Genomic DNA, 49,587 nt, shown 5'->3' with positions numbered 1-49,587 from the left:
ATACTGTATGCAGCAGATTGGTAAATCAAGTATGGCAAGAAATGAGTACGATTTTTGATTTAAGAATAAGCGTTCAACCTGAACATATTGATGTTCTAGGTCATGTGAATAATGTGATCTATGTTCAATGGATGCAGGATGTAGCGGCAGCACATGTTGAAACTTTGGGTTTAGGTGTGGCTCAATATTTGGAGCTTAAACATGCTATGGTTGCGGTGGAACATCATGTTCAATATCGTAAAGCTGCGCTTGCAGGTGACGAAATTATTCTACGCACTTGGCTAGATGATATTAATGCGCTGTATTCTTTTAGGCAGTACGCATTTTATCGTGAAAAAGATCAAAGCATTTTATTTTTGGGAAATACCAAGTGGGCATGCATTGAGATTGCCACTGGCCGTCCAAAACGTATGTCTCCAAGTTTTATCCAAGCTTATCAACCGATTCCAACTGATTTAAATCCTTTGGATTTTTCCGTTTTATATGAGCAAATATAAACCATAAAATCATGACAACATGGTTTAGATTGGTAATAATTATTTTGAATACTTTGAATGGTCGTTCTGTTATAATCCCCAACAATTTTGTTAAACCGTTTTGGCTCATAACTTTTTAAAAGTATAGGGCGATTTATTTTCTCAAGGTAACCCATGGCGCAAGCTAAAAAATCCGTAGATATCAAAAATATACGCAATTTCTCGATCATTGCTCATATTGACCATGGAAAGTCGACTTTGGCTGACCGTTTTATTCAAATGTGTGGTGGTCTACAAGACCGTGAGATGCAAGCTCAGGTACTAGACTCTATGGAGCTTGAGCGTGAGCGTGGGATTACCATTAAAGCTGCATCGGTGACGTTGTACTATACGCATCCAAATGGTCAAGAGTATCAGTTGAACTTTATTGATACCCCAGGACACGTTGACTTCTCTTATGAGGTATCACGTTCTTTAGCAGCATGTGAAGGGGCTTTATTGGTCGTCGATGCTGCACAAGGTGTTGAGGCTCAATCCGTAGCAAACTGCTATACCGCTATTGAACAAGGCTTAGAGGTATTACCGATCTTAAATAAGATTGATTTACCACAAGCAGAACCTGAACGTGTAATTCATGAAATTGAAGAAATTATTGGAATTGAAGCAACTGATGCACCAACCTGTTCCGCAAAAACTGGTTTAGGTGTTGAAGGCGTTTTAGAGCGTTTGGTTGATGTGATTCCAGCACCTGAAGGTGATCGTGATGCGCCACTTCAAGCTTTGATTATTGACTCATGGTTCGATAATTATCTTGGTGTTGTTTCGTTGGTTCGAATCAAACAAGGTCGCATCCGTAAGGGCGATAAAATGTTGGTCAAGTCAACTGGTCAAACTCATCCTGTTACTTCTGTGGGTGTATTTAATCCAAAGCATACTGAAACTGACATCCTTGAAGCGGGTGAAGTTGGCTTCGTAATCGCAGGGATTAAAGATATCTTTGGTGCGCCAGTCGGCGATACCATTACGCTTGCATCTACGCCTGAAGTTGCAACTTTACCAGGTTTTAAAAAGGTAAAACCACAGGTCTATGCAGGTCTGTTCCCGATTGATTCAAGTGATTTTGAACCGTTCCGTGAAGCTTTGCAAAAGCTACAGATCAACGATTCGGCATTATTCTTTGAGCCTGAAAGTTCAGATGCTTTAGGCTTTGGCTTCCGTTGTGGCTTCTTAGGTATGCTGCACATGGAGATTGTACAAGAGCGTTTAGAGCGTGAGTATGATCTTGATCTGATTAGTTCTGCACCTACTGTAATTTATGAAGCTTTAACCAAAAAAGGCGACATTATTTACATTGATAGCCCATCAAAAATGCCAGATGGCTCAACGGTTGAAGATCTACGTGAACCGATTGCAGAATGCCATATTCTTGTACCGCAGGAATACTTAGGTAATGTGATGACGCTATGTATTGAGCGTCGTGGTGTGCAGAAAGACATGAAATTCTTGGGGAACCAAGTTTCTGTTACTTTTGAAATCCCAATGGCTGAAGTTGTGATGGATTTCTTTGATAAATTGAAATCTTGCTCACGTGGTTTTGCGTCACTCGATTACAATTTTGTACGTTTTGAAAGTTCAGCCTTAGTTAAGGTAGACGTGCTAATTAATAGCGAAAAGGTAGATGCCTTAGCGATGATTTGTCACCGCCAAGATGCTCGTCATCGTGGTATTGCTTTGGTCGAAAAGATGAAGGATCTGATCCCTCGTCAAATGTATGATGTGGCGATTCAAGCGGCAATTGGTGCGCAAATTATTGCTCGTTCTACTGTTAAAGCGATGCGTAAAAACGTTTTAGCAAAATGTTATGGCGGCGATGTGTCTCGTAAGAAGAAACTTCTTTCGAAACAAAAAGAAGGTAAGAAGCGTATGAAACAAGTGGGAAGTGTAGAAATTCCACAAGAAGCCTTCTTAGCTGTATTGAAAGTAGATAGATAAAGAAAGATCAGGCTGGGTAAGCATTGCTTAACCTAGCCCTAAGACGAGCAGTCAGGCTGCGAGTGAGGGTTTGTGGATTTTGATTTTAATTTGATTCTAGTACCAGCGACACTGATTTTTTTCTTGGTGTGGTTGCTTGATAAGTTTGTACTCAAACAACGTGCAAATCGTGGGCGTAACCAAGAAAATTTTATCATTACATGGGCGTATGATTTTTGGCCTGTGTTGGCGGTTGTGCTCGTTTTACGTTCTTTCTTGTATGAGCCATTTAATATCCCTTCTGACTCGATGGTACCAACCTTAGAGACAGGTGATTTTATTTTGGTGAATAAATTTGATTATGGGGTGCGTTTACCGATTGTTAATACCAAGATTATTGATGTTGGTGAGCCTAAACGTGGTGAAGTGATTGTTTTCCGTTACCCACCACAACCTAGTATCAGTTATATCAAACGTGTGGTTGGTCTACCTGGTGATCATATTCAGTTTAAAGATGGTCAATTGGTCGTAAACGGTGAACGTGTTGCTAATGTTGTAACTGAGGTGAGCCGTGAGAAAGACGCATTAGAGACACCAGCAGTTTCATATTTTAAAGAAACTTTGGGTGATCATCAGTATTCAGTGCGCTACTTAGATGGACGTAATACACTTGTTGAAGCGTATCAGTTTGCTCAAGCCAAAGGTGCGGATTCGTTTATTCCATTTGTTGCAAAAACCAATGATGTGTTTATAAATACACAAGGGCGTGATTGGGATGTAACTGTACCAGAAGGTCAGTATTTTGCGATGGGTGATAACCGTGACCAAAGTGCAGATAGTCGTTTTTGGGGATTTGTGCCTGAGCAGAATTTAACAGGTCGTGCTTTTTATGTATGGATGCATAAAGAACCTGGTCTAAAACTTCCAAGTTTTAGCCGAAATGGTAAAATTGATTAATAAATAAAAACACATAGGAAAGAAAAAATGCGTAAATCTCAGCAGGGGACTTCGTATATTGCAATTTTATTTGGGGTGGTTTTATTTGCAATTGCTGTGAAAGCAGCGATTGCAATATGGCCAGCATATTGGGATGACAAAATTATTGACAGTCAGATTGAAGGCTTATTGAAAGATAGTCCTCAAAATACGACGCCAACCAAGTTTGCATCTCAGATGGATCAACGTTTGGATATGAATGGTGTACGAGATCTTCGTTTTAAGGATATCGCACAAGCTACATATAAAGATGATTTGATCGTCGTGAAAAAGTATGAAGTGCGAAAGCCCTTTATGCTGAATATCAGTTTAGTGATGACTTTTGAGAAGACTTTTGACCAAAAATCTGCCAAACAAGCTCAATGATACAAGACTGCAAGCAAGGATAGGTTATCAATTTCAACAAATTGATTTGTTGAAATTGGCTTTAACTCACCGCTCTGTTAGTCATAAACACAATTATGAACGCCTAGAATTTCTAGGCGATTCGTTATTGGGGATGATCATTGCGAATTATTTATATCATACCTATCCAACTGAAAACGAAGGTCGTTTAACGCGTATGCGTGCAACTTTGGTTCGACAGGAAGCACTAGGTAAAATAGCGAATGACCTGCAATTGAGCCGGTCATTAATTTTAAGCACTGGTGAATTAAAATCGGGTGGCCATCATCGTGAATCTATTCTCGCTGACACGGTTGAAGCCATTATTGGTGCGATCTATATAGACAGTAATGATCTCAACTTGCTGCAAGGCATTGTGTTAAAATGGTATGAGCCTTACTTCGATCATATCGAACCGACGGACCAACTGAAAGACCCAAAATCACGACTACAAGAGTATTTACAAGCACGTAAAAAACCTCTCCCAGTTTACGAGGTTGTAGATATTCAAGGTGATGCACCTAATCAACATTTCAAAGTGGAATGTTTGGTTGATGGATTGCCGAAAATTCAAGGCGAGGGCTCAAGTCGTCGTTTCGCCGAACAAACGGCAGCGGCTGAAATTTTAAAATTATTGGAGCAATAACCTGATGTCTCATTCAAATGACAATAAGCCTGAAGTAACTGAACAGCAAGATGGCAATAACTTAATTGATCAATTTTTTAGTTCTCAAGGAACAACAATTCCTTCTGATTTTAAAAGCGGTTTTGTTGCGATTGTAGGTCGTCCTAATGTAGGTAAATCGACCTTAATGAACCATTTACTGGGTCAAAAGTTATCGATTACATCGCGTAAACCACAAACTACACGTCATAAAATTGTTGGTATTGATTCGCGTGAGAAGTCACAGGCTGTATTTGTCGATACCCCAGGAATGCATAAAAAAGAAGTGCGTGCAATTAACAAGATGATGAATCGCGCTGCGCACTCTGCACTGCGAGATGTAAATCTAGTCTTATTTGTGGTGGATGCTCAGAAGTGGACTCAAAATGATGAACTCGTTTTGGAAAAGCTCAAAAATGCAGATATGCCTGTGATTCTGGTAATTAATAAGCTGGATACATTTGAAAATAAAAATGAAGCTTTGCCTTTGATTCAAGAACGTGCCAAGTTAATGAACTTTGCTGAAATTGTTCCTGTGTCAGCTTTGCGTGGTGCAAATTTAGAACATTTGCGCGACACCATTGAAAAGTATCTGCCGTATCAACCGCCATTGTATTCACTTGATCAGATTACCGATCGTTCGGAACGCTTCCTTGCGAGTGAAATTATTCGCGAGAAAATCATGCGTCAGCTGGGTGAAGAGCTTCCATATGATTTGACGGTGCAGATCGAGTCGTTTAAAACTGAAGAAGCGACTGTCAATGAAAAAACAGGTCGTCTAAAACCACCTTGTACCTATATTGATGCAACGATTTTTGTAGAGCGTCAAGGTCAAAAAGCGATTGTAATTGGTGATAAAGGTGCCAAACTCAAGAGTATTGGGATGGATGCACGCGCAGACATGGAAAAAATGTTTGAGCAAAAAATCATGCTTACGCTTTGGGTGAAAGTTAAAGGCGGTTGGTCTGATGATGAACGTGCTCTTAAAAGCTTAGGTTATAGCGATATTTAATTGGGTAAATCAGGTATGAAAACAACAATCCGTGTATTCGCAATTGTAGTCTGTATGTCTCTACTACAAGGTTGTATCCATAAAGTTGTCACTGTACCTGTTAAAGTCGCTTATAAAACTACCAAAGGTGTTGTGAAGGGCACGGCTGCCGTAGTGGGTGCCGTCATTCCCGATGGTGATGATGAGGATAAAAAGGACCATAAAAAGAAGGATTAGTATCGTCTTATGATGCGTAATGAAGTCCTACATGGTTATTTGATTCATCATCGTAGATATCGGGAAAAGAGCCATATTGTGCATTTATTTACGCAAGAATATGGTCGGGTGGATGGAATTTTAAGACAAATTCCTCCACCACAATATCAGCCGATTCGTTTGCAAGCGACAGGAAAATCAGAGCTCAAAAATCTCACTAAACTGGAAATTTTGAATCAACCCGTATTTTTTCATGGTGATGCTTTTTTTGCAGGTTTTTATTTAAATGAAATTGTGTTGCGTCTTTGTCCTTTAGAGGAGGCGATGCCGCAAACTTTTCAACAATATCAGTTAATTCTTTTGCAACTTCAATTATTGGCAACGCATGAACACGCACCGTTGTTTCTTCGCCAAATTTTACGACAGTTTGAACATGTGTTATTGCAAGAACTAGGTTATGCCATTGATTTTTCAATTGATGCTAATCAACAAGTTATTCAGCATGAACAAAATTATCAGTTTCAATTGAATGATGGTTTTATGCCTGTTGCTCAAGCCTCACGCTCATCTATGTCTGGACGGCTTATTGCGACTATGCAAAATTATGAGCAAGGGCAAGATTTTACTCACGAACAATTGCAATTATTGGCTAAACTATACCGCCAAATGATCAGTTCTTTGTTGGGTGATCGACCACTAAAAAGTCGTCAACTTTGGATTCAAAATACACAAACTTAATCTATTTAAAGTATTGATTGCTTTAATTTGATAAACAATAGGATATTTATATGGCTGCAATCTTGGGTGTAAACATTGATCATGTTGCAACATTAAGACAAGCACGAGGTACTGTCTACCCTGACCCTGTACAAGCGGCTTTGGTTTGTGAGCAAGCGGGTGCAGAAGGGATTACCTTGCATTTACGCGAAGATCGCCGCCATATTCAAGATGACGATGTTCGTCGTATGCGCCCATTATTAAAAACAAGGATGAATCTTGAATTGGCTGTCACCGACGAAATGGTCGCATTTGCTCAAGAGATTCAACCGCAACATGTATGTTTCGTTCCTGAGCGTCGCCAAGAAGTCACCACTGAAGGTGGATTAGATGTGGTGGGACACTTTGAAAAAGTTAAGGCAGCAACAGAAGCATTGAAAGCAATTGGTAGTGATGTGTCACTTTTCATTGATGCTGATCTTGCTCAAATTGATGCAGCGGTGGCATGTGGCGCGCCAACAATAGAAATCCATACAGGCGCATATGCAGATGCTGAAACAGATGAGCAGCAACAAGCTGAATTAGCACGGATTATCAAAGGTGCGGAATATGCTGCTTCTAAAGGTTTAGTAGTCAATGCGGGTCATGGATTAAACTTGAACAATGTGGCACCTATCGCCGCAATTCCACAAATTCATGAACTCAACATTGGGCATTCAATTATTGCTGATAGCGTATTTGTTGGTTTGGCTCAGGCTGTGAAAGATATGAAAGCAGCGATTCAGGCTGCTGCGAGATAAGTAAATGAGTAGTATGAATTATGATGAGTTGATGCAACCTGTGATCAAGTTTTTAGGTTGTACTACACCTCAAGCTTGGTTAGATGAAGCCATCAATAATTTAGATATTCTCATGCAGGATCATGCGAATTGTGAGAAAAAAGCAGCGGGAACAGCAATGAATTTGATGTTTCGTTATAGCTTTTTTACTGACTTACAAGTGAAGTTGGCACAGCTCGTACGTGAAGAAATGCTGCATTATGAGCAAGTTTTAGAATTTATGACCAAACGTGGTCAAGAGTGGAAAGGTTTGAGTGCTGGACGTTATGCAGGTGAACTGCGTAAAGAAATCCGTACTTATGAGCCTGAAGCTTTAATTGATGTCATGATTATTGGTGCATTTGTAGAAGCGCGTTCTTGTGAGCGATTTTACTCACTTGCACCTATGGTTGATGAAGAGCTGGGGCGTTATTATCGCTATTTGCTTAAATCGGAATCCCGACATTTCGAAGATTATTTGGCTTTGGCTTTGGATGTTGCAAAAACAGCAAAACTTAAAGATCCAGAAGAAAATATTCAACAACGGATTGATCACATCCGTGAAGTTGAAAAGAACTTGATTTTAAGCCCAGATGATACTTTCCGTTTTCATAGTGGTGTACCAGCGAAGGCTACTATCTTATCTTAATGAGATAGTAATCTTTACCTATAAAAATAACTTGCTTGAGAATTATAAATGAGGCTTTTTCCGAAAATAGTATGTGTACTATTTTGTATTTGGGGTGGGATTATTCATGCTAAGAATATTGAGTTTATCAATGTTGATCGTCATGTTATAAAATGGAAAAAAATACCACAAATTCTATTTAGTCCTTCGGTGCTGCAAGGTAAAGATAGGGATCTAAATGTTGTGATAGATGTAAACGAGAAGGGGGAGGTCGTTGCATTAAGAATTAAGGAAAGTAGTGGTATTGCAGAACTAGATGCTTTGGTTATGACTGAAATTAAGAAATATAGCCTCTATCCCTATGAAATAAATGGTAAATACTATCCTGTGCGTGTTGAGCAACCATTCAAATTCCTTATTAATTCTGATCAAGTCAGTGATCCAGCTTTAAAAGAAATTGATAGAAGAAAATTAATAGAAGATAGAATGCATAAAGAAATAATGGACTTATGGGACGTTCCTGCTGGTAGTGAAAATTTAAGTAATTTAGTGAGATTCAATATATCAAGAAATAATTCCATTGACTCTATACAGATTCTTCAGAGTAGTGGAAATAGAAGTTTTGATTTGTCTACGAGGCAAGCAGTGCGATATTCAACACTTGTGAAAAAATTGACTAATGATGAGAAAAATGCTTTTTTTGGTGGGTTGGAATCAAGGATGATAACCATATCATTCCGAGCAAAGTGAATTATATTTTTGTGTATTAAAAAAGCCCATATCATTGATATGGGCTTTTTTGAATCTTGGCTCTCCCACCTGGGCTCGAACCAGGGACCTGCGGATTAACAGTCCGTCGCTCTACCGACTGAGCTATGGGAGAATCTGAAAGCCATTATAGGCAGCTTTTGAAATCGGTCAAGCTAAAAATGTCATGTTTCTTTCATTTTGATGCCATATGCTTTTTATTTGCACAATTGACGGTAAAAATCAAAAAAAACTTGAACTTTGATTTGGCTATTGTTAGATTCGAGTCAGAAAGAGCGTTTAGGTAAGACCTAAACAGTGTGGATTTAACCCTACTTGCCAGCACTAAAATGGCTAAACCGGAGGTCAAAATGACTATTCTTAATATTCAAACTATTTTCTCAAATTTCTCTTTTTATCAACAAAACTATCTCGATATTTTGCAGGATTCTGAGCGTTATTACACACCTGTAGAAAATGCATTTTTAAATACTTTTCCGTTTAAGCAAAATACCTTGTATTTAGGTGACTTGCTACAGCTATGGTTTGGAAATAAATGGAAAATTGAAAATTCTAGTAATTTGTTAACTCAAAAGAATTCACTTTTAGTGAATGACCAATCCCCATTATATTTATTTCAACTAGGTGGGGAACTTATCCTCGGTGCAAATACTGCCTTAGCATGGTCTGTTGCTGAGCAGAAAGTAGTTACGGTACATGTGAAAAGTATTTGGCAATATGCTGTTTTTAGTCATTTATGTGATCGTCCAAAAAATGTGAAGTGTAATAAGGCAATTGCATAATTGCCTTAGTTTATTTTTATGAGCGGCATCTTTGGATTAAGATGTAGCGTAGCGATGTTAGAAGTGTATTAACAGCACCCTGTGATAGCACTGAGCTGATGACAAGCTAAAAACCTATATTTACAAATTATTCATTGCGAAAGAGATGAAGTGTTTTAAGCTATTTATTCATGAATAATAATTTAAATAAAAGGTAAATTTTAAAATGAATGGACGGTGTATTTGTGGTGAAACCACTTTTGAGGTGAAATTAAAAAATCATGATGTTCATGTCCTTGCGACGTATACGTCTCATGTTCTATCTGTCGCAGACAGACCAGTGGTGTGATTATGACGGTTGATGTAGAACAAGGGAGTCTAGCGTTTTTAAAGCAAGATCATCTTACAGTTTATAATTCATCAGAATGGGGAGAACGTGGATTCTGCAATGCGTGTGGTACCAATATATTTTGGCGTACCAAGGATCAGAACTATTGCAATATCAACGTGTTTTCTCTAAATGAATCACCTCAAGATTTAAAGCTAGATCTTGAAATTTTTATTGATAATAAACCTGAATTTTATGCTTTCCAAAATTCAACTAACAAAATGACCGAGGCTGAAGTGGTAGCGTTATTTAACGGTGAGGCTGGAGAATAGGAAAGCTGAGATATGAATTAAAGTTAGAGTATAAAAAAAGAAGCTTCATTTTGAAGCTTCTTCATCTTAACTAAGCTTATTATTTTTCAGCTTTGATTGATGCAATTGCGGCATCAACACCATCAATAGATTCAGCTGCTTTTTTGATGCGAGCTAAAGCATCGACTAGAACTTCATCAGCAGTTGCGTAAGAGATACGCATAAACCCACCTAAGCCAAATGCATCACCTGGAACAACAGCAACGCCAGTTTCCTCAAGTAACCATTCAGAGAATTCTGTGCAAGATTTTAAGCCTTTGGCACGAATCAATGGGCGAATGTTTGCATACGCGTAGAATGCACCATCGGCAGGTAAGCATGAAATACCTTTGATGTCATTTAAGCCATTTACAACTAAATCATGACGGCGTTTGAATGCTTCAATCATTGGTTGTAAAACGTCTTGAGGACCATTCAATGCGGCTTCTGCTGCAACTTGTGAAATCGACGTTGGGTTAGAGGTTGATTGAGACTGGATCTTTTTCATCGCGCCAATGATTTTTGCAGGACCAGCCGCATAACCAATACGCCAGCCTGTCATTGCATAGGCTTTAGATACACCATTTAAAACGATAGTACGGTCATATAAGTCTGGTGCAACGGTTGCAATGTTGTAGAACTCATCTTCCCAGCGAATTGGTTCATACATGTCATCAGAAGCGACAAAAACTTGTGGGTGACGACGAAGAACTTCAGCCAAAGCTTCGAGCTCAGCTTTGGTGTAGATCATACCTGTAGGGTTCGATGGGCTGTTCAATACCACTAAACGTGTATTTGGCGTGATCGCAGCTTCTAATTGTTCAGGTGTGATTTTGAAGCGTTGTTCTTCACCACATTTCACAATCACTGGTGTACCTTCAGCAATAATCACCATATCAGGATAGCTTACCCAGAATGGCGCAGGGATGATGACTTCATCACCTTTGTTGAGCAAAGCCAGTGCTAAGTTAAAGAAACTTTGTTTACCACCACAAGAAACCAAAATCTGATTTGCTTGATAGTCCAAGTTATTATCACGTTTCAATTTTGCAATAATTGCTTTTTTGAGGCTTGGAGTGCCATCGACAGCCGTGTATTTCGTAAAGCCGTTGTTAATCGCTTCAATTGCAGCATCTTTGATGTGTTGAGGGGTATCAAAGTCTGGTTCGCCTGCGCCTAAACCAATCACATTTTTACCCGCAGCTTTAAGCTCAGCAGCTTTGTTGGTTACTGCAAGTGTAGGGGACGGTTTGATGGCATTGACACGATCAGAGAGACGTACGTCCACGGCATTATTCCTTCTTATGGGATTAAAAAATAAAAGCAGGTTATCTTAGCTTAAATAGAACTTTTTGTGGTCAAAACTTGCCTTAATCGTATAAAAAGTTACCAAATTATAGGGTAGAGGACAGCTTTTGTTTTTACACATTTTATTTTTATAAAAATCATAAAAAATCTATTACAATAGCGTTTAGAAATTTAGATTTCGAGAGAATTTCAATGAGTACTCAATCACCCAAGGCAAAAAAAGCTTTGGTTAAATTGCCATTTCCGATGCCATCTGCTCAGGATGATTCTGAAGATGCAACGCATAATCAGGTGCGTCCAAAACCTGAGCAATATGCAGATCGAACTTGGATGCCACCGCGTGGCACGCGTCGTTCGATGGGAAAACGTTAAATAGAAGAAAAAAGGATATCTTAAAAGATATCCTTTTTTCTAAAGGGTTATTCAATTAAGGTGCTTTATAAAGCAAACGATTTGGACTACCCGCTGGATCTTTAACGATATTCGTTGTTGCTAGTTTCAGCAAATTGGTTGTAATTGTTTGCGGTGATGCAGTGGGGGTGCTTTGTAACATTCCAGCAACAACACCAGCTACATGCGGTGTCGCCATAGAAGTGCCATTTGAGAGTTTGGTTGCAGTATTGCTATCGTACCAAGCCGATGTAATTTGTGTTCCAGGCGCAAAAATGTCCACACAACTGCCATAGTTAGAGAAGTTTGCTCGCGTATCGGTATTGTCGATTGCCGCAACGGTAATCGCTTTGCTTGCTCTAGCAGGTGAGGAATTACACGCATCCGTATTTGAATTACCCGCAGCAACGACAGGGGTATAGCCCTGATCATAAAGTGTGACGATTGCATTATCCAAAGATGAGCTGACGCCACCACTTAGTGACATATTAACCACTGCTGGTTTTTTACCATTCTGGACGACCCAATCTAACCCAGCCAAAACTCCGCTGGACGTACCCGCACCATCACAGCCCAAAACACGAATTGGTACTAAGGTTACATCTTTCGCAATACCATAAGTTGTTCCACCGACTGTGCCAGCTACATGTGTGCCATGTCCATTGCAGTCGGTAGTTCCTTTACCGTCACTGATCGCAGTATATCCTGATTTGACTCGACCTGAGAATTGTTGATGAGAAGTAAGTATGCCTGTATCTACAATATAAGCTGTAACACCTGCACCTGTCTGGGTATAGCTATAATTGGAGTCAAGTGGGAGATTCTTTTGGTCAGTACGATCTAATCCCCACACTGCATTATTCTGAACGTTACTATGAATACTCATTACAGTATCTGGTTCAACAGACAGTACATTGGGATTCTTTTTCATAGCTTCCACAAATGCTTGACCTGCGTTGCTGGGAAGTGAAATTGCAAATCCTTTTAGTACAGATTCATAGGTATGTAAAACTTTTCCGCCATGAGATTTGGCCAGTGTCGCTGCTAAGTCTTTAGATGATGTTTGTGCCTTATTAAAGGTTACAATGTATTGATCTTTGATTGGACCATGTTTGGATGATGGGGGGGCTGCAAAAGTAAAGCTTGCGCAAGTCGTAAAAATTAAGGCAAATAAAGGTTGCTGAATATTCACTTGAATCTCCATTTTTATACGATGTCTGTTTTTCTGTACTGAGTTTTTATTTTTTCTATCCTATCAATTTATAGTTTTTTTAGTTTTATCTCCTTTTGCTCAGTGGTTTATGTGGATTTAGCAGCGATTAACTGGGTGTTGAATGGTTAAATCACCACGCCATAATTTAATAAAGTCTTGCTCGTCGATATCGTACAGTTCCATCAGTGCAATGATCACGCTGACGAAAATCATGGCACCTTCGGAATTGCTTTGAAAATTAAATATTTTCCCATTTAGCTTACCCAAAATATCTTTAATTTCATGTTCTCTACCCCGCCCATAGCGGTCACGTGGATAAAGTTCTTCATTCAGTACAATCAAAGCAATTGCTTTTTCATTGGCTGATAAATTTGTTTCGGATAATGCTTCTTCGAAAGATTCATATCCATGGTCGAAGTAAAAAATAACTTCATCTTTGATAAAAGCATGGACGATTTCGGCCGTTAGATCTGGAAATTTTGATACAGCATCTTCTTCGATAAATGGACGAAATGATTCAGGGAAAATCACATTTGAATGTATGCCTTTGAATAAAGGCGCTATTTCAGAGACTTTATATCCAGCGATACCACAACCTAATGCCGTTAAGAAATATTTCATTTTGGGATGATTCTTTGCATAAATCTTAAAATCATCGACATAATGAGCTATTTGTGACAGGGGCATTTGTTGCATATGTTCGTTCAGCGTTGGAATCGCAAAGCTTTGCCCAGCCCATCCACGACCGACACCTTTTACTGCCGCAAAGTGCTGAGCAGCGACACGAGCAGCGCCACTGTCATGTCTTCCTGCTAAATCACTACCAAAAACAAATACTGTATCTTCTGGGAGTTCAGTGACAATCGTTTCATCATGATATTGGTAAGACATATTTTTTATCATAAGTAATTAAGTATCAGCTCATGTTGAAGGCGTTTGTGATATGGGTCAAGTGATTTTAAGGTGTCAATGTAATATGACTGACCTGATTATGATTTGCTGCATAAGTTAGATTTGTACCCGTTATATTTACCACGTTAAATGTTGTACTGGTTACGTTTCGAGAAAGAGTTCCACTATTTAGCTGACATTCCCCAATACTGTTGGTTATACAATTAATGGCAGAGGCGCCAACACTAAATCCTCCAGTAATTGTGGCATTACTGACAGCTTTCTGATTTTGATCGACAACTTTAATGTTGACCGTTGCTTTCCATGTGCCAAATAACCAATTTCGAGTCGTAGCGCCGATCAGTTGGTTAATGCTCGCTAGAGTATTGGTAGATTGCTGTATTGTTTGGTTAGACGGCGTACTATCAGATGCAGTTGCAGTAAATAATAAACGGTTTGAACTACCTGCTACATTTTTGACAACATTAGGTGTAGACGTCGCAAAGATTTGATCAGTAACCATTTTTGTAGTAGCGGTTGGGGTTCGCTGCAATATCAGAGCAGCAGCACCTGCAACATGAGGTGCAGCCATTGAAGTCCCATTGCCTGTACCAACTGAACTGTTACTTCTGTTCCAAGCGGAAGTAACACCACTACCTGGGGCAAAAATATCAACGCATGCACCATAGTTCGAATAGCTGGCACGAGTATCTGTTTTGTCTGTTGCAGCAACAGTTATGGCATTTGCCGAACGTGCAGGAGACAGATCACATGCATTGGTATTGGAATTTCCAGCGGCAACAATAGGGATAAAGCCTTGAGTAGATAGATTATTGATTGCTGTATCCAACGGTTCGTATGCAGGGCCTCCCATGGAGATATTGACAACGGCTGGTTTTTGACCATTTTTCAATATCCAGTCAATTCCTGCAATCATATTACTCATCAACCCTGAACCAGAGCAACCGACGACTCGTATAGGGATCAGATTAATTTGCTTGGCGACACCATAGGTTGTGCCTCCAGCCAATCCCGCGACAAACGTACCATGCCCATTACAATCATTAGTACCATTAAAGTCTGAGATTGCTGAAAAGCCTTTTTTTACTCGATCTGTAAACTCTTGGTGGGTTGCTAAAATTCCCGTATCGAGAACATATAAATTTACCCCAGCACCTGTATCTTCATATTGATAACTTTGATTTAACGGAAGTGATCGTTGGTCGATTCGATCGAGTCCCCATGAAGGATTACTTTGGATTGCACTGATTTGAATGACTTGATCTTCTTCAACGTAATTGACCAATGGATGGCGTAGCATGGCATTTATAAATGCCTGACTGGCAACCTCTGGTATGCTAATCGCGATACCTTTGAGTGCTTGATCAAAACGATATCTCGTCTGACCGCCGTACTGTGTTTGGATGGTTTGGGACAGTTGAGTGGATTGTCCTGATTGGTCTTTAAATACAACGATATAATGTCGCAATGCTAAAGGAGTTAGCTGAGAGGTTGAGCGGATTTGTTGTAAAGTTTCTGTAAGTTTAGTTTGTTTTAATAATTCATGATGAAATTCAACGGCATTAGTTTGGGCATCAGTGTTTAGTATTTTGACAGGAGCTTTATGGGTTGCTGCAAAAGTAATTACAGCAAGTATAGTGGTAGCCATAGCAATCGTATATTTTGTTTTCAAGATAAGCCTCCATGCTTATGTAATTTCTCATTTCTAAGCGCATTGTGATATTTATTATTCTTGTGATCATAAGCTGATCTAAAATTGCATAAATCGGCAATTTGTAACATTAATTTAATTAAAATGTGTCTTGCATCTCATTTTTATGAAATTGTTTTGTTAGATCAACTTATTAGATGTGGTTGATATTTTAGTGATCAACGTTAATTCGAGTTGAAAATCTGACGTGTGGCACGTTGGCTTGATCAAAGTTAAAAAAACGTTAGCAAAATTTTATAACGAGGAGAGTGTGAGGTTGCTTGAAAATTGTAGCAATTTTTCGCCACATTAAGATTTAGGGTTGTATCTGTAAGATTAATCTCAATATCATACAACGATAAGAGTGTAGCAAGATGAACGATATGCAAGAACAAGAGACTGGTCAGCCATTTGAATTAGTCACCAATTATCAGCCTGCAGGTGATCAACCCCAAGCAATTGAAAAATTGGTGAATGGTATTGAGCACGGTTTTCGTAATCAATTGCTACTGGGGGTTACAGGGTCTGGTAAAACTTACACCATGGCGAACGTGATTGCCAAAACGCAACGTCCGACGATTGTGATGGCACACAATAAAACACTTGCTGCACAGCTCTATGGTGAATTCAAAGCATTTTTTCCGAACAATGCTGTTGAATATTTTGTTAGTTATTACGACTACTATCAACCTGAAGCTTATGTCCCTTCGTCAGATACTTTCATTGAAAAAGATTCGGCAATTAATGATCATATTGATCAAATGCGACTCTCAGCCACACGTGCATTATTAGAACGTCGTGATGCGATCATCGTTGCATCCGTTTCAGCGATTTATGGTTTGGGTGATCCAAATGCATATATGCAGATGCTTCTGCATATTGTACAAGGTGATCGCGTGAGCCGTGATGACATTATTCGTCGCTTAGTTGAAATGCAATATACCCGTAATGAATTAGAGTTTTTACGTGGTACATATCGTATTCGTGGTGAGATTATTGATATTTTCCCTGCTGAATCAGATCAGGATGCGATTCGTGTTGAGCTATTTGATGATGAGGTTGACTCGATTCGTTGGTTTGATCCTTTGACCGGAAAGCTTGTTCGTAAAGTTCCGCGTGTGACCATATATCCTAAGAGTCATTATGTTACACCCAAAGATCACTTAACTCGTGCCATTGATACCATTAAAGATGAATTGAAAGATCAACTTAAATTTTTTAAAGACAATGATAAATTGCTTGAAGCTCAGCGTATTGAACAACGGACACGCTATGATTTAGAAATGATGCAACAGTTGGGGTATACCAATGGTATTGAAAACTATTCACGACACCTCTCTGGTCGTACAGCAGGTGAAGCGCCACCTACTTTATTTGACTATGTACCAGAAGATGCCTTATTGATTATTGATGAATCGCATGTGACGGTTCCACAAATCGGTGCAATGTATAAAGGTGACCGTTCACGTAAAGAAAATTTGGTGAATTACGGATTCCGTTTGCCGAGTGCTTTAGATAATCGTCCGATGAAGTTTGAAGAGTGGGAGCGTATTGTTCCGACAACCGTATTCGTGAGTGCAACACCAGCATTATATGAACTGGAAAAATCTGAGCAGGTGGTGGAACAGGTGGTGCGTCCAACAGGATTGATTGATCCTGAGATTGAAGTACGTCCAGTATTGACCCAAGTAGATGATGTATTGTCTGAGATTAATATCCGCAGACAGTTGCATGAGCGGGTTTTGGTTACAACCTTAACCAAGCGCATGGCTGAAGATTTAACTTCATATCTGAAAGAGTATGGTGTAAAGGTTGCCTATCTCCATTCTGATATTGATACGGTTGAACGCGTTAAAATCATTCACGAACTTCGGACAGGTGTGCATGATGTCCTTGTAGGAATTAATTTATTGCGTGAAGGTTTGGACATGCCTGAGGTTTCTTTGGTTGCTATTCTCGATGCAGATAAAGAAGGGTTTCTACGTTCAGAACGCTCACTGATTCAAACGATAGGGCGTGCTGCGCGTAATGTAAAAGGTAAAGCCATTTTATATGCAGATCGTATTACCGACTCTATGCGTAAAGCGATTGATGAAACAGATCGACGCCGTAACAAACAAATTGAGTTTAATGAGTTACATGGCATTACACCGCGAAGTGCTGTCCGTCAAACCATCAAAGAAATCGATACGGGTGAAGTGTTGAGCGATGATGAGATTGATGAAAATGCACTACAACAAGCTCAATCAATCAGTGCAGATGAACAACATCTACTTTCTGATCCAAAGTTGTTTGCAAAACATATCGGCAAATTGGAAAAGGAAATGCTGAAAGCCTCGAAAGAGCTACAGTTCGAGCAAGCCGCTAGGTTACGTGATGAAATTGTGCGTTTAAAAGCACACATGTTGAAATCTTAAACAGTGAAGCGAATTCCTCAAAAGTGATACATATCTCAACAGTTTTTGTTTATAAAATAGACTAGTTTTATTAGTTAACTATATGACTACTTATAACAAATTCTGTTTTGAGGATTTCTCATGCCATTAATTAAAAATTTCCCAAAAGCCAGTTGGCGTCTAGCAAAAATCGCAATCGGTGGCGTTGTTTTAACAGGGTTGGCCGCAGGCACAATTGCCTACGCACAAGCTAAACCCTTAGCAACCGTTGAAAAAGTTGAATTAGATAAGTATCTCGGGGTTTGGTATGAGGTTGCTCGGAAACCTATCTATTTTGAGCGAAAGTGCGCCTATAACATTACCGCCACTTATACAGTCAATGAAAACGGTAATATTATTGTTGATAATAAATGTTATGACGGTGATGGAAATTTACAACAAAGTTTAGGGGAAGCCTTTGTTGCGAATGCACCTTTCAATAGTAAGTTAAAAGTCAGTTTTTTACCCGAAGGGGTACGGTGGATTCCAATAGGTCGTGGCGATTATTGGGTTCTAAAGCTAGATGAAGAGTATCAAACGGTACTGGTAGGTGAGCCACGTCGAAAATATTTATGGGTGCTATCAAGAACCCCAAATCCAAATAAAGAAGTTATCCTTGAATATTTAAATTATGCAAAGTCGGTTGGTTATGATATTGGCGATATCATTTATCCAGAGCATCGTTAAGGACGTTAAATTTATTCAAACCATGCTTGCATGGTTTTTTTATTTTCATATAGTGGATAAATCAAGTTCTTTATAAAATTTCCCCAGTTTAGAGGTTTATGATGTTTAAAGGAATTGCTTATTCAGTTTTGGCATCAGTAACTTTTGGGGTTCTGTATTACTATACTCAATTGCTTGGTGCCTTTGATAGCGAACAAACTTTTGGTTGGCGTATTATTGCGACCTTGCCATTTTTAACTTTGTTTATGTGGTTTAGTGGCGATTTGTTTCATATCAAAGCCATTTTAAAAAGAGTGATTGCTGCCCCTAGTTTATTATTACTTTTGATGATTACCTCTGTGCTCACCTCAGTGCAATTATGGATATTTTTATGGGGGCCGATGCATGGTCGTGGATTGCAAGTATCTTTAGGTTACTTCCTTTTGCCTTTAGTGTTAGTGTTGGCAGGGAGTGTTCTATATGGGGAAAAGCTTTCAAAGTTTCAGGCGCTTGCTGTATTTCTTGCTATGTTGGGCGTTGGGCATGAAATATGGAGACTGGGCAGTATTGCTTGGGAAACAGCGTTAGTTGCGATTGGTTATACCGCATATTTTGTGATTCGAAAGCAAATTAAAACAGATAACTTGGGTGGATTTTGGTGGGATATGATCATTATTCTACCTGTTGCGATTTTCTTCACTCAAACAGGCGATACACCATATTTCAAGTTTCTAGAGCAACCAAGTTTAGCTTTGGTCGTGATGGGACTTGGCCTGTTTAGTGCGATTGGTCTAGGTTGTTATCTTTTGGCGAGTCGCTATTTGCCGTTAATTCTTTTTGGCTTGTTGGGATATTTGGAACCCGTTTTGTTGGCATTGGTCTCATTTGCACTTGGTGAAAAAATTGGTGAAGAAGAGTGGTTGACGTATATTCTTATCTGGTTGGCTGTCTTGGTACTCGTGATTGAAGGTGCTAATCATCTTGTCCAGCAAAAACGACGAAAACAGCAGCTTGAGTTAAATCTAAAACATTATCCCAAGCGGCTTAATAATGCGGAAGATTAACTCAAAAATCGCAATCATATTTGTAAAGTGATCATCAAGCATTTTTATAGGGGGGCTATTACGATGATAGAGAAAGATTTTTAACCAAAATCACAAAAATAATTATAGGTATTTTATGAATTTATAGTCAATTGGGACAAAATCTTAGCTCGTTTAGCAGCTTTTGATTCAATCTTGATGATAATTCCATTACAATTATGGCGTTTTAAAATTTCACGCCCAGTATAGATATTAAATTAGAGGACGTAACTGTGAGCAAAGACACTATCGTTGCCCTACATGCAGAACACCAAGGTCGTTGGAAAAATCGTGAGGAAATCGCGGAACGTATGATTGCCTTGATTGGTCAATTGTACCGTGAGAAAAATATTGTTGTTTCTGTTTACGGACGTTCTTTAATTAACCGTTCAGTAATCCAAATCTTAAAATCACATCGCCGCACACGTATGCTTGATGTTGAGCTTTCAGTTGTAAATACCTTCCCAATCTTGGAAGCGTTAATGAAAGTAGAAAACATTGGTTCTGCGGAAGTTGATATCGGTAAACTCGCGGTTGAATATAAAAATGAAGGCGGTGATGTAGACGCTTTTGTTGCTAAAGCTGTTGCTTCGATTCAAGGTAAGGCAACTGCGGTTGAGTCTAAAGATGTAGTTCTTTACGGGTTTGGTCGTATTGGTCGTATCTTGGCTCGTTTAATCATTAGCCAATCAGGTTTAGGTCGTGGTTTAAGCCTTAAAGCAATTGTTGTGCGCAAGTCTTCTGACGGTGATTTGGCGAAACGTGCTTCTTTATTACGTCGTGACTCTATTCACGGTACTTTTGCTGGTACAATTTCTGTTGATGAAGAAAACGAAGCAATCATTGCTAACGGTAACTTCATTAAAGTGATTTATGCATCTAGCCCAAGTGAAGTTGACTATACAGAATACGGTATTGAAAACGCACTTTTAATCGACAACACTGGTAAATGGCGTGATGCTGAAGGTTTAAGCCAACACTTGAAATGCCCAGGTGTTGCACGCGTAGTGTTAACAGCACCAAGTAAAGGTGAAATGAAAAACGTTGTTTACGGTGTAAACAATACTGACATCTTAGATGAAGACAAAATCATCTCTGCTGCTAGCTGTACAACAAATGCAATTACACCTGTATTAAAAGTTTTAGACGATAAATACAAAGTATTAAATGGTCACGTGGAAACTGTTCACTCGTTCACAAATGACCAAAACTTGATTGATAACTACCATAAAGCAGATCGCCGTGGTCGTGCTGCAACACTGAACATGGTAATTACTGAAACTGGTGCAGCGAAAGCAGTTGCTAAAGCATTGCCTGCACTTAAAGGTAAGTTAACAGGTAATTCTGTACGTGTTCCAACACCTAACGTTTCTCTTGCAATCTTGAACTTGAACTTAGAGAAAGAAGTTGATCGTGAAGAAGTGAACGAATACATTCGTCAAATCTCAATCAACTCTAACTTACAAGGTCAAATTGGCTATACCAACTCATCTGAAGTGGTATCGAGTGACTTCATTGGTTCGCGTACTGCGGGCGTATTTGATGCGCAAGCAACCATTACTTCTGGTACACGTTTAACTGCTTATGTTTGGTACGACAATGAAGTAGGTTATAGCTGCCAAGTATTGCGTATCGCTGAGCAAATGTGTGGTGTGAGCTATACAAAAGTTCCAGCTGAAACAAATGCATAATATTTGTTAGTAAAGCTATACAAAAAAAGCCCAGTTCCCACTGGGCTTTTTTATTGACTGTACAGAATCTATGCAGATTAAAACAAAAAAATCGAAGAGAATAACGACAAAGGGAAAGATTTGGTTAGGAATACTTCATTGTTGCAGTTTAGACGTTTGTTTGCAGTTTTTACTTTGATAGTTGTTGCCAACTTGTGTGGCGTTTATATCGCAATGTGGGTGTTTAAGCATTTCAATATTTACATTCCATTAAAAGATCAAAAAGTTGCGATTGATTTACAAGAACCGTTACAGGTTCGAGTCAAAGTGAAGGAAGCACTGGATGTTGAAGTAAATGGTCGTGTTGATGCAAAAATTCCAATTAACGAACAACTTAGTGTGCCTTTAACTCAAACATTAACTCCCCGTGTTTACTTTGATAGTCAGGTCCCAATCAGCACGATTATTCCTGTTCAGGAAATTATAAAGGTTCATCAAGAACTCCCAATCGATACCAAAGTTCAAGTAAAGATTCTTGGTAGAGACGTCACGTTACCTTTAAAAGGTTCTATTCCACTACAGCTTGATGTGCCGATTGATATCAAAGTGCCGCTACAACAAAAAGTGCACTTAAAGTTTGATGCGCCTGTAAAAACAGTATTGAAAGAAAATCTAAATATTCCATTGAAGACACAGCTCAATGCCAATATTCCTGTACAAGGCAAGCTGAATGTTCCAATCACTTCTGACTTGAATGCAGCTGTAGATGTCAAAAATACCTTACCTGTCAAAATCGCAGAAGGTGAACTCAAGATTCCGCTATCAAGTATGTATCTGGATCGCGTTGTTTCTACAACGAGTGAAAAGAAACCTCATAAAACAGAAATAAAAGTAGGTGAATGAGTCAGATGCTTAAAACATACAAAAGCGCCTTTATTAGTTTTGTGATTTTGACCACATTGGTCGCAATCTTGTTTTGGTTTTATTTGAATATTCAAGCATCGGTCATGGTTTCAGCACAGCAGGCGGATATACGTTTGCCCGAATCTTTAGCCACTCAGATCCAAGTTGGGCAGCATTTACAAGTAAGATCCAAAGGTGAGTTAAACACGGATTTACTCATTGATCGTACTCTGGAATTACCATTGCAAGGCAAATATTTAGCAGATTTAAGTTTTGAAGTTGAAACGCCGATTACAGTGGATATTGATTATCAAACAATGCTTAAAGTAGATGAAGTCATGCCGATAGAGACCACCACTGATCTCATTTATCAGAATAAGTTACTGCCTAAATTCCCTTTAAGTCTAAATATACCCGTAAAGCTGGACATACCGTTTGAACTCAAACGAAGTTATACCGTTCCCGTCAAAATCGTGTTTGAAGGACCTGTACATTTTGCATTTAATGAGTCTATTCATTTGCCGGTGAAGCATCAGTTCTATCCACGTTTAAATATCAATGATGAGATGAATATGAGTTCGATTTCATCGTTCAATGCAATCATGTTTAACTCAGTGCAAGACACAAAAGCAAATTTAGAAATGCAAATGGACCTGCCATTAAGAAATGTAAGACCTTAAAGCCAATAAAATCTGTTTTTTTAAAGCCAAAATCCTATTTGCTGATTTTTCTATTCGAGAATTTTATTAAAATGTGGCAAAATAGCCCGTTTTAAAGAATTTAGAGGATTGGCACATGCGCTTTGTTGATGAAGCAGTCATTACCGTAGAGGCTGGCGACGGTGGCAATGGCGTAGCCAGTTTTCGCCGTGAAAAATTTGTCCCTTTTGGTGGCCCAGATGGTGGTGACGGAGGGCGTGGCGGAAGTATTTACATCCAAGCAGATGATGATACCAGCACACTTGTAGATTACCGATATACACGTCGCTATCGTGCAGAACGTGGTAAGAATGGTTCGGGTGCGAACTGTTCTGGTCGTGGCGGTGAAGATGTCATTTTAAAAGTGCCTGTAGGTACCACGATTGTTGATACTGAGTCTGGTGACATTATTGGTGACTTGGTTGCAGATGGTCAGCGTGTCAAAGTCGCCAATGGTGGTGATGGTGGTTTAGGCAATACGCACTTTAAATCATCAACGAACCGTGCACCTCGTAAATGTACGCATGGTATCAAAGGTGAATATCGTGAAGTACGTTTAGAGTTAAAAGTGCTTGCTGATGTTGGCTTACTGGGTATGCCAAATGCGGGTAAATCAACTTTCATCCGTGCGGTGAGTGCTGCAAAACCAAAAGTTGCCGATTATCCATTTACAACAATGGTGCCAAACTTAGGTGTCGTTGATGCAGATCGTCATCGCTCATTTGTGATGGCCGATATTCCTGGATTGATTGAAGGTGCTGCAGAAGGTGCAGGTCTTGGTATTCGTTTCCTTAAGCATTTGGCGCGTACACGTATTCTTTTGCACATTGTTGATGTTCAGCCGATCGACGGATCTGATCCAGCACACAATGCCAGAGCGATTTTGGCTGAGTTAGAGAAATTCTCTCCAACATTGGCGAAGCTTCCTGTGGTGTTGGTGTTGAATAAATTAGATCAATTGCCAGAAGAGTCACGAGAAGAATGGTGTCAGCATATTCTTGATGAATTGCAATGGAAAGGTCCAGTATTTAAAACTTCTGGTCTTATGTCTGAAGGAACCAAGGAGGTTGTGTATTACCTCATGGATCAAATCGAGCAACAACGCGAGCGTGAAGTTGAAGATCCTGAGTACGCAGCAGAAGTTAAAGCATTCCGTGATCAGCTTGAAGCTGAAACACGTGAACAAACCATCGCAGCAAAAGAAGCTTATCGTGCATTGCGTAAGGCCCAGCGTGAAGCAGACCTGGAAGATGACGAAGATGATTTTGACGATGAAGATGATGATGGCGGCGTAGAAAGCGTCTACGTTCGTGATTAATTAGACTGTTAAACTCCCTTTTAATTCCTGTTGTACAGCAATCGTCGCTGTGCAACAGGAAAAATAATTTGAGGAAAAAATGATAGAAGTGGTCGATGGGCAACGTCAGCTCAATGCGTGTAAACGAATCGTTGTTAAAATCGGATCATCTTTACTGACTGCAAATGGGCAAGGTTTAGATCTACAGGCAATTTCGCATTGGGCGAAACAAATTGCAGATCTACACAATGCTGGACATGAAATTATTTTAGTGTCCTCTGGTGCAGTAGCAGAAGGGATGGTACGCATGAAACTTGCGAGTCGACCCACTGATCTACCCAGTTTGCAGGCTTGTGCCGCGATCGGTCAAATGGGCTTGATCCATACATGGTCAAGTGTATTAGATCAACATGGCATCCGCACTGCTCAGGTTCTTTTGACTCATGATGATCTTGCTGATCGTCGTCGTTATCTCAACTCATGTGATGCATTGCAGAACTTGATTGATTGGCGTGTTATTCCTGTCATCAATGAAAATGATACCGTATCTACAGACGAAATCCGTTTTGGGGATAATGATACCTTGGCGGCAATGGTTGCAGGTCAAGTACAGGCTGATTTGTTGATTATCTTAACGGATCAACAAGGCATGTTTGACTCAGATCCACGCAACAATCCAAATGCCAAGCTATTCTCTTCAGTTCGAGCACTTGATGATCGCTTGTTTGAAATGGCTGGTGGCGGCGGTGTGCTAGGACGTGGTGGTATGGTGACAAAAGTTCGTGCTGCGCGTTTAGCTGCGCGTTCTGGTTGCCCAACATTAATCGCAAGCGGTGAAAGTGAAAATGTACTCGCCCGTTTAATGTCGGGTGAGATGATGGGAACGTTATTCACCACTGACAATGATCGTGTTACCGCACACCAAAAATGGTTGGCAGCACATCTTCAAACTGCTGGACGTTTAGTCATCGATGATGGTGCTGTAGAGGCGATTAAACTGAAACATCGTAGTTTATTACCCGTGGGCGTGAAAGCGATAGAAGGGCATTTTGATCGCGGTGATGTGGTTGAGTGTGTGGATAAAAAAGGACAACGTATCGCAGTTGGACGTGTCAATTTTAGTTCACGCTCTGCTGATCTTGTTAAAGGATTGTCGTCAGATAAAGTCCATCAGGTCTTAGGTGAAGCACGTTCCTTGGAAATGATTCATCGCAATCATATGGCAATTTATTGATCCAAACATCGTTCTGACCATATAAAAAAGACTTCTCTCGGGAAGTCTTTTTTTGGCTTAAATTTTTGAATTATTTTTGTTGTTGAATATTTTTCCCCATTTTTGCCAATAAAATGACGGGAATCAGCCCAACTAAGACGATTAACAACGCTGCGATTGCACCATCTTCATATGTTCCTCTAGCTGCTTCAGCATAAAGTTGAGTTGCTAGTGTTTCCATGTTGAGTGGTCTGAGCAATAAGGTTGCAGGTAGTTCTTTCATACAGTCTACGAAAATGAGTAGGGCTGCTGAAATAATCGCAGGGCGTAATAACGGTAAATGCACACGCCATAAAATAGAAAAACGATTTTGACCTAGGTTACGTGCAGCATCATCAAAAACACCATGAATACGATTATAGCCTGACTCAATTCCACCGATGGCAATTGCTAGAAAACGGACGCAATATGCATAGATCAAGGTAAATGTAGTACCTAGAAATAATAAGCCCGTGTGAATTCCAAGTTTAAATTCCAAGAAGTCGGCAACAGCATGATCTATTTTGCCTAGTGATAGCATGAGTCCAATTGCTAGAACGGTTCCAGGAATCGCATAGCCTAAGCTAGAGATACGGCTAAACCATGTATTTTGAGTAAAACGAGCCGCACTAACGATAAGAAAACCAATAAAAATGGTGATCACTGTTGCAAGGCTGGCTAGGCTTAGCGTATTGATTGAGGCTTGAAGCAAATAATCAGAAAACCCTGCATATTGAAATCGTTTATATGATTCTACGAGTAGATGGCTAATCGGAATCAGAAAACCGATACAGATTGGAATTAACCCTAAACCTAGAAATAGCCATGCTTTGCTTCCTGTGACTTGTTGTGCAGGCATCAATCGACTACGTTGGGCCGAATTCATATAGCGTTGCTTACGTCGTCCAAGTCGTTCTACGATCACCAATAAAGTAATGATCATTAGCATGAAAATAGCAATTTGTGCTGCACTGGCGAGATCGGATTGGTTTATCCATGTAGAGTAGATGGATAACGTAAGGGTTTTAACACCTAAAAATTCGGTTGCTCCAATATCATTGATGGTTTCCATCAATGCCAAACTTGCGCCAACAGCAATCGCAGGTCGAGCTAGAGGAATGGCAACTCTTAAAAAAACTTGATTGGGTTTTAGTCCTAGGCTTCGTGCGACTTCAATCAAACTAGCTGATTGCATCAAGAACATGGCACGCGTACTGAGATATACGTAGGGATATAACACAAAGCTTAAAAGGAAAATACAACCCCAAACTGATCGAATATTAGGAAACCACCAAGGCTGTGCTTCCCAACCAAACCAAGCACCTAAGACCGTTTGTACAGGACCAATTGGATGCAGAATATCAATATAACTATAGGCAATAATATAAGTAGGGACAGCGAGTGGAAGTAGCAATGCCCAATCTAAAAAAGCACGTCCTCGAAACTGATAAGCCGTCACCAGCCATGCACTACCAGTCCCGATTAAAATGGTCAGTAGACCGACCCCCAATAAAAGGAGAGTGGTATCAACTAAGGTGGGTGGAAGAACATAGCGCAGCAAATGTCCCCAAATATCGCTATTGCCTTGTAATGCTGTCCAAATTAGTGCCAGTACAGGTAAACAAGCCAGTAGGGTCAAAATACCACTAAGCGAAAATAGTAAACGAGGTGAGTCTTTCTTTTTGATCATCGAGGATATTGGGGATTAAGTGAGAAAAAGGCAAAACAAATCAGTAAACAGGCAATCTTGATGATCGCCTGTTTACGCATTGCGAGGCTTAGTGATTAAATTGAACTTTATCGACTAAAAGGTTGGCTGTTTTACGATGACGTGCAATATCGCTTAAACGAATTTTGTCAACTTCCAGTTTACCAAAGCTCGCAATAATTGGATCAACTTTAACACCTGCTTTTACAGGGTACTCAAAGCCACTTTGTGCATAAATTGCTTGAGCATGGTCAGAAGCTAAGAATTCAAGTAATTGAACAGCCTCTTTAGGGTTCGGCGCATATTTAGCGACAGCAGCTCCTGACACATTGACATGTGTACCGCCATTTTTAAAGCGCGGTAATACGACATTGATGGCATTGCCCCAACGTTGTTGCTCAGCATCCCCAGTACGCATCGTACCTACATAGTAAGTATTCGCTACACCGATATCACAGATTTTACCCAGAATATCACGGGCTACATCACGGTCACCGCCACTTGCTGGTCGTGCCAAATTTGCTTTCACACCACGAAGCCATTGTTCAGTTGCCTTCTCACCGTGATGGGTAATATAAGCTGCAATTAAACTGGTGTTATATGCATGACTACCTGAACGAATACAGATTTTCCCTTTCCATTTTGGATCAGCTAAATCTTCATAATTGATTGCAGTTAAAGGCGTGCGTTCTTTAGATGCATAAACAGCACGTGCGCGCATTGATAATGCATACCAGTGACCATTTGCCGCACGTAAGTTTCCAGGAATAGCAGTATTCAGGACCTTTGAGTTAATACGTTGAGTTAAGCCACCTTCAACTAAATCAACTAAATTACCAAAATCAACAGTCAGCATCACATCAGCAGGCGAACGTCGTCCTTCCGCTTTTACTCGCTCAAGTAATCCATCTTTGATAAAAACAGTATTTACTTTAACGCCTGTTTTTTCACTAAATTCTTGTAAAAGTGGTTGAATTAAAACAGGTTCTCTAGTGGTATATAGGTTTACTTGAGCGGCATTAGCCCAGCTACTTCCTAATGCCACTAGTCCAGCTAAAGCAATATGAAGCTTTGACAGTTGTTTCATTTATTTCATCCCTAATCACAAAGTTTAAACATTGAACGTTTGTTTGGTGCGAATATTTTCGATCGGTGTTTGATCATCTAAAGCGTAGAAGAAGCATGTCGTTAAATCTACGTGGATATACACTTGTTCTGCTGTACTAAAATTCTGTTGATAGTCAACTTGTGCCAATAAGATATTATTTTCATTCTCAATTTGTAGACGTAATTGTTGAGTATGTCCCATAAAACTTGAAGAAATGATTTTTGCAGGCAATCTATTCTCAGCAGCTTCTTTGAAAATGTGAATCTGGTGCGGACGAAAACAACATTGAATTGCTTGCTCTGTTTGTTTTAAGTGTTGAGGTTTTGGGATTGCCCCAAAAATTGTATGAAGTTGATCATTTTCTATTTGTGCAGATATTTCATTGAGTGCAGAAAAATAACGTGCCGCAAATAAGGTTTTAGGTTGTAAATAAAGCTGTTTTGGTGTTCCGATCTGAATAATTTTGCCTTGATGCATCAAAATAATTTGATCCGCGATTTGCAGGGCTTCTTCTGGATCATGGGTTACGATGACGGTCGTTGTAGCTGTCTTCTTTAAGATTTCGATGGTGCTTTGGCGAATATGATCACGCAAACGATGATCTAAATTAGAAAAGGGTTCATCCATCAGTAGAACTTGCGGTTTGGGTGCAAGAGCACGTGCCAAAGCAACACGTTGTTGCTCACCACCGGATAGGGTATATGGATAACTATGTAGATGATGATGCATAGAGACGTGTTTCAATGCTTGTTCTGCAATCGTTTGTCGCTGTTGTTTTGGTAATTTTCTTAAACCAAACATGACGTTTTCCAACACACTTAGGTGAGGGAACAGCGCATAATCCTGAAACACTAAGCCAATATTTCGCTCTTCTGCCGGCACTTGTTGTTGTGCATTCCATAAAATGTCTTGTTCAAGTTGAATTGAACCACTGCTAGGCGTTTCTAAACCCGCAATCAACCGTAGCATCGTCGTTTTGCCACAACCTGAATGTCCGAGTAAACAGATAATCTGTCCGCGAGTAGCAGACCATGTTGCCTGATTGACCGCAAATCGAGCTCCATATTGCTTGCTCAATTGTTGGATGGTTAAGACATTGGCCTGAGGTGCAGTATGAGCATTCATGGTCAATTCACAGTACAATTTATTTGAGCAAATAATAACTAATAATTCTTCTCATGTAGAGTCTTTTTCTAATTTCTTTTGCGGTTGCTTTTCATCAACATGTTGTGGATGTATAACGTGTGGAAGTGTTAAATCTTGTCCAACCATGTAAGCGTGATCTGTCAAGCTGAACATTTCAAGATCTTCATGGCTATTACCATAGGCATAAACTTGATGGTACTCATTCAGATTGTATTGTTGCAGTACTCTGATTTTTTTCTGTTCGCAGCTACAGTCCAAAGACTGGTAATGGCCAGAGAGAGTGCCATTAATAATTTCTGTTTCTGTACAAATCAATTCGATATTTAATAATTCACAGATCGGCGCTAAATATAAGTCAATTGAAGCGGAAACAAGCACAACATGATCGCCACGTTGTTGGTGTAAATAAAGTTGTTGAAGTAGGTCTGGATCTAATTCTTTAATAATTTGTTGTGCATAATTGATTGCGATACTTTGTATTTGCTTCGCTGTCATGCCTTTAAACATCGTTTGAAATAATCGAGGTCTCATCGCATGTGCAGGATATAGACCTAGATAGTAGGCCTGAATCCAAGGAAGGATTTTCAAGCCTTTTAAAATAACATGATGTTTCGGGAGGGCGAAAAAAATAAATCGGGTAAAACTGTCTTTGGGATAAAGCGTGCCATCAAAATCAAATAAAGCAAGATTTACAGTTTTAGTTGTTTTGCTCTTTGCATGCATGTTTCATATCGTCCATTTACACGGCTTGCAAACCAATTGGTATTATAATCACGGCTCAACTTTGGACCAGAAATTACGACTTGAGGCATAATCGCATATTTTGCATCCTTACCTGTTTTGCTTTGATATAAATTTTGTAGCGCTGTATAAGTCTGTGTATTTTCGAATTTCTTTGATTTCTCTTTTTTTAAGTCACTACGAATTTGACGTGGAGTAACTAAAACCCCATTTTCAGCAAATACTGAAATCAAAGCTTTTTCGGTTTGGCTTTGAGTCGCACGAACATTACCTTCTTTATTATAGATAAGTAGGTCGCCGTCTAAATCAATTTCAATATCAGTCAATGCATCTAACATACTTTGAAATGCTGCATTGCGGCTGGAATACATGCCAGAATTATAGTCAGCAAAGCGATAAATTGCGCGATCATAATCTGCAGGATAAACCATTAAACGATGGATGCCATAATATAGGCCACCGTATTGGGTATAGAGATCATTGCGTAATTCTGCAGTGCTCATACCAATACGTTTATGTTCTTTGGCATAATTAATATGAACTTGCATCGATCCTAGGGTGGTAATTGGATTCATTTTCTCACTAACATCTTGACCTACAAGTTTTGCAGCGCCAGTTAAAGCACTTATATGGTAATGTTTCGCCATATAATCAAAAATTTCACGATAAAGTAGATCAAGCTCACGTTCAGTTTTAACTCTGCGCATTTGGCGCATATAGTTGTCTTCAGGAGAAGGTTGATTTTTTAACACATCTTCGAAATAACCTGCGACGGTGCCACCGATTGTTTCCCCAAGTTTTGCTTCGAATTTTTCATTTAACCGTGTATTAATTTCCTGAACTGCTTTTTCACCTAAACCAGCGACTTGTGGGTCTGCAACAAAGTTTGACTCTTGATCCACCACGGCAACAATCGTGCATACATTCTGTTTAGATTGAGGGATATTAAGTTCTTGCATAATGTCATGAATATCTTGTGCCCAAGCGTCACGATCACGTACACGTGCTGGAATCACACTTTTAATCTGATCTGCTTTTAGTGCAGGTTCTTTATCATTTGCCCACCATGCAAAATCACCACAAGCGGTGAGACTGGCACAGCTGATGATTAGGCTAAGTGTTTTTAATAGCGGACGAGATGAGTATGATTTGTTCATGATCAGGACAACACCACATAAAAAGATGAGTCGAATGGGCGAATGAAGTATACTATGGCGATCAGAAATTGTAAGAAAATATATGTATATTGGTTCATATCAACTGTCAAATAATTTGATCGTTGCTCCGATGGCAGGGGTTACAGACCGACCATTTCGAACATTGTGTAAATACTTTGGTGCTGGGCACGCGGTTAGTGAAATGATGACCGCTGATAAAACCTTGCGTATGAGCAAAAAGAGTCTGTATCGTGCAAATTTTGATGGTGAATTAGCACCAATTTCAGCACAAATAGCGGGTTCTGATCCTGAGCAATTGGCTGAGGCTGCACGCTATCAAGTTGCCAATGGGGCGCAAATTGTTGATATCAATATGGGCTGCCCTGCAAAGAAGGTTTGTAACAAACTGGCGGGTTCTGCTTTGTTGCAAGATGAAGATCTGGTTGCACGTATTTTGGATACAGTCGTTGCTGCTGTTGATGTTCCAGTAACATTAAAAACTCGTCTTGGTTTTTTAAATGGTCAAGAAAATATTTTGCGTGTGGCGAAACGAGCTGAAGAGGCGGGGATTGCTGCTTTGGCTCTGCATGGACGTACGCGTGAAGATATGTATTTAAATCATGCTCGCTATGAACTCATAAAACAGGTGAAACAACTCATCGGCATCCCAGTGATTGCGAATGGTGATATTGATAGTCCAGAAAAAGCAAAATATGTATTAGATTATACTGGCGCAGATGCCATTATGATTGGACGAGCAGCACAGGGCCGACCTTGGATTTTTAGAGAAATCGCGCATTACTTAAAAACAGGTGAGCATCTCGCTACGCCTGATATTTCTGAAGTTAAAGCTGTTTTATTGGGGCATTTGTCTGAACTTTATCAATTTTATGGTGAATATTCAGGTTGTCGTATTGCCCGTAAACATATTGCTTGGTACACCAAGGGTTTACGTTCAAGCAATGAGTTTCGACAAAATATGTATAAGGTTGAAAGTACCGCTGATCAGGCAAAAGTCGTTGAAGCCTATTTTGATCAATTACTTGATCTCGGTCAGCGAATGAGCGATGTACAAGTTGAACAAGTAAATTTGTTAGAGATTAAATAACCAGAATTTGCGTATTTGAAAAAGCCTGTAATTCGATTTGAATTACAGGCTTTTTATTATGCTAAATGAGCTGTAATTTTCTGCAAGATTTGCAAGATCACATCAAACTCACTTTGAAGTGGAGTGCTTTTGCGTGTCACTAAAGCTAAAGTACGACTTGGAGCATCTTCGATGGATTTAATAGAAATCGTTTCATTACCATTCAACATGCTATTTTTAATCGCAATTTCAGGTAAAAGTGTGAAACCTAAATCAGAAGATACCATTTCGACCAATGTTGGTAGTGAACTTGCTTTTAAGCGATGATCATTTTTGCGTTCACCAACAGGGCAGGCACTCAATGCATGATCACGTAAACAATGGCCTTCTTCAAGTAACATCAATCGTGACAGATCAAGATCATCTAAAGAGTTTGCATTGGCAGCATTGCTGTCATTTTTATTGTAAACCAGTGATAAATGCTCTTTTGCGATTTCAGCAACTTTTAAACCGCGTGTATCAAATGGCAGTGCAAGAACAATCATATCTAGATTGCCATGTTCCAATTTTTCTACAATCTTTTCGCTTTGTGCTTCATGTAGATGGAGTTGAATTTTTGGCAATTGTTGATGCACTTCATCCAAGAGTTGCGTCAAGATAAAAGGTGCAATTGTTGGGATAATACCAAGATGCAGGTCACCTGTTAGCGGCTCACTCATTTCTCGGCTTAAACGCATAAGATCTTGTGCATCAGCTAATAACACACGTGCACGAGCAACAACTTGTTCACCTAGAGGGGTTAAACGGACGTTTTGACGATCACGTTCAACTAAGACGCCACCTAGCAGACGCTCTAATTCCATGATTCCCCCAGATAAAGTGGACTGGGTAACAAACGAACGGCGTGCTGCTTCAGTAAAATGTAATGTTTCTGACAACGTAACTAAATATGATAGCTGTCTTAATGAGGGTAATGCAGCCATAGTGTCCTAGTGTGATGATCTAAAATGATGAACAAACAAATCGCTAAGTTGCGGGATGAAATGTGCAGGAATATCATGCCCCATTCCATGAATTAATTCAAACTTAGCACCCGTAATTGCTTTTGCAACCGCTTTACCATGACTTGGTGGTAGTAAACGATCTTTTGAACCGTGCACAACCAAAGTGGGCTGAGTGGTATTCTTGTTCAATGGTAACAAAGAACCTGTACATAATATTGCTAAAAATTGTTGAAGTACACCCGCTGGATAAAAACTACGGCGATATAATTTTCGAATGGTTTGAATTGCTTCAACTTGATTCACATAACCAGGTGAACCAATAATTTGAAATACTCTTAGACTATGATTAACAATTGACTCTTCATCACGTGCTGGAGGCCTTCCCAATAAACTGAAAAGTTGTTTTGGATAAGGGAAAGGAAGGAAAGGTTGATTGTTACTCGTAAACAATAGTCCAACTTTTTCTACCTTTTCAGGGTATTTCGCCGCAACGATTTGAGAAATCATGCCGCCCATCGATGCACCTAGTAGATAGGTTTTTTCAATACCTAATTGGTCAATGAGCATGGCGACATCATCTGCCATATCATACAGTGTATAGGGCGCACCTTCATTGCCAAGCCCAAACATGAAACGTCCCATGAGTTTCATTGTATTGAGTCTTTTACCTTTATTTCTAATTTTTGAAGATAAACCAATATCACGATTATCAAAACGAATCACACGAAACCCTTGGTCAATCAGCGCTTTACAAAAGAAATCAGGCCAAAATAACATTTGTGCACCTAATCCCATGATGAGCAGAACTGTTGGATGTTCAGGGTTTCCGCCGATTTCAACATGGAGTTCGATACCATTGCCCAAACTTACTTTGGTCTCTTGCATAAATGCAGTATAAGGCGACACATTAAATTGAAGGGCACTGTTCATGCTGCTCGTTCCAAGTTGAATTATTTTTGTCGGTATTGAGTTTGTTGAAACCTCATTTTTCAACAAACTCGCTATATTTAATAAACCTTAATTTTGTGCAGGAATCAAGTCAGGCACAAGTTTGGTCAGTGTCAAACGCTGTTTTGCAGCTGTTGCACCTAAAAGTACAAAGCCTCTTAATGTGCCTTCTGCATCAACTGCTTTGGCTAACATTCCATCTTCAAAGTCTTCCATTTCCCAAGCCACATCAATATCTAATGGGGCTGGTAAAACAGTGAGTGGTGCTGCAGGAGTTTTTACTGCAACAGGCATCGCTGGATAGTGTACGGCAGTGTTTTGACCACTTAAAGTTTTAGCCAATGCTCGAGCTTGTTGCATGATTGGCATCACATAAGGAAGTAAAGTTCCGTTGACTTCAGCACAGTCACCAACCGCGTAGATATCTGCTTGATTGGTTTCTAATAAAGTATTGGTGATGACACCACGACTTGTTTGAATCCCTGCTGATTTTGCTAGGGCTGTATTTGGTTGTAAACCAATTGCTGATAAAACGATATCCGCAATCAAGGTTTGTCCATTTGCAAGTGTTACAGCGTAATCTTCACCATCATTAATTTTGGTAATTTTTTCAACTGTTGTTGAAAGGACAAATTTAATTCCAGCTTGTTCTAAGTTGTTTTTGAATAAGTCTGCAACATGACTAGGCAATAAACGTCCCAATGGTTGTGGGGCAAGATCGATTACCGTAATATTATATTCGCTATGTAATAAATCATTGGCAAATTCACATCCAATCAAGCCTGCACCTAAAATAACAACGCGTTTATCTTTACGTTGAGCAAGGTTTTCACGGAAGTTACGATAGTCAATCAATGAGTTAACGACATGGATATCATCACTGCCATCACCTGAGATAGCTAAACGGATTGGATTCGCACCGACTGCAAGGACAAGTTTAGAGTAGGGTTGCGTAATCGTTTCACCATTTTTTTCTAAAACGATTTCATGTGCTTCTGCATGGATTTCTTTGACCCACGTTTCTGCCTCGATACGCATATTGAGTTGAGTTGCCATTTTATTAGCATCGCCTAAAGCAATTTGCTCAGGTGCTTTATTGCCTGCGAAAGCATTGGATAATGTTGGTTTTGCATAATTTACCGCATCATCTCCACAGATCATAACAAGTTCTTGTTCTGGGCTCAGTTTGCGAAATTCACGAGCAACGGTATAACCAGCCATACCAGATCCGATGATGACGATAGGATGCATGAGATTCTCCAACATTTTTTATATAAAAATTAAACTAAAGAAAAAAGACCATGAGAGAGGGGGTGTGACCACTTGATCTATGGTTGCGACAGAAGATATTTTTTAGGCGATACAAGGCATGGCTTGTGAAATTTAGTAATTCTAAATGAATAAGACATAACGTAGTAGCGTCAAAAAATCTCCCTGTCCCGTAGGGTTGTGGCTAAAAATCCCTCATACTTCGTTATGAAACTTGGCAAGGAAATAGCCATTACCTGCGTTTCATGTCTTGTCTGATGAATTTTTAGCCTACAACGCAACCCATTTATAAAGTGATCACAGCCCCTAGAGGTCTTTTTGACAATCTTAGATTTCAATCATTTCAAAATCGGCTTTTGAAACACCGCAATCTGGGCAAGTCCAATCATCAGGAATATCTTCCCATTTAGTACCTGCTGCAATGCCGTCTTGTGGCCAACCTTCTGCTTCGTCGTAAATCCAACCACAAACGATACATTGATATTTTTTCATGTGACTCTCCAAACTGATAGGTATGCTCAAATTGCCTTTCAGTAAAACTGTTCCATAATGTCGCTACGATCGCTGCAATATAGTACTAACTTGTGTTGATCGGGAGTTAGATTTTTACGCAGAACGACATTTAAGTAAAGTAAATGCAAGAGTTTAATCATTTATTAAAAAAGAGATATGGCAATTCAAGCCGAAAGTCTTGTTATTTGAGCAATTGCTCTAAATTTATTCGTGTCATTCTTCGTGAATGTAATTGAAAATAACGAAACGTATAAAATTGGTGTGAATAAAAAATAAACATTTGAACAAGCGGTATCATATTTTGAGCGTTAATTATTAGAGAATTAAACATATGGAAACCTTGGTATACAGCATAAAAATTCATGCCCCTCAACAAAAAGTATGGGATGTGCTTTGGACTCTTGACAGTTATCAGGCTTGGACAAAATTCTTTTCACCCAGTTCAACGATGCGAAGTGATTGGAAGGTTGATGGTAAGACTTATTTCTTAGATGGAGAAGGCAATGGAATGATTTCGACAATTGCAAGTATTGAAGAACCGAAACAATTGATCTTTAAGCATCTCGGTATCATTCAAAATGGTCAAGAAGACTTAGAGAGTGATGAGGTAAAGTCATGGGCTGGAACTTTGGAAAAATATTTTCTGCTTGAATCAGGCGCAGATACTGAACTACATGTCGAAGTGGATGTGCAGCCTGAATACATTGAAATGATGGATAAAGGGTTTAAGCAAGGTTTGGAAGCGATTAAACAAATGTCAGAAAGTTAAGTAAAATGAGTGCATAGATCGGGGTGAAAATCTGAGTGAGAAAAGCAAGGAAAACTGATAATTATCTGCTTTTTTCATGAATGTCAGGTCGAAAAGATACGAAAATGTTTTACGATCTGCTATTCTATGTGCCTTTATTTTTACTTAAACCGAGGCAGAGATGACGCAACAAAACGCTCAATCGACTTCTGAACAGACACTTTCCGAAAACGATTTAATCGCACAGCGTCATGCCAAATTAAAGCAAATCCAAGAAACCGCTAAACAAACTGGCAAGAGCCCTTGGCCAAATACCTTTAAACGTGAACACTATACCGCAGATTTACAAGAACAATTTAAAGATCAAGACAAAGCACAAATCGAAGGTGCTGAAAAAGTTTATGTAAAAGTTGCGGGTCGTGTCATGCTCAATCGTGGATCATTTATTGTGATTCAGGATATGACAGGTCGTATCCAACTTTATGTTGATCGTAAAGGTTTACCAGCAGATGTTCTAGAGACAATTAAAAGTTTAGACCTTGGTGATATTATTGCAGCTGAAGGTTATATCGGGCGTTCTGGGAAAGGTGATTTATATGTGCACCTTGAAGCTTTTGAGTTGCTTACTAAATCGCTTCGTCCACTTCCAGATAAGTTTCATGGTTTAACCGATACTGAAGCGAAATATCGTAAACGTTACTTAGATTTGATCGTAAACGAAGAAACACGTAAGACTTTTGAGATTCGCGCAAAAGTAGTCGCAGGTATTCGTGCATTCTTAACCAATGAGCGTTTCATGGAAGTAGAAACACCGATGATGCATGTCATTCCAGGTGGTGCTTCTGCAAAACCATTTGTAACCCATCATAATGCGTTAGATATGGAACTCTATTTGCGTATTGCGCCTGAGTTGTACTTAAAACGTTTGGTTGTTGGTGGTTTTGAGCGTGTGTTTGAAATTAACCGTAACTTCCGCAACGAAGGGGTTTCAACGCGTCATAACCCTGAATTTACCATGATTGAGTTTTATCAAGCTTATGCAGATTATAAGGACTTGATGGAACTTACTGAAAACATGCTTGAGAAATTGGCCATTGATATTTTAGGTACAACTGATGTGCCTTATGGCGAAGAAGTTTATAGCTTCAAAGGTCCATTTAAGAAGATTTCAATGTTCGATGCTATTCTTGAGCATAACCCTGATTTCACACCTGAAAATGTCAATGATCGTGAATTCTTGGCGAAATTTACTCAAGATGTATTAAAAGAAAAAGTTAAGCCAGGTTTTGGTTTGGGTAAGTTGCAGACAATCGTATTTGAAGAAACAGTTGAGACGAAACTTCGCCAACCGACGTTCATCACAGAATATCCTGCGGAAACTTCACCACTTGCACGTCGTAATGATGATAATCCGCATATTACTGATCGTTTCGAGTTTTTTATTGGCGGTCGTGAGTTGGCGAATGGTTTCTCAGAGTTAAACGATCCAATTGATCAAGCTGAACGTTTCCAAGCACAAGTTGCAGAAAAGGATGCAGGTGATGATGAAGCAATGCATTACGATGCGGACTTTATTGAAGCGCTTGAATACGGTTTACCTCCAACAGCGGGTGAAGGGATTGGTATTGATCGTTTGGTGATGTTATTCGCTAATGCACCAAGTATCCGTGATGTGTTGTTATTCCCACATATGCGCCGTAAAGACTAATTTTCGAGTTATGCGGAACACCAAAGGCCACTTTTATAAGTGGTCTTTTTTGCATTCTACGTTAAGAAATGTAATTGTTCAGTTTGGTGATTGAAAACAACCTATAAAAAAACGATGATGTGTTCATAAATAAATTTGAGAACAGTCTGGATATGTTTTTAAAAAAATCGCTTTATGTCGCATTATTTGCGTCTCTCTCTTCCGCTGTATTTGCGCAAGGTATTGTGTTAAATGATGAAAACTTACGCACCGACCTAAATTGGTTAAATCAACAAGGCGTTATCCAAATCAGTACTTCAACTTGGCCAATGAGTGGAGATGAGATTAAACGCGCTTTATCACAAGCTCAAGTAACCAATAAAGCACAACAGAATGTTATCGACTCTGTTATGCATGCGATTGCTGCGGACAATGCAACAGCAAAAGTAGGATTACATGCAGGTACTGATCTTAAAACTGTGCCTCAGGCTTTTGGTGATAGTCAAAAGTCCCAGTATCAAGCTGCTTTAGAGTTCAACGCTGGCGGTGAAAATTGGGATACAAAAATCAGAGTGAATGGTGAAAAAGATCCTTTGATTGACAATGGTAATGATGTCAACGTTGAAGGTTCATATATTGCAGGAAAGCTTTGGAATCAATGGGTCATTGCTGGTCAAATTCCTACATATTGGGGACCAGGACACGATGGTAGCTTGATTCGTGGTGATGCCAGCCGTCCAGTTTACGGTGTCACGGTTCAACGTGCAGTACAAAATGCATTTGAAACGAAATGGTTGTCTTGGATTGGACCATGGCAATATCAAGCCTTTGCAGGACAATTAGATGACTATGAAGCAATTCCAGATACAAAGCTAATCGGTCTTCGATTCACAGCGCGTCCGTTCCAAGCTCTGGAAATTGGTGCTTCACGTGCAATCCAATGGGGTGGGGATGGGCGTCCTGAGAGCTTTAGTTCTTTATGGGATGCAATGTTAGGAACGAGAGATAACGGTGGTCGAGGTAAACCAGATCCTGCCAATCAGATTGCAGGCTTTGATGCTCGTTTGTTCTTACAGCCGTTATGGGGTGTACCAATTAGCTTCTATACCCAATTCGTTGGCGAAGATGAAGCTGGTGGTTTACCTGCAAAATATCTGTATCTAGGTGGTGCTGATTTCTCATCAAGCTATAAAAATATGCCGTACCAGTTATATGCAGAATGGGCGGATACGCGTACTAATGGAGAGGCAAAAGGCATTTCCTATAATCATCATATTTACAGAGATGGCTACTACCAACATGGTTTCCCATTAGGGCATGCTATGGGTGGTGATGGACAAATGTATTCCGTTGGTGGGGATATTCGTTTTGATACGATGAATCGCTTAAGTGGGCGAGTGATGTACGCAAACGTTAGCCAAACTCAGCGTGTAGAGTTAAATAATGCTGCTTTCCCTAAATCAGATAAGATCAAAGGTATAGATATCACTTGGACTCATTATGTCAAACCAACAATCCCATTAAAGGTAAATGGTTGGGTGAGTGATTCTGATGTGAATGGTAGTGATGGTGGTGTTTCTGTTGGTGTAGAAATTCCATTAGAAAAAAATATGTTCCGTTTCTAATTTGAAAGTATTGCGGAAAGAGGTCTACAGAGGCCTCTTTTTTGCTTGGAGTGAATTATGTGAATTGGGGAGTATTTTGTAGATTTTATTATTCTTTGCATATCACAATTTTGCATATTTATATGAAAAAACAAGCTAAAGAACTCGTTCTAAATTATTATAATGAATAAACTTTGCTAGCTGATGAAAAAGTAAGTTAGTAAGCATATTGATATCATGAAAAATTGGAGTTGTTATGGCACTCGTTCCTCCACACGGTCTTCCAAGTGGTGGTGTAAAACCACTTATAGATTTTATGGGTAACATGGATAAGGAGGTAAGTGTACATGACTGAGAATAGATTAACGCACCTCAAGCAACTTGAGGCTGAAAGTATTCATATCATTCGTGAAGTCGCGGCTGAATTCGAAAATCCTGTGATGCTTTACTCGATTGGTAAAGACTCTGCAGTGATGTTGCATCTTGCACTTAAAGCATTTTATCCTGCGAAACTCCCATTCCCATTACTACATGTAGATACAGGTTGGAAATTTAAGGACATGATTGCTTTTCGCGATAACATGGCGAAAACGCATGGCTTTGATCTGATCGTTCATCAAAATGTTGAAGGGCGTGAGGCAGGCATCAATCCATTTGATCATGGTAGCTCTAAATATACAGACATCATGAAAACTCAGGGCTTAAAACAAGCCTTGGATAAATACCAGTTTGATGCTGCTTTTGGTGGTGCACGTCGCGATGAAGAAAAATCACGAGCGAAAGAACGTGTTTATTCATTCCGTGATACGAAGCACCGCTGGGATCCTAAAAACCAACGTCCAGAACTTTGGAATCTTTACAATGGTAAAGTAAACAAAGGTGAAAGTATTCGTGTATTCCCATTATCTAACTGGACTGAATTAGATATTTGGCAATATATCTATCTAGAAAATATTCAAATCGTTCCTCTTTATTTCTCTGCTGTACGTCCAGTGGTAGAACGCAGTGGTACTCTTATCATGGTGGATGATGAGCGTATGCGTTTGAAAGAAGGTGAAGTCCCACAAATGAAATCGGTACGTTTCCGTACATTAGGCTGTTATCCATTAACGGGTGCAGTTGAGTCTGAGGCGGATACATTACCTGAAATTATCCAAGAGATGCTTTTGGCCACCAGTTCAGAACGTCAAGGTCGTATGATTGACCATGATGAAGCTGGCTCGATGGAAAAGAAAAAGCAGGAAGGTTACTTCTAATTTCGTTTAGGAAATTCGATTTCAAATTTTGTGGAGTTTTGAGCAATGTCTCATCAATCAGATCTTATTAGCCAAGATATTTTGGCCTACCTAAAACAGCACGAAAATAAAGACCTTCTGCGCTTTTTGACCTGCGGAAACGTCGATGATGGTAAATCAACGCTTATTGGTCGTTTGCTTTACGATTCAAAATTGATCTATGAAGATCAATTGCAAGCAGTAACGCGTGATAGTAAAAAAGTGGGTACGACAGGAGAGGCACCTGATTTAGCATTGCTTGTAGATGGTTTACAAGCAGAGCGTGAGCAAGGTATTACCATTGATGTCGCGTATCGTTATTTTTCGACTGAAAAACGTAAATTTATCATTGCCGATACACCGGGCCATGAGCAATATACTCGCAATATGGCAACAGGTGCTTCAACTGCTGACCTTGCGATTATCTTGATTGATGCTCGTTATGGTGTGCAAACACAGACACGTCGTCATACCTTTATTGCAAGTTTACTCGGTATTAAAAATATCGTTGTTGCGATTAATAAAATGGATTTGGTTGAGTTCTCGGAAGCTCGATTCAATGAAATTCAAGTTGAATACGATGCGTTTGTAAATCAATTAGGTAACCGTCGTCCTGAAAATATTGTCTTTGTTCCAATTTCAGCACTTAATGGCGATAACGTTGTAAATCCATCTGTAAGTACACCTTGGTATAAAGGTCAAACGCTGATGAATATTCTTGAGTCAGTGGAAATTAAGCGTGAATCGAATAAACATGAATTTCGTTTCCCTGTTCAATATGTGAATCGTCCAAACCTTGATTTCCGTGGTTTTGCGGGCACGATCGCATTGGGTGAAATTAATGTTGGTGATGAAATTGTTGCACTTCCATCTGGGAAGAAATCAACAGTTAAAGAGATTGTGACTTTTGATGGCAATCTTGAGAAAGCTGGTGCTGGTCAAGCTGTTACCTTAACCTTAAATGACGAAATTGATATTTCACGTGGTAATGTATTGGTTCGTACGGGTGAGCAACCTTTAATTTCTCGTAGTGTTCGTGCATCAGTGGTTTGGATGACAGAGCACCCTTTGGTTAAAGGTAAGCTTTACAACGTCAAAATCGGCACTCAAACTGTTCCTGCGAAAGTCACTGCAATTAATTTCCGTGTCAATGTAAATACACTTGAGCACACCCAGGTTGAAGAACTTGAGTTGAATGCAATTGCGGATGTTGTGATTGAGTTTGATGCGCCAGTTGTATTTGATCAATACCAAGACAGTCGTCATACAGGTTCATTTATCTTTATTGACCGTTTAAGCAACGTTACGGTTGGTGCAGGTATGGTTGAAGCTGCTGTTGAGTGGACTGCGCATAGCAATCCTGTGACTGCAGAAGATCGTGCGGCGCGTTTAGGTCAAAAACCTGCGGTGATAGGTGTTTCTGCACAGTTAATTGAGAATGCACAAGCATTAGAAAGCTTATTGATCCAACAAGGTGTGGTTGCGATTGCTAGAGCAAATTTAGCTATTGATCAAATCAATCTGTTACGTGAAACAGGTGTGGTGGTGATTACTACGACTGTTGAAGGAACTGATACCGATATTGCTGCTGAAACTGCTGAAGAGGCTGCTGATAAAATAGTCGAATTAGTTCGTCTTTAATTGATTAAGTTAGTTTAATAAAGCTCACCATTTAGGTGGGCTTTTTTTTTGTTTTTGATCCTGAATTGACGGTGAGGAAATATATAAAATAGATCAAATAAGTAGAGGGCCTATTTTAGCGAGAAGTTTGACCTTTTAATTTTCTTTTACGGTTGCTTTTATGAGACAATATCAGTTCATATTTTTTGTATTTGGACTCCCATGACTGAGCAATCTCCTGAATCTTTAAGCGATATCGAAATTTTAGACATTTTACAGTCTATGAAAAAAGATGAGCTAGATGTTGAAGCCAAAGAGATCATTCGTAATGGGGGGAAAGCAGGTCGCCAAGAAGCGCACAAACTGGCTTTGGTTGCATTAAATACAAGCTTTGAAGAAAAATTTGTTGAAGCTGTTACTTTAGCTTTAGGTTTAAATGCAGGGCAGGCTAAAAAGATTCGTTATAAGAAAGATCGTATCCGCATTTTAAAAGTACGTGGTATTGATTATCTCGCAATTGACGGAGCAGAAACGGCGCAAGTATTGGCTCAAATTGCACAAGCAATCACACGAGAAGACGCAATTGTTACCGAAGGTTTGCATAATATTTTTCCATTTTGGAAAGAAGGCTGGCCAATGGTTCAATTTGATAATGCTTATAAAATTTTGGCTGAAGATATATTGATTCATTACCAAGCCACTTTAGATGAGTTAATCTCGCTATATGGCGGGAATTAACATACGACGATAAGTGATTCATTTAAAATAACAAGGATTGTTAACTTTATGAACTTACCTCATAAAATTCCTCCAGAAGCGCTGCAAATGCTGCGCGATGGGCAATTAATACACGCGATTAAGATCACTCGTGAGAAAACTGGACTGGGGTTAAAAGAATCCAAAGATCTTATTGATCAATATCTAAATGATCATCCTCAAGAACAAACGAGAATTCAGGAACAATTAACTCAGCGTAGTCGAAGTGGGTTAAAAGTTTTTGTTGTGATTTTTCTGATACTGGTCATTTTGATTTGGTTTGTAATGCAATAAAAACAGCAAGTTTAAAGAATAGACTTGCTGTTAAAATGTCTATTCTTCTTTTATGGCAGGGCTGTCACTCTCTTGGCTAGGGAGAATTTGCGTGACAAGCAATTGGTCAATTTTATAATGATCAATGTCAACAACTTCAAATTTGAAGCCAGCATATTCGACGGCATCCGCAGGACGGGGAATTTTACGAAGACGATACATAATGAAGCCTGCGATCGTTTCATAGTTCTCGTTTTCGGGAAATTCTTCAATCTCTAATACATGCTTCACATCTTCGATCGGTGTGCTTCCATCGATTAACCAAGAATGGTTATCGCGCTTAATAATTTGCTGATCTTCTTCCATAGGTGTCACCCAATCACCCATCACGGTAATCATGATGTCACTGAGTGTAATCACGCCCACAACCAGTGCATATTCATTGATGACGACTGCAAACTTTTCTTTAGTCGAGCGGAAACGATCAAGTAACTCAGAAAGAGTGAGTGTATCTGGAATAATCAGAACGTTACGAATCGTTGATTCATTTAACTGAAGTAAGGATTGATTGTTTAAAATACGCACAAGAATGTCTTTGGTATCTACATAACCAATGACTTGATCAATATGCTCATTACATACTAAAAATTTTGAGTAAGGGTATTCAGCTAATTTTTGGCGAATACTGCTCTCATTTTCTTTGAGTGTAAAGTACACAACATTTTCACGTGTGGTCATGCTAGAAGGTACGGTACGTTCCTCTAGTTCAAATACATTTTCAATGAAATGATGTTCTTGCTTTTGTAAAACGCCTGCTTGAGCACCTGCATCCATGACAGCAGAGATATCATCAAAAGTGATATTGTCATCGCGTGTGGTATTTACCTTAAATAGCCTAAACAATAGGTTTGCGATGGCATTAATTCCCCAAGCCAAGGGTTTGCAAACTTTAATAAAAATTTGAATAGGTTCAATCACACTAATTGCAATTTTTTCAGGTGCAATCATTGCCAGACGTTTCGGCATTAAATCAGCAAATAAAATAAATAGTGAAGTAACGAATGTAAAAGAGAGTGCAAAACCTATTGTTTCTAACCATGCGCCTGTATAAAAACGACCAATCAAATCTACGAAAAAGGGGCGAAAGGCAGCTTCACCTAAAATACCGCCCAAGATTGCAACTGCATTTAATCCAATTTGAGATGCAGCAAAAAAGTCTGCGGATTGCTCTTGCAGATCCAGAACCTTTTGCGCGCGATGTTCACCTGATTCGGCTAGAATTTTAAGCTTAACTTTTCGCGCACCTGCTAGTGCAATTTCGGTGAGAGATAAGAAGCCAGCTGCAATAATCAGCATTGCGATGATAATGATATTTTGAACGAGACTCACACGTCACCTGAATTTGAATCATTATTATATTAATGTTTTAACATAAAAAAGTTGTCAAGTTAATCTTTAGATTAACTCGACGTTGTTCATCTTTTATCGTTAATTTTAGTACTGTGAAAATTGAGAGTTATTTAATAAAAATTCTCGATTTTCTTCCTCAATCATTTGGCGAGCTACGAATAAAATCAGTTGTCTTAACCATCGATGGGCTGGGTGATGATGAAGTAAAGGACACCAAGCCATTTTTAATTCGAATTCAGGAATGTAAAATGGAGGATCTTTGATTACCAATCTTGGGTTTTGTGTTTGAAGCTGTGCCATACGAGTTGGTAAGGTTGCAATCAGATCTACATTTTGTGCTAAGAGTGCTGGCATTTGATAATGTCGTGTAAACACGGAAATCTTACGGCGTTGCCCAATTCGCTCAAGGGCTTGATCAATCCAACCTAAACCAGCTTGTTTATCAGGATTGACACCGAAACCGACGCCCATACCTGTTTTTGATACCCAAATATGTTGTGCATCTAAATAACTTTTAAGATTTAAATGCTGAACGGCAGGGTGCTTATCATTTAAAATACAACTAAAGCTGTCACGCCATACCAAAACTTGATGGAAACTTTGCGGAATTTCATTGAAGCGGTTAATCGCTAAATCAACTTTACCTTGTTCCATATCACGGTAGGACACATCACTTGGCGTTAAAAAGTCAAGTACCACATTAGGGGCTTCTGAGCGTAATGCTTTAACCAAACGTGGAACTAAAGTCGCCTCGGCATAATCAGATGTCATGATACGGAACACACGATTACTGGTATATGGGCGGAATTCAGTTCGAGGTTCAAGAATCATGGAAAGATCAGACAGCGCATCACGAATACGAGGTTGTAATTCCAATGCGCGTTCTGTCGGGGTCATCCCTTCAGATGATCGAATCAAGAGTGGATCATTAAATAAATTACGTAATCGACGTAAAATATTACTCATAGCTGGCTGAGTGACACCGAGTTGTTCAGCAGCTCGGGTGACATTTTTTTCACGAAGAAGTACGTCAAGATAAATTAATAAATTAAGATCGACTCGCTCCAGATTCATAAAAAAAATACCGAAAATAAAATCCTTGAATTGTGATGAATTATGACATATCTCAAGTCATTTGTGTAACTTAATACTACAAAAAACAACAGCTGAATGATGATGTACAAATAAGCTAGAAGTTTCTACTTACGTTGACGGCGATAAGTCTATTGGATGACGCATCTGAGTCTGGCCTAATGCGGAAATAGGGGGGAGCTTAGCTTTAACAACGCAGTTTTAGTGTCATTGTAAGCATAGAGACTAAGCTGAAAATGTTTGGAAATAAAAAAAATGAATGCTAATTTAGCCTAAAAAGTGATTTTTCGTATTTCTGAAATTAATTTAAAAACAGATGTTTATTTTGTATTTTTATGTGGTGTTGAAAAATGCCCTCACATATATTTTTTAAGAAAATACCGAAAATTAAGCTAGAATATTGGATTAATCCCTTGGCAAAGACTAAGCTGTGTTCATATTGATGCATTGCTCGAAATCTCGCCGACATTAGAAGCATGATTTTCAGCGTCCAATCGATGCCAATCCCTTAAAGGAAAATATCATGACATATCAATCAGCTTTAGAGCACGTTCGTGCCGTTAAAGAAAAATTAGGTGGCACATGGGGTGCGATTCGCCCAGAAGATGCTGCTCGTATGATGGTTCAAAACCGTTTCCATACTGGTTTAGACATCGCTAAATATACAGCTGCTATCATGCGTAAAGATATGGCTGAATATGACGCTGATAATAGCAAATATACTCAATCATTAGGTTGCTGGCACGGTTTTATCGCGCAACAAAAAATGATTGCGAACAAAAAATACTTCGGTACTACAAGCAAGCGTTATATCTACCTTTCTGGTTGGATGGTTGCTGCTCTTCGTTCAGAATTTGGTCCACTTCCTGACCAATCTATGCACGAAAAAACTTCTGTACCTAAATTGATCGCAGAAATCTATACATTCTTACGTCAAGCTGATGCGAAAGAATTAAACGATTTATTCCGTGCTTTACAAAAAGCTGAAGCTGCTGGTGATTCTGCTAAAGCTGCTGAAATCATTTCTCAAATCGACAACTTCGAATCTCACGTTGTGCCAATCATCGCTGATATCGATGCTGGTTTCGGTAACGAAGAAGCAACTTATTTGTTAACTAAACAAATGATCGAAGCGGGTGCATGTGCAATCCAAATCGAAAACCAAGTTTCTGACGCTAAACAATGTGGTCACCAAGCTGGTAAAGTAACTGTTCCACACGAAGACTTCTTAGCTAAAATCAATGCTGTACGTTATGCATTCCTTGAACTTGGTGTTGACGAAGGTGTTATCGTTGCACGTACTGACTCTGAAGGCGCTGACTTAACTCAAAAGATCCCTGTATCTAAAGAGAAAGGCGACTTAGCTTCTCAATACATCAGCTACTTAGATACTAAAGAAATCGATATTTCTGAAGCTGCTGACGACGAAATCCTAATCAAGCGTGATGGTAAATTACACCGTCCAACTCGTTTAGCTTCTGGTTTATATCAGTTCCGCGAAGGCACTCAGCACGACCGCGTTGTACTTGACTGTGTAACTAGCTTACAAAACGGCGCTGACATGATCTGGATCGAAACTCCAACTCCAGACGTTGCTGGTATTGCTGGTTTCGTAAACGACATCAAAAAACAAGTTCCAAATGCGAAACTTGTATATAACAACTCTCCATCGTTCAACTGGACGTTAAACTTCCGTCAACAAGCTTATGATCGTTGGGTTGCTGAAGGTAAAGATGTTTCTGGTTACGACCGTGCTAAATTAATGAGCGCTGAGTATGATGCTTCTGAATTGGCTGCTGATGCTGATGAGAAGATCCGTACTTTCCAAGCTGATGCTGCACGTGAAGCCGGTGTATTCCACCACTTGATCACTCTTCCTACTTACCACACAGCTGCTCTTTCTACTCATGAGCTTGCTAAAGGTTACTTCGGTGACGAAGGTATGTTGGCTTATGTTGCTGGCGTACAACGTAAAGAAATCCGCGGTGGTATCGCATGTGTTAAACACCAAGCAATGGCTGGTTCTGACATCGGTGATGATCACAAAGAAATCTTTGCTGGTGAAAATGCACTTAAAGCTGGTGATGCTAGCAAAAACACAATGAACCAATTTGGTGGCTAATCGCTTCTGATTGATTCGAAAAAAAACCTGCATAAGCAGGTTTTTTTTTATTGAGTATTCAGAAAATTTAATTTATTAAAAATTTACTACTCAGCTTCTTTCTTTAATTGATATTTATCTGCTAACTCACCAGTAATTTCATTACCTTCTAAATCTAGGGCTTTTAAATAACCTTCAGCAACGAAATATTTACGTCCATCACCTGATTGATCAAGCTCAATAATTGATGTGTTAGCGCTATTGAAGGTGAAGCTACCTTTGCTTTCAAATGGTTTACCATCACCTTTACCTAGATAAGTTTCTTTTAATTCGTAAGTTTTATCTGAATTTAGCTCAAGTTCTGTTTCTATTCCTTCACAGTCAGCGCAAGGCAATACACCTTTGTAGGTGCCATTCCAATCTAAAGAGTTTTCTGCTGTATGTGCGTTATCTGCTGCAATTGCTTCGCTGGCAGCAGTGGTTGGCATCTGCTCCTCGTTCTTTGTGTTGTCGTTTTTACTACATGCAACTAAAAAAACAGAAGCGAGAGATAGAGCTATAATTGATTTTTTCATTTTAAATTGAACCTTATAACGAGAAATGCTCGTGTCTTAACTTATGGGATTTTAAAATGAAAGGGTAGTTGGAGAATGTAAGTTTATTTAACCTTTGGTAAACATGGGGTGTTTTAATTTTTGATTGCTACTATTAAATTCGCTAAACAGATCTAAGATCAATATTATGATTTTATATTTAT

General features: G+C 39.4%; 46 protein-coding genes, 1 tRNA gene and 1 pseudogene. 31 read left to right on the top strand and 17 right to left on the bottom strand.

Going from position 1 to position 49,587, the window contains the following annotated elements; genetic code table 11:
• Positions 1 to 41 precede the first annotated feature (41 nt).
• From HMPREF0023_RS10530 to HMPREF0023_RS10480, 11 genes are all read left to right on the top strand, one after another.
• A complete protein-coding gene (locus HMPREF0023_RS10530) occupies positions 42 to 497 on the top strand; it encodes an acyl-CoA thioesterase (protein WP_034437472.1) in 456 nt (151 codons plus the stop codon).
• A 153-nt stretch (positions 498 to 650) separates the two neighbouring features.
• On the top strand, positions 651 to 2,468 hold the full coding sequence (gene lepA / locus HMPREF0023_RS10525) for a translation elongation factor 4 (RefSeq protein ID WP_004640031.1): 1,818 nt from the start codon (positions 651 to 653) through the stop codon (positions 2,466 to 2,468).
• A gap of 72 nt (positions 2,469 to 2,540) precedes the next feature.
• Complete coding sequence (gene lepB, locus HMPREF0023_RS10520) at positions 2,541 to 3,404, top strand: signal peptidase I (RefSeq protein WP_008942060.1); 864 nt, start codon at positions 2,541 to 2,543, stop codon at positions 3,402 to 3,404.
• 27 nt (positions 3,405 to 3,431) lie between these two features.
• Positions 3,432 to 3,809 (top strand): DUF4845 domain-containing protein, encoded by a 378-nt coding sequence (locus HMPREF0023_RS10515; protein ID WP_004640026.1) that lies wholly within the window; start codon positions 3,432 to 3,434, stop codon positions 3,807 to 3,809.
• Entirely contained in the window at positions 3,778 to 4,473 is a 696-nt protein-coding gene (rnc, locus tag HMPREF0023_RS10510; protein ID WP_004640024.1) for a ribonuclease III, read from the top strand. Before HMPREF0023_RS10515 ends, rnc begins: the two co-directional genes overlap by 32 nt.
• 4 nt (positions 4,474 to 4,477) lie before the next feature.
• Positions 4,478 to 5,503 (top strand): GTPase Era, encoded by a 1,026-nt coding sequence (gene era / locus HMPREF0023_RS10505; protein ID WP_005089671.1) that lies wholly within the window; start codon positions 4,478 to 4,480, stop codon positions 5,501 to 5,503.
• 15 nt (positions 5,504 to 5,518) lie between these two features.
• Positions 5,519 to 5,719: an NF038104 family lipoprotein gene (locus tag HMPREF0023_RS10500; RefSeq protein WP_034437465.1), complete on the top strand. Its 201-nt coding sequence runs from the start codon at positions 5,519 to 5,521 to the stop codon at positions 5,717 to 5,719.
• A 9-nt stretch (positions 5,720 to 5,728) separates the two neighbouring features.
• A complete protein-coding gene (recO, locus tag HMPREF0023_RS10495) occupies positions 5,729 to 6,436 on the top strand; it encodes a DNA repair protein RecO (protein ID WP_005084584.1) in 708 nt (235 codons plus the stop codon).
• 50 nt (positions 6,437 to 6,486) lie between these two features.
• Entirely contained in the window at positions 6,487 to 7,215 is a 729-nt protein-coding gene (pdxJ, locus tag HMPREF0023_RS10490; RefSeq protein WP_004640017.1) for a pyridoxine 5'-phosphate synthase, read from the top strand.
• Between the two features lie 4 nt (positions 7,216 to 7,219).
• Positions 7,220 to 7,882 carry a tRNA-(ms[2]io[6]A)-hydroxylase gene (locus tag HMPREF0023_RS10485; protein WP_008942058.1) on the top strand — a complete coding sequence of 221 codons (663 nt, stop codon included), beginning with the start codon at positions 7,220 to 7,222 and terminating at the stop codon, positions 7,880 to 7,882.
• A gap of 48 nt (positions 7,883 to 7,930) precedes the next feature.
• Positions 7,931 to 8,611 (top strand): TonB C-terminal domain-containing protein, encoded by a 681-nt coding sequence (locus HMPREF0023_RS10480; protein ID WP_008942057.1) that lies wholly within the window; start codon positions 7,931 to 7,933, stop codon positions 8,609 to 8,611.
• A 57-nt stretch (positions 8,612 to 8,668) separates the two neighbouring features.
• On the opposite strand, the gene HMPREF0023_RS10475 is transcribed toward HMPREF0023_RS10480, so the two are convergent.
• A tRNA-Asn gene (locus HMPREF0023_RS10475) sits at positions 8,669 to 8,744 on the bottom strand.
• Between the two features lie 235 nt (positions 8,745 to 8,979).
• On the opposite strand from HMPREF0023_RS10475, the gene HMPREF0023_RS10470 reads away from it, so the two are divergent.
• Positions 8,980 to 9,411 (top strand): hypothetical protein, encoded by a 432-nt coding sequence (locus tag HMPREF0023_RS10470; RefSeq protein ID WP_034437463.1) that lies wholly within the window; start codon positions 8,980 to 8,982, stop codon positions 9,409 to 9,411.
• Between the two features lie 205 nt (positions 9,412 to 9,616).
• A pseudogene (locus HMPREF0023_RS10465) lies at positions 9,617 to 10,050 on the top strand (GFA family protein).
• Positions 10,051 to 10,129: 79 nt separating this feature from the next.
• Here HMPREF0023_RS10465 and HMPREF0023_RS10460 read toward each other — a convergent pair.
• Positions 10,130 to 11,356 carry a pyridoxal phosphate-dependent aminotransferase gene (locus tag HMPREF0023_RS10460; protein WP_004640008.1) on the bottom strand — a complete coding sequence of 409 codons (1,227 nt, stop codon included), beginning with the start codon at positions 11,354 to 11,356 and terminating at the stop codon, positions 10,130 to 10,132.
• A gap of 212 nt (positions 11,357 to 11,568) precedes the next feature.
• Between HMPREF0023_RS10460 and HMPREF0023_RS10455 the strand changes: the two genes are divergently transcribed.
• Positions 11,569 to 11,748 (top strand): hypothetical protein, encoded by a 180-nt coding sequence (locus tag HMPREF0023_RS10455; RefSeq protein WP_004640006.1) that lies wholly within the window; start codon positions 11,569 to 11,571, stop codon positions 11,746 to 11,748.
• A gap of 55 nt (positions 11,749 to 11,803) precedes the next feature.
• Here the strand turns inward: HMPREF0023_RS10455 and HMPREF0023_RS10450 are convergent, their stop codons facing one another.
• The 3 genes from HMPREF0023_RS10450 to HMPREF0023_RS10440 all read right to left on the bottom strand — a co-directional run bounded on the left by HMPREF0023_RS10450 (position 11,804) and on the right by HMPREF0023_RS10440 (position 15,539).
• Positions 11,804 to 12,970: a S8 family peptidase gene (locus tag HMPREF0023_RS10450; RefSeq protein WP_008942054.1), complete on the bottom strand. Its 1,167-nt coding sequence runs from the start codon at positions 12,968 to 12,970 to the stop codon at positions 11,804 to 11,806.
• A gap of 105 nt (positions 12,971 to 13,075) precedes the next feature.
• Positions 13,076 to 13,870, bottom strand: a complete 795-nt coding sequence (locus HMPREF0023_RS10445; RefSeq protein WP_017396370.1) for a hypothetical protein — start codon at positions 13,868 to 13,870, stop codon at positions 13,076 to 13,078.
• Between the two features lie 67 nt (positions 13,871 to 13,937).
• On the bottom strand, positions 13,938 to 15,539 hold the full coding sequence (locus tag HMPREF0023_RS10440; protein WP_008942052.1) for a S8 family peptidase: 1,602 nt from the start codon (positions 15,537 to 15,539) through the stop codon (positions 13,938 to 13,940).
• 425 nt (positions 15,540 to 15,964) lie between these two features.
• On the opposite strand from HMPREF0023_RS10440, the gene uvrB reads away from it, so the two are divergent.
• From uvrB to proB, 8 genes are all read left to right on the top strand, one after another.
• Entirely contained in the window at positions 15,965 to 17,998 is a 2,034-nt protein-coding gene (gene uvrB / locus HMPREF0023_RS10435; protein ID WP_171402623.1) for an excinuclease ABC subunit UvrB, read from the top strand.
• A gap of 120 nt (positions 17,999 to 18,118) precedes the next feature.
• Positions 18,119 to 18,703, top strand: coding sequence for a lipocalin family protein (locus tag HMPREF0023_RS10430; RefSeq protein ID WP_004639997.1), 585 nt, complete (start codon positions 18,119 to 18,121; stop codon positions 18,701 to 18,703).
• A 101-nt stretch (positions 18,704 to 18,804) separates the two neighbouring features.
• A complete protein-coding gene (gene rarD / locus HMPREF0023_RS10425) occupies positions 18,805 to 19,746 on the top strand; it encodes an EamA family transporter RarD (protein WP_005089680.1) in 942 nt (313 codons plus the stop codon).
• Between the two features lie 251 nt (positions 19,747 to 19,997).
• Positions 19,998 to 21,455, top strand: coding sequence for a glyceraldehyde-3-phosphate dehydrogenase (locus HMPREF0023_RS10420; protein WP_004639993.1), 1,458 nt, complete (start codon positions 19,998 to 20,000; stop codon positions 21,453 to 21,455).
• Positions 21,456 to 21,593: 138 nt separating this feature from the next.
• Positions 21,594 to 22,337: a hypothetical protein gene (locus HMPREF0023_RS10415; protein WP_017396262.1), complete on the top strand. Its 744-nt coding sequence runs from the start codon at positions 21,594 to 21,596 to the stop codon at positions 22,335 to 22,337.
• A 5-nt stretch (positions 22,338 to 22,342) separates the two neighbouring features.
• Positions 22,343 to 23,017: a hypothetical protein gene (locus HMPREF0023_RS10410; RefSeq protein ID WP_017396263.1), complete on the top strand. Its 675-nt coding sequence runs from the start codon at positions 22,343 to 22,345 to the stop codon at positions 23,015 to 23,017.
• A 115-nt stretch (positions 23,018 to 23,132) separates the two neighbouring features.
• Positions 23,133 to 24,353 (top strand): Obg family GTPase CgtA, encoded by a 1,221-nt coding sequence (gene cgtA / locus HMPREF0023_RS10405; RefSeq protein WP_008942049.1) that lies wholly within the window; start codon positions 23,133 to 23,135, stop codon positions 24,351 to 24,353.
• A gap of 79 nt (positions 24,354 to 24,432) precedes the next feature.
• The gene (gene proB / locus HMPREF0023_RS10400; protein ID WP_004639988.1) at positions 24,433 to 25,566 is read left to right on the top strand and encodes a glutamate 5-kinase; all 1,134 of its coding nucleotides are present in this window, start codon (positions 24,433 to 24,435) and stop codon (positions 25,564 to 25,566) included.
• 70 nt (positions 25,567 to 25,636) lie between these two features.
• Here proB and HMPREF0023_RS10395 read toward each other — a convergent pair whose 3' ends face one another.
• The 5 genes from HMPREF0023_RS10395 to HMPREF0023_RS10375 all read right to left on the bottom strand — a co-directional run bounded on the left by HMPREF0023_RS10395 (position 25,637) and on the right by HMPREF0023_RS10375 (position 31,444).
• Entirely contained in the window at positions 25,637 to 27,274 is a 1,638-nt protein-coding gene (locus HMPREF0023_RS10395; RefSeq protein ID WP_005089685.1) for an ABC transporter permease, read from the bottom strand.
• Positions 27,275 to 27,362: 88 nt separating this feature from the next.
• Positions 27,363 to 28,379: an extracellular solute-binding protein gene (locus HMPREF0023_RS10390; protein ID WP_004639985.1), complete on the bottom strand. Its 1,017-nt coding sequence runs from the start codon at positions 28,377 to 28,379 to the stop codon at positions 27,363 to 27,365.
• 24 nt (positions 28,380 to 28,403) lie between these two features.
• Positions 28,404 to 29,525: an ABC transporter ATP-binding protein gene (locus HMPREF0023_RS10385; RefSeq protein WP_004639983.1), complete on the bottom strand. Its 1,122-nt coding sequence runs from the start codon at positions 29,523 to 29,525 to the stop codon at positions 28,404 to 28,406.
• A gap of 51 nt (positions 29,526 to 29,576) precedes the next feature.
• Positions 29,577 to 30,269 (bottom strand): HAD-IB family hydrolase, encoded by a 693-nt coding sequence (locus HMPREF0023_RS10380; protein WP_034437457.1) that lies wholly within the window; start codon positions 30,267 to 30,269, stop codon positions 29,577 to 29,579.
• Complete coding sequence (locus HMPREF0023_RS10375; RefSeq protein ID WP_008942047.1) at positions 30,236 to 31,444, bottom strand: DUF1615 domain-containing protein; 1,209 nt, start codon at positions 31,442 to 31,444, stop codon at positions 30,236 to 30,238. The genes HMPREF0023_RS10380 and HMPREF0023_RS10375 overlap by 34 nt, the downstream gene beginning before the upstream one ends.
• Before the next feature lie 82 nt (positions 31,445 to 31,526).
• Here HMPREF0023_RS10375 and dusB point away from each other — a divergent pair, with 82 nt between their 5' ends.
• Positions 31,527 to 32,552, top strand: coding sequence for a tRNA dihydrouridine synthase DusB (dusB, locus tag HMPREF0023_RS10370; protein WP_008942046.1), 1,026 nt, complete (start codon positions 31,527 to 31,529; stop codon positions 32,550 to 32,552).
• A gap of 56 nt (positions 32,553 to 32,608) precedes the next feature.
• On the opposite strand, the gene oxyR is transcribed toward dusB, so the two are convergent.
• The 4 genes from oxyR to rubA form a co-directional block, all read right to left on the bottom strand.
• Positions 32,609 to 33,514: a LysR family transcriptional regulator OxyR gene (oxyR, locus tag HMPREF0023_RS10365; protein ID WP_004639978.1), complete on the bottom strand. Its 906-nt coding sequence runs from the start codon at positions 33,512 to 33,514 to the stop codon at positions 32,609 to 32,611.
• Between the two features lie 6 nt (positions 33,515 to 33,520).
• A complete protein-coding gene (locus HMPREF0023_RS10360; RefSeq protein WP_004639976.1) occupies positions 33,521 to 34,465 on the bottom strand; it encodes an alpha/beta fold hydrolase in 945 nt (314 codons plus the stop codon).
• Positions 34,466 to 34,552: 87 nt separating this feature from the next.
• Positions 34,553 to 35,734, bottom strand: a complete 1,182-nt coding sequence (gene rubB, locus HMPREF0023_RS10355; protein ID WP_034437454.1) for a rubredoxin reductase RubB — start codon at positions 35,732 to 35,734, stop codon at positions 34,553 to 34,555.
• A gap of 345 nt (positions 35,735 to 36,079) precedes the next feature.
• On the bottom strand, positions 36,080 to 36,244 hold the full coding sequence (gene rubA, locus HMPREF0023_RS10350; protein ID WP_000760495.1) for a rubredoxin RubA: 165 nt from the start codon (positions 36,242 to 36,244) through the stop codon (positions 36,080 to 36,082).
• A gap of 352 nt (positions 36,245 to 36,596) precedes the next feature.
• Here rubA and HMPREF0023_RS10345 point away from each other — a divergent pair, with 352 nt between their 5' ends.
• The 7 genes from HMPREF0023_RS10345 (at position 36,597) to HMPREF0023_RS10315 (ending at position 44,248) form a co-directional block, all read left to right on the top strand.
• Positions 36,597 to 37,034: an SRPBCC family protein gene (locus tag HMPREF0023_RS10345; protein ID WP_008942042.1), complete on the top strand. Its 438-nt coding sequence runs from the start codon at positions 36,597 to 36,599 to the stop codon at positions 37,032 to 37,034.
• A gap of 160 nt (positions 37,035 to 37,194) precedes the next feature.
• Entirely contained in the window at positions 37,195 to 38,721 is a 1,527-nt protein-coding gene (gene lysS, locus HMPREF0023_RS10340; RefSeq protein WP_008942041.1) for a lysine--tRNA ligase, read from the top strand.
• A gap of 152 nt (positions 38,722 to 38,873) precedes the next feature.
• Positions 38,874 to 40,325 carry a capsule assembly Wzi family protein gene (locus HMPREF0023_RS10335; protein WP_034437452.1) on the top strand — a complete coding sequence of 484 codons (1,452 nt, stop codon included), beginning with the start codon at positions 38,874 to 38,876 and terminating at the stop codon, positions 40,323 to 40,325.
• A 326-nt stretch (positions 40,326 to 40,651) separates the two neighbouring features.
• Positions 40,652 to 41,560, top strand: coding sequence for a sulfate adenylyltransferase subunit CysD (cysD, locus tag HMPREF0023_RS10330; protein WP_005089695.1), 909 nt, complete (start codon positions 40,652 to 40,654; stop codon positions 41,558 to 41,560).
• 45 nt (positions 41,561 to 41,605) lie between these two features.
• Positions 41,606 to 43,219, top strand: coding sequence for a sulfate adenylyltransferase subunit CysN (cysN, locus tag HMPREF0023_RS10325; RefSeq protein ID WP_008942039.1), 1,614 nt, complete (start codon positions 41,606 to 41,608; stop codon positions 43,217 to 43,219).
• A gap of 201 nt (positions 43,220 to 43,420) precedes the next feature.
• On the top strand, positions 43,421 to 43,936 hold the full coding sequence (locus HMPREF0023_RS10320; protein ID WP_004639959.1) for a hypothetical protein: 516 nt from the start codon (positions 43,421 to 43,423) through the stop codon (positions 43,934 to 43,936).
• A 48-nt stretch (positions 43,937 to 43,984) separates the two neighbouring features.
• Complete coding sequence (locus HMPREF0023_RS10315; protein ID WP_005089702.1) at positions 43,985 to 44,248, top strand: ribosomal protein L7/L12; 264 nt, start codon at positions 43,985 to 43,987, stop codon at positions 44,246 to 44,248.
• Between the two features lie 39 nt (positions 44,249 to 44,287).
• On the opposite strand, the gene HMPREF0023_RS10310 is transcribed toward HMPREF0023_RS10315, so the two are convergent.
• Positions 44,288 to 45,616: a hemolysin family protein gene (locus HMPREF0023_RS10310; protein ID WP_004639956.1), complete on the bottom strand. Its 1,329-nt coding sequence runs from the start codon at positions 45,614 to 45,616 to the stop codon at positions 44,288 to 44,290.
• A 105-nt stretch (positions 45,617 to 45,721) separates the two neighbouring features.
• On the bottom strand, positions 45,722 to 46,711 hold the full coding sequence (locus HMPREF0023_RS10305) for a LysR family transcriptional regulator (RefSeq protein ID WP_005084639.1): 990 nt from the start codon (positions 46,709 to 46,711) through the stop codon (positions 45,722 to 45,724).
• Positions 46,712 to 47,249: 538 nt separating this feature from the next.
• Here HMPREF0023_RS10305 and HMPREF0023_RS10300 point away from each other — a divergent pair.
• Positions 47,250 to 48,851, top strand: coding sequence for an isocitrate lyase (locus HMPREF0023_RS10300; protein ID WP_034437451.1), 1,602 nt, complete (start codon positions 47,250 to 47,252; stop codon positions 48,849 to 48,851).
• Positions 48,852 to 48,937: 86 nt separating this feature from the next.
• Here HMPREF0023_RS10300 and HMPREF0023_RS10295 read toward each other — a convergent pair whose 3' ends face one another.
• Entirely contained in the window at positions 48,938 to 49,405 is a 468-nt protein-coding gene (locus HMPREF0023_RS10295) for a copper resistance protein NlpE (RefSeq protein ID WP_004639952.1), read from the bottom strand.
• Between the last annotated feature and the right edge of the window lie 182 nt (positions 49,406 to 49,587).

Source organism: Acinetobacter sp. ATCC 27244 (genome assembly GCF_000156555.1).
GTDB classification, from domain to species: domain Bacteria; phylum Pseudomonadota; class Gammaproteobacteria; order Pseudomonadales; family Moraxellaceae; genus Acinetobacter; species Acinetobacter haemolyticus.
The sequence above is the reverse complement of the archived record's forward strand: the minus strand, read 5'-3'. Positions and strand labels throughout refer to the sequence as shown.

Bases quoted from the DNA above. Each gene is read 5' to 3' on its own strand.
- HMPREF0023_RS10395 (WP_005089685.1), bottom strand. From the start codon at position 27,274: ATGATCAAAAAGAAAGACTCACCTCGTTTACTATTTTCGCTTAGTGGT.
- cgtA (WP_008942049.1), top strand. From the start codon at position 23,133: ATGCGCTTTGTTGATGAAGCAGTCATTACCGTAGAGGCTGGCGACGGT.
- lepA (WP_004640031.1), top strand. From the start codon at position 651: ATGGCGCAAGCTAAAAAATCCGTAGATATCAAAAATATACGCAATTTC.
- HMPREF0023_RS10445 (WP_017396370.1), bottom strand. From the start codon at position 13,870: ATGTCTTACCAATATCATGATGAAACGATTGTCACTGAACTCCCAGAA.
- dusB (WP_008942046.1), top strand. From the start codon at position 31,527: ATGTATATTGGTTCATATCAACTGTCAAATAATTTGATCGTTGCTCCG.
- HMPREF0023_RS10315 (WP_005089702.1), top strand. From the start codon at position 43,985: ATGAACTTACCTCATAAAATTCCTCCAGAAGCGCTGCAAATGCTGCGC.
- HMPREF0023_RS10455 (WP_004640006.1), top strand. From the start codon at position 11,569: ATGAGTACTCAATCACCCAAGGCAAAAAAAGCTTTGGTTAAATTGCCA.
- HMPREF0023_RS10480 (WP_008942057.1), top strand. From the start codon at position 7,931: ATGAGGCTTTTTCCGAAAATAGTATGTGTACTATTTTGTATTTGGGGT.
- HMPREF0023_RS10470 (WP_034437463.1), top strand. From the start codon at position 8,980: ATGACTATTCTTAATATTCAAACTATTTTCTCAAATTTCTCTTTTTAT.
- proB (WP_004639988.1), top strand. From the start codon at position 24,433: ATGATAGAAGTGGTCGATGGGCAACGTCAGCTCAATGCGTGTAAACGA.
- pdxJ (WP_004640017.1), top strand. From the start codon at position 6,487: ATGGCTGCAATCTTGGGTGTAAACATTGATCATGTTGCAACATTAAGA.
- HMPREF0023_RS10390 (WP_004639985.1), bottom strand. From the start codon at position 28,379: ATGAAACAACTGTCAAAGCTTCATATTGCTTTAGCTGGACTAGTGGCA.
- HMPREF0023_RS10305 (WP_005084639.1), bottom strand. From the start codon at position 46,711: ATGAATCTGGAGCGAGTCGATCTTAATTTATTAATTTATCTTGACGTA.
- era (WP_005089671.1), top strand. From the start codon at position 4,478: ATGTCTCATTCAAATGACAATAAGCCTGAAGTAACTGAACAGCAAGAT.
- HMPREF0023_RS10410 (WP_017396263.1), top strand. From the start codon at position 22,343: ATGCTTAAAACATACAAAAGCGCCTTTATTAGTTTTGTGATTTTGACC.
- uvrB (WP_171402623.1), top strand. From the start codon at position 15,965: ATGCAAGAACAAGAGACTGGTCAGCCATTTGAATTAGTCACCAATTAT.
- HMPREF0023_RS10380 (WP_034437457.1), bottom strand. From the start codon at position 30,269: ATGCATGCAAAGAGCAAAACAACTAAAACTGTAAATCTTGCTTTATTT.
- HMPREF0023_RS10515 (WP_004640026.1), top strand. From the start codon at position 3,432: ATGCGTAAATCTCAGCAGGGGACTTCGTATATTGCAATTTTATTTGGG.
- cysD (WP_005089695.1), top strand. From the start codon at position 40,652: ATGACTGAGAATAGATTAACGCACCTCAAGCAACTTGAGGCTGAAAGT.
- recO (WP_005084584.1), top strand. From the start codon at position 5,729: ATGATGCGTAATGAAGTCCTACATGGTTATTTGATTCATCATCGTAGA.
- HMPREF0023_RS10430 (WP_004639997.1), top strand. From the start codon at position 18,119: ATGCCATTAATTAAAAATTTCCCAAAAGCCAGTTGGCGTCTAGCAAAA.
- HMPREF0023_RS10320 (WP_004639959.1), top strand. From the start codon at position 43,421: ATGACTGAGCAATCTCCTGAATCTTTAAGCGATATCGAAATTTTAGAC.
- HMPREF0023_RS10385 (WP_004639983.1), bottom strand. From the start codon at position 29,525: ATGAATGCTCATACTGCACCTCAGGCCAATGTCTTAACCATCCAACAA.
- HMPREF0023_RS10360 (WP_004639976.1), bottom strand. From the start codon at position 34,465: ATGAACAGTGCCCTTCAATTTAATGTGTCGCCTTATACTGCATTTATG.
- HMPREF0023_RS10440 (WP_008942052.1), bottom strand. From the start codon at position 15,539: ATGGCTACCACTATACTTGCTGTAATTACTTTTGCAGCAACCCATAAA.
- HMPREF0023_RS10295 (WP_004639952.1), bottom strand. From the start codon at position 49,405: ATGAAAAAATCAATTATAGCTCTATCTCTCGCTTCTGTTTTTTTAGTT.
- rubB (WP_034437454.1), bottom strand. From the start codon at position 35,734: ATGCATCCTATCGTCATCATCGGATCTGGTATGGCTGGTTATACCGTT.
- oxyR (WP_004639978.1), bottom strand. From the start codon at position 33,514: ATGGCTGCATTACCCTCATTAAGACAGCTATCATATTTAGTTACGTTG.
- HMPREF0023_RS10530 (WP_034437472.1), top strand. From the start codon at position 42: ATGAGTACGATTTTTGATTTAAGAATAAGCGTTCAACCTGAACATATT.
- HMPREF0023_RS10335 (WP_034437452.1), top strand. From the start codon at position 38,874: ATGTTTTTAAAAAAATCGCTTTATGTCGCATTATTTGCGTCTCTCTCT.
- HMPREF0023_RS10375 (WP_008942047.1), bottom strand. From the start codon at position 31,444: ATGAACAAATCATACTCATCTCGTCCGCTATTAAAAACACTTAGCCTA.
- rarD (WP_005089680.1), top strand. From the start codon at position 18,805: ATGTTTAAAGGAATTGCTTATTCAGTTTTGGCATCAGTAACTTTTGGG.
- lysS (WP_008942041.1), top strand. From the start codon at position 37,195: ATGACGCAACAAAACGCTCAATCGACTTCTGAACAGACACTTTCCGAA.
- HMPREF0023_RS10345 (WP_008942042.1), top strand. From the start codon at position 36,597: ATGGAAACCTTGGTATACAGCATAAAAATTCATGCCCCTCAACAAAAA.
- HMPREF0023_RS10485 (WP_008942058.1), top strand. From the start codon at position 7,220: ATGAGTAGTATGAATTATGATGAGTTGATGCAACCTGTGATCAAGTTT.
- rubA (WP_000760495.1), bottom strand. From the start codon at position 36,244: ATGAAAAAATATCAATGTATCGTTTGTGGTTGGATTTACGACGAAGCA.
- HMPREF0023_RS10450 (WP_008942054.1), bottom strand. From the start codon at position 12,970: ATGGAGATTCAAGTGAATATTCAGCAACCTTTATTTGCCTTAATTTTT.
- HMPREF0023_RS10500 (WP_034437465.1), top strand. From the start codon at position 5,519: ATGAAAACAACAATCCGTGTATTCGCAATTGTAGTCTGTATGTCTCTA.
- cysN (WP_008942039.1), top strand. From the start codon at position 41,606: ATGTCTCATCAATCAGATCTTATTAGCCAAGATATTTTGGCCTACCTA.